Source organism: Nocardia coffeae (assembly GCF_019890715.1).
In the GTDB taxonomy this organism is placed as follows: Bacteria; Actinomycetota; Actinomycetes; order Mycobacteriales; family Mycobacteriaceae; genus Nocardia; species Nocardia jiangxiensis.
In genome coordinates this window covers 802,976-860,388 of the sequence record NZ_JAINZY010000002.1, presented here as the reverse complement: position 1 = coordinate 860,388, position 57,413 = coordinate 802,976, and the positions used below count along the sequence as shown (strand labels likewise).

Annotated in this window: 54 protein-coding genes and 1 pseudogene (2 of these 55 running past the window's edge); 26 read left to right on the top strand and 29 right to left on the bottom strand. The window is 68.1% G+C overall.

Features of this window, described 5'->3' with window-relative positions; genetic code table 11:
• The 5 genes from K7711_RS13040 to K7711_RS13020 form a co-directional block, all read left to right on the top strand.
• Positions 1-470 carry the 3' portion of a GNAT family N-acetyltransferase gene (locus tag K7711_RS13040; protein ID WP_222968970.1) on the top strand. It extends 34 nt beyond the left edge of the window, so only the last 470 of its 504 coding nucleotides appear in the window; its start codon lies beyond the left edge, outside the window; its stop codon occupies positions 468-470.
• A gap of 263 nt (positions 471-733) precedes the next feature.
• A complete protein-coding gene (gene ftsH, locus K7711_RS13035) occupies positions 734-2,815 on the top strand; it encodes an ATP-dependent zinc metalloprotease FtsH (protein ID WP_235747029.1) in 2,082 nt (693 codons plus the stop codon).
• Positions 2,816-2,979: 164 nt separating this feature from the next.
• A complete protein-coding gene (locus K7711_RS13030) occupies positions 2,980-3,462 on the top strand; it encodes an adenosine-specific kinase (protein WP_040822327.1) in 483 nt (160 codons plus the stop codon).
• Between the two features lie 78 nt (positions 3,463-3,540).
• The gene (locus K7711_RS13025; RefSeq protein ID WP_235747028.1) at positions 3,541-4,185 is read left to right on the top strand and encodes a DUF2267 domain-containing protein; all 645 of its coding nucleotides are present in this window, start codon (positions 3,541-3,543) and stop codon (positions 4,183-4,185) included.
• Positions 4,186-4,427: 242 nt separating this feature from the next.
• Complete coding sequence (locus tag K7711_RS13020; RefSeq protein WP_222968966.1) at positions 4,428-6,722, top strand: glycoside hydrolase family 65 protein; 2,295 nt, start codon at positions 4,428-4,430, stop codon at positions 6,720-6,722.
• Here K7711_RS13020 and K7711_RS13015 read toward each other — a convergent pair.
• From K7711_RS13015 to K7711_RS13005, 3 genes are all read right to left on the bottom strand, one after another.
• Positions 6,711-7,340 (bottom strand): nitroreductase family deazaflavin-dependent oxidoreductase, encoded by a 630-nt coding sequence (locus K7711_RS13015; RefSeq protein WP_222968964.1) that lies wholly within the window; start codon positions 7,338-7,340, stop codon positions 6,711-6,713. The two genes, K7711_RS13020 and K7711_RS13015, sit on opposite strands and share 12 nt — an antisense overlap.
• A gap of 105 nt (positions 7,341-7,445) precedes the next feature.
• On the bottom strand, positions 7,446-8,342 hold the full coding sequence (locus K7711_RS13010; protein WP_222968962.1) for an alpha/beta fold hydrolase: 897 nt from the start codon (positions 8,340-8,342) through the stop codon (positions 7,446-7,448).
• A gap of 117 nt (positions 8,343-8,459) precedes the next feature.
• Positions 8,460-8,879: a CBS domain-containing protein gene (locus K7711_RS13005; RefSeq protein ID WP_222968960.1), complete on the bottom strand. Its 420-nt coding sequence runs from the start codon at positions 8,877-8,879 to the stop codon at positions 8,460-8,462.
• A gap of 302 nt (positions 8,880-9,181) precedes the next feature.
• On the opposite strand from K7711_RS13005, the gene ligA reads away from it, so the two are divergent.
• Together ligA and pip are read left to right on the top strand one after the other, a co-directional pair.
• Positions 9,182-11,173 (top strand): NAD-dependent DNA ligase LigA, encoded by a 1,992-nt coding sequence (ligA, locus tag K7711_RS13000; protein WP_222968958.1) that lies wholly within the window; start codon positions 9,182-9,184, stop codon positions 11,171-11,173.
• A 75-nt stretch (positions 11,174-11,248) separates the two neighbouring features.
• Positions 11,249-12,217 carry a prolyl aminopeptidase gene (pip, locus tag K7711_RS12995; protein ID WP_222968956.1) on the top strand — a complete coding sequence of 323 codons (969 nt, stop codon included), beginning with the start codon at positions 11,249-11,251 and terminating at the stop codon, positions 12,215-12,217.
• Here the strand turns inward: pip and K7711_RS12990 are convergent.
• Positions 12,214-12,756, bottom strand: a complete 543-nt coding sequence (locus K7711_RS12990; RefSeq protein WP_222968954.1) for a helix-turn-helix domain-containing protein — start codon at positions 12,754-12,756, stop codon at positions 12,214-12,216. The genes pip and K7711_RS12990 overlap by 4 nt on opposite strands.
• 56 nt (positions 12,757-12,812) lie before the next feature.
• Here K7711_RS12990 and K7711_RS12985 point away from each other — a divergent pair, with 56 nt between their 5' ends.
• On the top strand, positions 12,813-14,117 hold the full coding sequence (locus K7711_RS12985) for an alpha/beta hydrolase (protein WP_235747027.1): 1,305 nt from the start codon (positions 12,813-12,815) through the stop codon (positions 14,115-14,117).
• 344 nt (positions 14,118-14,461) lie between these two features.
• Here the strand turns inward: K7711_RS12985 and K7711_RS12980 are convergent, their stop codons facing one another.
• The 13 genes from K7711_RS12980 to K7711_RS12920 form a co-directional block, all read right to left on the bottom strand.
• Complete coding sequence (locus K7711_RS12980) at positions 14,462-15,109, bottom strand: TetR/AcrR family transcriptional regulator (protein ID WP_222968952.1); 648 nt, start codon at positions 15,107-15,109, stop codon at positions 14,462-14,464.
• A 10-nt stretch (positions 15,110-15,119) separates the two neighbouring features.
• A complete protein-coding gene (locus tag K7711_RS12975; protein WP_222968949.1) occupies positions 15,120-15,614 on the bottom strand; it encodes a DUF3237 domain-containing protein in 495 nt (164 codons plus the stop codon).
• Complete coding sequence (locus K7711_RS12970; RefSeq protein WP_222968946.1) at positions 15,611-16,084, bottom strand: ester cyclase; 474 nt, start codon at positions 16,082-16,084, stop codon at positions 15,611-15,613. The genes K7711_RS12975 and K7711_RS12970 overlap by 4 nt, the downstream gene beginning before the upstream one ends.
• An 86-nt stretch (positions 16,085-16,170) precedes the next feature.
• Positions 16,171-17,004, bottom strand: a complete 834-nt coding sequence (locus K7711_RS12965) for an alpha/beta fold hydrolase (protein ID WP_222968944.1) — start codon at positions 17,002-17,004, stop codon at positions 16,171-16,173.
• Positions 17,005-17,041: 37 nt separating this feature from the next.
• Positions 17,042-18,250, bottom strand: coding sequence for a cytochrome P450 (locus K7711_RS12960; RefSeq protein ID WP_222968942.1), 1,209 nt, complete (start codon positions 18,248-18,250; stop codon positions 17,042-17,044).
• Between the two features lie 13 nt (positions 18,251-18,263).
• Positions 18,264-20,462 (bottom strand): AMP-binding protein, encoded by a 2,199-nt coding sequence (locus K7711_RS12955; RefSeq protein WP_308014677.1) that lies wholly within the window; start codon positions 20,460-20,462, stop codon positions 18,264-18,266.
• On the bottom strand, positions 20,459-20,638 hold the full coding sequence (locus K7711_RS12950) for a hypothetical protein (protein WP_222968939.1): 180 nt from the start codon (positions 20,636-20,638) through the stop codon (positions 20,459-20,461). Before K7711_RS12950 ends, K7711_RS12955 begins: the two co-directional genes overlap by 4 nt.
• A complete protein-coding gene (locus tag K7711_RS12945; protein ID WP_222968937.1) occupies positions 20,635-21,870 on the bottom strand; it encodes a cytochrome P450 in 1,236 nt (411 codons plus the stop codon). The genes K7711_RS12950 and K7711_RS12945 overlap by 4 nt, the downstream gene beginning before the upstream one ends.
• Positions 21,867-22,769: an SAM-dependent methyltransferase gene (locus tag K7711_RS12940; RefSeq protein WP_222968935.1), complete on the bottom strand. Its 903-nt coding sequence runs from the start codon at positions 22,767-22,769 to the stop codon at positions 21,867-21,869. Before K7711_RS12940 ends, K7711_RS12945 begins: the two co-directional genes overlap by 4 nt.
• A 2-nt stretch (positions 22,770-22,771) precedes the next feature.
• Positions 22,772-23,029 (bottom strand): acyl carrier protein, encoded by a 258-nt coding sequence (locus tag K7711_RS12935; protein ID WP_222968933.1) that lies wholly within the window; start codon positions 23,027-23,029, stop codon positions 22,772-22,774.
• Positions 23,030-23,041: 12 nt separating this feature from the next.
• Complete coding sequence (locus K7711_RS12930; protein WP_222968931.1) at positions 23,042-24,049, bottom strand: acyl-CoA desaturase; 1,008 nt, start codon at positions 24,047-24,049, stop codon at positions 23,042-23,044.
• Between the two features lie 127 nt (positions 24,050-24,176).
• The gene (locus K7711_RS12925; protein WP_222968929.1) at positions 24,177-25,034 is read right to left on the bottom strand and encodes an SAM-dependent methyltransferase; all 858 of its coding nucleotides are present in this window, start codon (positions 25,032-25,034) and stop codon (positions 24,177-24,179) included.
• Positions 25,035-25,159: 125 nt separating this feature from the next.
• Complete coding sequence (locus K7711_RS12920) at positions 25,160-26,353, bottom strand: cytochrome P450 (protein ID WP_222968926.1); 1,194 nt, start codon at positions 26,351-26,353, stop codon at positions 25,160-25,162.
• 280 nt (positions 26,354-26,633) lie between these two features.
• Here K7711_RS12920 and K7711_RS12915 point away from each other — a divergent pair, with 280 nt between their 5' ends.
• Positions 26,634-27,974, top strand: coding sequence for an NAD(P)/FAD-dependent oxidoreductase (locus K7711_RS12915; protein ID WP_222968924.1), 1,341 nt, complete (start codon positions 26,634-26,636; stop codon positions 27,972-27,974).
• A gap of 45 nt (positions 27,975-28,019) precedes the next feature.
• Here the strand turns inward: K7711_RS12915 and K7711_RS12910 are convergent, their stop codons facing one another.
• Positions 28,020-29,288, bottom strand: a complete 1,269-nt coding sequence (locus K7711_RS12910) for a cytochrome P450 (RefSeq protein ID WP_222968922.1) — start codon at positions 29,286-29,288, stop codon at positions 28,020-28,022.
• Positions 29,289-29,340: 52 nt separating this feature from the next.
• The gene (locus K7711_RS12905; RefSeq protein WP_308014674.1) at positions 29,341-30,744 is read right to left on the bottom strand and encodes an NAD(P)/FAD-dependent oxidoreductase; all 1,404 of its coding nucleotides are present in this window, start codon (positions 30,742-30,744) and stop codon (positions 29,341-29,343) included.
• A 255-nt stretch (positions 30,745-30,999) separates the two neighbouring features.
• Between K7711_RS12905 and K7711_RS12900 the strand changes: the two genes are divergently transcribed.
• Genes K7711_RS12900 through K7711_RS12875 form a run of 6 tightly spaced genes read left to right on the top strand, consistent with a single transcriptional unit; the run spans position 31,000 to position 36,030 of the window.
• Positions 31,000-32,661, top strand: coding sequence for an AMP-binding protein (locus K7711_RS12900; protein WP_222968919.1), 1,662 nt, complete (start codon positions 31,000-31,002; stop codon positions 32,659-32,661).
• A gap of 16 nt (positions 32,662-32,677) precedes the next feature.
• Positions 32,678-33,466 carry a ferritin-like domain-containing protein gene (locus tag K7711_RS12895; RefSeq protein ID WP_222968917.1) on the top strand — a complete coding sequence of 263 codons (789 nt, stop codon included), beginning with the start codon at positions 32,678-32,680 and terminating at the stop codon, positions 33,464-33,466.
• A 4-nt stretch (positions 33,467-33,470) separates the two neighbouring features.
• Positions 33,471-34,055, top strand: coding sequence for a PaaI family thioesterase (locus K7711_RS12890; protein ID WP_235747026.1), 585 nt, complete (start codon positions 33,471-33,473; stop codon positions 34,053-34,055).
• Entirely contained in the window at positions 34,052-34,315 is a 264-nt protein-coding gene (locus K7711_RS12885; protein ID WP_040822370.1) for an acyl carrier protein, read from the top strand. The genes K7711_RS12890 and K7711_RS12885 overlap by 4 nt, the downstream gene beginning before the upstream one ends.
• Entirely contained in the window at positions 34,312-35,145 is an 834-nt protein-coding gene (locus K7711_RS12880; protein ID WP_222968915.1) for an SAM-dependent methyltransferase, read from the top strand. Before K7711_RS12885 ends, K7711_RS12880 begins: the two co-directional genes overlap by 4 nt.
• A gap of 15 nt (positions 35,146-35,160) precedes the next feature.
• A complete protein-coding gene (locus K7711_RS12875) occupies positions 35,161-36,030 on the top strand; it encodes an acyl-ACP desaturase (RefSeq protein ID WP_222968912.1) in 870 nt (289 codons plus the stop codon).
• Between the two features lie 49 nt (positions 36,031-36,079).
• Here the strand turns inward: K7711_RS12875 and K7711_RS12870 are convergent, their stop codons facing one another.
• Positions 36,080-36,544: a PaaI family thioesterase gene (locus tag K7711_RS12870; protein ID WP_222968910.1), complete on the bottom strand. Its 465-nt coding sequence runs from the start codon at positions 36,542-36,544 to the stop codon at positions 36,080-36,082.
• A gap of 154 nt (positions 36,545-36,698) precedes the next feature.
• On the opposite strand from K7711_RS12870, the gene K7711_RS12865 reads away from it, so the two are divergent.
• Entirely contained in the window at positions 36,699-37,913 is a 1,215-nt protein-coding gene (locus K7711_RS12865) for a cytochrome P450 family protein (protein ID WP_308014671.1), read from the top strand.
• A 9-nt stretch (positions 37,914-37,922) separates the two neighbouring features.
• Here K7711_RS12865 and K7711_RS49280 read toward each other — a convergent pair.
• Positions 37,923-38,411: pseudogene (locus K7711_RS49280) on the bottom strand (cupin domain-containing protein); the annotation flags it as partial.
• Between the two features lie 119 nt (positions 38,412-38,530).
• On the bottom strand, positions 38,531-39,664 hold the full coding sequence (locus tag K7711_RS12855; RefSeq protein WP_222968906.1) for a VOC family protein: 1,134 nt from the start codon (positions 39,662-39,664) through the stop codon (positions 38,531-38,533).
• Positions 39,665-39,800: 136 nt separating this feature from the next.
• Between K7711_RS12855 and K7711_RS12850 the strand changes: the two genes are divergently transcribed.
• Together K7711_RS12850 and K7711_RS12845 are read left to right on the top strand one after the other, a co-directional pair.
• On the top strand, positions 39,801-40,415 hold the full coding sequence (locus K7711_RS12850) for a TetR/AcrR family transcriptional regulator (protein WP_222968905.1): 615 nt from the start codon (positions 39,801-39,803) through the stop codon (positions 40,413-40,415).
• Positions 40,416-40,644: 229 nt separating this feature from the next.
• Complete coding sequence (locus K7711_RS12845) at positions 40,645-41,301, top strand: hypothetical protein (RefSeq protein WP_222968903.1); 657 nt, start codon at positions 40,645-40,647, stop codon at positions 41,299-41,301.
• A 126-nt stretch (positions 41,302-41,427) separates the two neighbouring features.
• Here the strand turns inward: K7711_RS12845 and K7711_RS12840 are convergent, their stop codons facing one another.
• Together K7711_RS12840 and K7711_RS12835 are read right to left on the bottom strand one after the other, a co-directional pair.
• A complete protein-coding gene (locus tag K7711_RS12840; RefSeq protein WP_222968901.1) occupies positions 41,428-42,123 on the bottom strand; it encodes a DUF8020 domain-containing protein in 696 nt (231 codons plus the stop codon).
• A 107-nt stretch (positions 42,124-42,230) separates the two neighbouring features.
• On the bottom strand, positions 42,231-43,163 hold the full coding sequence (locus K7711_RS12835; RefSeq protein ID WP_222968899.1) for a PDR/VanB family oxidoreductase: 933 nt from the start codon (positions 43,161-43,163) through the stop codon (positions 42,231-42,233).
• A gap of 145 nt (positions 43,164-43,308) precedes the next feature.
• Here K7711_RS12835 and K7711_RS12830 point away from each other — a divergent pair, with 145 nt between their 5' ends.
• The 8 genes from K7711_RS12830 to K7711_RS12795 are packed head-to-tail and all read left to right on the top strand — an operon-like array spanning position 43,309 to position 51,095.
• Positions 43,309-44,469 carry an acyl-CoA dehydrogenase family protein gene (locus K7711_RS12830; protein ID WP_222968896.1) on the top strand — a complete coding sequence of 387 codons (1,161 nt, stop codon included), beginning with the start codon at positions 43,309-43,311 and terminating at the stop codon, positions 44,467-44,469.
• A gap of 15 nt (positions 44,470-44,484) precedes the next feature.
• Positions 44,485-45,009, top strand: a complete 525-nt coding sequence (locus K7711_RS12825) for a YiiD C-terminal domain-containing protein (protein ID WP_040822384.1) — start codon at positions 44,485-44,487, stop codon at positions 45,007-45,009.
• Complete coding sequence (locus K7711_RS12820) at positions 45,006-45,911, top strand: alpha/beta hydrolase family protein (RefSeq protein WP_222968894.1); 906 nt, start codon at positions 45,006-45,008, stop codon at positions 45,909-45,911. Before K7711_RS12825 ends, K7711_RS12820 begins: the two co-directional genes overlap by 4 nt.
• The gene (locus tag K7711_RS12815; protein WP_222968892.1) at positions 45,912-47,078 is read left to right on the top strand and encodes an ABC transporter ATP-binding protein; all 1,167 of its coding nucleotides are present in this window, start codon (positions 45,912-45,914) and stop codon (positions 47,076-47,078) included.
• 31 nt (positions 47,079-47,109) lie between these two features.
• Positions 47,110-48,486, top strand: a complete 1,377-nt coding sequence (locus K7711_RS12810; RefSeq protein ID WP_222968890.1) for an ABC transporter substrate-binding protein — start codon at positions 47,110-47,112, stop codon at positions 48,484-48,486.
• Entirely contained in the window at positions 48,483-49,337 is an 855-nt protein-coding gene (locus tag K7711_RS12805) for a metallophosphoesterase (protein ID WP_222968888.1), read from the top strand. The genes K7711_RS12810 and K7711_RS12805 overlap by 4 nt, the downstream gene beginning before the upstream one ends.
• Positions 49,337-50,290: a carbohydrate ABC transporter permease gene (locus K7711_RS12800; protein WP_222968886.1), complete on the top strand. Its 954-nt coding sequence runs from the start codon at positions 49,337-49,339 to the stop codon at positions 50,288-50,290. Before K7711_RS12805 ends, K7711_RS12800 begins: the two co-directional genes overlap by 1 nt.
• Positions 50,280-51,095, top strand: a complete 816-nt coding sequence (locus K7711_RS12795; RefSeq protein ID WP_040822400.1) for a carbohydrate ABC transporter permease — start codon at positions 50,280-50,282, stop codon at positions 51,093-51,095. The genes K7711_RS12800 and K7711_RS12795 overlap by 11 nt, the downstream gene beginning before the upstream one ends.
• 81 nt (positions 51,096-51,176) lie before the next feature.
• Here the strand turns inward: K7711_RS12795 and K7711_RS12790 are convergent, their stop codons facing one another.
• The 5 genes from K7711_RS12790 to K7711_RS12770 form a co-directional block, all read right to left on the bottom strand.
• Entirely contained in the window at positions 51,177-52,550 is a 1,374-nt protein-coding gene (locus tag K7711_RS12790) for an acetyl-CoA carboxylase biotin carboxylase subunit (protein ID WP_222968884.1), read from the bottom strand.
• Positions 52,547-53,083: an acetyl-CoA carboxylase biotin carboxyl carrier protein gene (locus K7711_RS12785; protein ID WP_222968882.1), complete on the bottom strand. Its 537-nt coding sequence runs from the start codon at positions 53,081-53,083 to the stop codon at positions 52,547-52,549. The genes K7711_RS12790 and K7711_RS12785 overlap by 4 nt, the downstream gene beginning before the upstream one ends.
• Before the next feature lie 13 nt (positions 53,084-53,096).
• The gene (gene accD, locus K7711_RS12780) at positions 53,097-54,833 is read right to left on the bottom strand and encodes an acetyl-CoA carboxylase, carboxyltransferase subunit beta (protein WP_222968880.1); all 1,737 of its coding nucleotides are present in this window, start codon (positions 54,831-54,833) and stop codon (positions 53,097-53,099) included.
• Positions 54,830-56,398 (bottom strand): PfaD family polyunsaturated fatty acid/polyketide biosynthesis protein, encoded by a 1,569-nt coding sequence (locus K7711_RS12775; protein WP_222968877.1) that lies wholly within the window; start codon positions 56,396-56,398, stop codon positions 54,830-54,832. Before K7711_RS12775 ends, accD begins: the two co-directional genes overlap by 4 nt.
• 85 nt (positions 56,399-56,483) lie before the next feature.
• Positions 56,484-57,413, bottom strand: partial view of a hotdog family protein gene (locus K7711_RS12770; RefSeq protein WP_222968875.1) — the final stretch only. The gene runs 1,086 nt beyond the window's last position; only the last 930 of its 2,016 coding nucleotides appear in the window; the start codon falls outside the window, past its right edge — the gene reads right to left on this strand; it ends in the stop codon at positions 56,484-56,486.

Genomic DNA, 57,413 nt, shown 5'->3' with positions numbered 1-57,413 from the left:
CCTATCACAAGCTCACTCCCTCGGACGCGACCGCCGTCCAGGACCTGTACGGATCGCTCGATGAACATGACGGCTACTACCGGTTCTTCGGACCATTCCCGGCGAATCTGGAACCGATCGCCGCCCAGATCGCCACACAGGACTCGACCCACTGCGCCGTGGGCGCATTTCTGCAGGGCCGGCTGATCGGCGCGGCGAACTATGTCGTACTCGAGGACGCCCGGCGCGCCGAGGTGGCCTTGGTCGTGGCCCATCACGACCAACACTCGGGTGTGGGAACAACGCTTCTGGGTCACCTCACCGACGACGCCCGCATGAACGGAATCGAGCAGTTCGTCGCCGAAATAATGTCCACGAACTCGAAAATGATGGAATTGCTGATGGATATCGACATTCCGATGCGACTTCAGCGACACGACAACATCATTCAGGCCGTATTCGAGCTCTCACCGGCCACCTCGACCGATTGATGCTTCAGCGTCCATGACCGCAGCCTCCTGCACTCGGCACCGGCCAGGGCCACGAGTCGGCAACAGCCGACTGTCCCGGACAGGGATTCACTGGCGGGTGCGAGTCGGCTCCGCCCCAGGACCTTGGACCCCGTTGTAGCGGCATCCGGGTCGACCGTCGGACAGCTTCGCCACTCCCCGTCGCGGGACTTCCGTCGACGGTGCGGCGACCGACGTCCCTATCTCATATCTCGCGGGCCGGGACAGGGTGAGGGGTGGGGACGATGACGGGACGGCAGGAGGTCACGATGAGCCGACAGGCCAGCGCGCCCCCGCCAGGCGATCGACCGGCCTCGCCCTCGCCACCCGATCGCCCGGGATGGCGGTCCTTCGTGCTTCCCGTAGCCGTCCTGCTCGTGGCCGTGGCGTTCGGGATATGGCTGGGCGTTCTGGACCGACCACGACCGACCCCGACCACCCTGAACTACAGCGATTTCCTGTCCGACGTCAACGCCCGCCAGGTCAAGACCATCACCTTGGAATCCTCCGGGCGCGCTGCGGGCACGTTGACCAACGGACACGATTACACCACCGTGATCCCCACCCAGGCCGGTTCCGAGCTGCTGGGCAGATTGGAAAAGGCCGGGGTCGCGATGACCGCGACGCCGCCCGCGAACACCACCTCAGGCTGGTCGCAGGTGCTGATGTGGCTGATGATCCTGGTGCCTTTCCTGCTGCTGGCCTGGTGGTTTCAGCACCTCGGGCGCGGTACCGGGAGTCGGCTGGAAGGTGCGATGGGGGTGGGAAAGTCCAAGGCGAAAGTGTTCGACAGTGAACGGCCCGACACCACATTCGCCGATGTGGCCGGTTATTCCGGCGCGAAGGCCGAGATCAGCGAGGTCGTCGATTTCCTGCGTGCCCCCGAGCGATACCGCCTGGCAGGCGCGGTCGCCCCGCGCGGGGTGCTGATGATCGGCCCGCCCGGCACCGGCAAGACCCTGCTCGCGCGTGCGGTGGCCGGTGAAGCGGACGTGCCGTTCCTGTCGGTCGCCGGGTCCAGCTTCGTGGAGATGTTCGTCGGCGTCGGCGCCGCCCGGGTGCGAGACCTGTTCGCGGAGGCCCGCAAGCGAGCTCCGGCCATCGTGTTCGTCGACGAGGTGGACGCGATCGGATCACGCCGTGGCAGGTCCACCTCGATGGTGGCCAGTGACGAGCGTGAGCAGACCCTCAACCAATTGCTCTCGGAGATGGACGGTTTCGACCCCGCGGTGGGCATCGTCGTCCTGGCGGCGACCAATCGGCCCGAGGTGCTCGATCCCGCGCTGCTGCGGCCGGGACGGTTCGACCGCCAGGTCACCATTCCGCTGCCGACCCTTGCCGAACGCGCTTCGATTCTGGCCGTGCACTGCCGCGCCAAACACCTCGCCTCTGATGTCGACCTGCAGGTGGTGGCCCGTAGCACCCCGGGATTTTCCGGAGCGGATCTGGCCAATCTCACGAACGAGGCCGCGATCTGCGCGGTGCGTGAGAACCGGTCCGTGATCCGGGCCCTGGATTTCGACGCCGCCCGCGACCGAATCCTGCTCGGCCGCCGCGAGGGATCGAATGTGCTGCTTCCCGGCGAGAAATACGCGGTGGCGGTCCATGAGAGCGGGCACGCGCTGATCGCGGCCCTCTCCGAGCATGCCGATCCGGTCGCCAAGGTGACCATCCTGCCCGCCGGGCAGACCCTCGGCACCACCGAACAACTGCCGCTGGTCGAGCGGCATCTCTACAGCGAGGGCTACCTCACCGACACCCTTACCGTGCGTCTCGGCGGCAGGGCGGCCGAACTCGTCGTGTTCGGCCACGGCTCCACCGGAGCCGGCAACGATCTGGCACAGGCCACCGAGCTGGCCACCAAGATGGTCCGCGAATTCGGGCTCTCGAGCGAGCTCGGCCCGGTCGGCTACCCGCAGGGCGGATCGGTGTTCCTCGGCGGCGGCGGAGCCGAACTGTCGAGCCGACCGTTCGCCGAGGCCACCCAGGCGACCATCGACATCGAAGTGGCCCGGCTGTTGCGCCAAGCCGAACACCGGGCCGTGGACCTGATCGAATCACACCACGACGCGCTCGAACGACTGATCGCCCTGCTCCTGGATCGCGAAACCGTCGGTGGCGAGGACGTGTACGCCCTGGTCGGGACCGCCGCCGCGGCCGATCGCTCGGGAACAGCGCCCGCGGCAACCGTCGCCCCACATCGCGCTGCGGCGCTCCCATCCGGCCGCGCGGCGCACAATCCGTCCGATCGAACCACCGACGGCGCCGCCGAGCCACACGGCGCCGAGGTCGTACTGAGCCCTGGACGCGAACAACCGCGTGCATGAAGGCGTCGTACTGAGCCCTGGACGCGAACAACCGCGTGCATGAAGGCGCTGTGCGGCAGATCGAAGCCGAGATCCCGGTGCTGCTCGCCCACCCCGTGGCCGACGACCATGAAAGGGCCCATCTGCCCTGGCGCACCACATCGGCGCGGCGGAGCATCGGCAGCATGGAGCTCAGCACGGTTCCCATCGACAAACCCGAGGACCTCGATGTCGTCGTCGGGCAGTCGCATTTCATCAAAACCGTCGAGGACCTGCACGAGGCGCTCGTGGGCACCGGCCCGCAACTGCGCTTCGGGCTGGCGTTCTGCGAAGCGTCCGGGCCGCGCCTGGTTCGGCACTCCGGCAACGACCCCGACCTGGTCGACCTGGCGACCCGCAACGCACTGGCCATCGGCGCCGGTCACTGCTTCGTGGTGTTCCTGCGCGAGGGTCACCCCGTGAACGTGCTCAACGCGATCCGCCACGTTCCCGAGGTGTGCACGATCTTCTGCGCCACAGCCAATCCCGTCCAGATCGTGATCGCCGAGAACGACCTCGGGCGCGGCATCATCGGCGTCATCGACGGTCCCCCGCCGCTGGGCGTGGAAACCACGGCCGACCAGCAGGATCGCAGAGAACTGTTACGCCGCATCGGCTACAAGCTCTAGCCCGGCAATCCGACATTCCCCGCGCACGGGGACCTCCGGCCCTACAGCCACACTCGGTCGCGGCCGATGCTGACAGACATGTCCCACTCGAACGACCCCTTCGCATCCACCGTGCACACCGCGCATCACTGGCTCAATACCGTCGCCCAGGCGATCGGCACCGAAGATCGTCATTTCGCTTATCGGGTACTACGCGCGTGGCTGCATGCTGTCCGCGACCGCATCGGATTATCCGGTTCGGCGCATCTCACAGCACAGCTACCGGAATTGCTTCGCGGCCTCTACTACGAGGGCTGGGTCCCGGTTCATTCCGCGGATCACCACACCGCGAGCTTCGTGCACCAGTTCGCCCACGAAGCCGGCGTGCCGCCGCAGGAGGTGCCCGCCTTGGCGAGCGCGGTGACCGATGCCCTGACCGATCTGTTCTCCCCCGGGCAACTCGGTCACGTGTTCGCGGTGCTTCCGGTCCACCTGTGTGGTCTCCTGTGCGGCACAACGGCTCATCTGCCAACCCGGGAAACCGTCCGGCCGAGCGAATACACCGAGCTCGAGCACCGACTCAGGGTGCTCGGCGACGCGGTCGCGGAACTGTCGCGCGGGCTGATGGAATCGCCCGCGGACGAACGCGGAAGCCGGCACCAGTCGGTCGCTGCTCAGCACGCACACAACATGCTCATCTCCGAAGGACTCCTGAACGCTCCGGGCGGCGCCGTGCACGCGTGAGCGAGGTCGAGCGTGCGTAAATTGTTGCAGCGCAGACGAACCCGACTACGCTCCGTCTTGTTCGACTCGGATCACCGTTGACCCGACAGCACCCCTCGGGCGGCGTCCCAACAGAGTGCACGTCGTGCTCGCACTGACCGGCCCGCAGGTTGGCACGCGCCGTCGAGCCTCTTGTCGAGTTACTCGTGCCGACTGTGCGTGTCGCGTTGACCGACGCGCGTCCGGTTCCGAGGATGGGCGGCGTGACCTCGATCGGGATCGCGGTGCGGGCGCGGGGTGGATGGCCATGGATGGTCATGGTCGTGCTGGCCGGTGTAGTGGTCTCGACGACGCTCATACCAGGCACGGCAAGTGCGAATCCTGGTGCGCATACGGAGTGGTCCGCCGTCTCGGATTCGTTCGCGCCGAACGACTTTCGAGCCGCCCCGTATCTGGGGAACGGGCGGATCGGCACGATGCTGCCGCCCAGCGGGGGCGGATATCACGATTACGGCGACACCGCGCGCACCTCGTTTCCATTGCAGCAGCCTCGATATACCGGCACCTACCTGGCCGGTTTCTATGCGCAAGCAGCTCCCTCACCGCAGTACACCCAGGCGATCGCGGCGTTACCGGCCTGGTCGGGACTCACCGTCGGGATCGCGGGCCACCGATATCGACCCGAGGTGGATCCGGCGGAGGTGCACGATTACCGGCAGACGGTGGATTACCGGACTGCCACGGCGACAACGCAAGTCGACTGGATCCCGGATTCCCGGCATCGGGTGCGACTGCGTTACGACACGTTCGTGTCCCGGGCGAGACCCGATCTGGCAGTGCAGCGGCTGACCCTCGCACCGGACTTCTCCGGAGATCTCGATGTCACCGACCTGATCGACACCGCGGCCGCGCGGCGGGTGTCCACGGTGGCAGCCTTCGCCGATCCGGCCCGCAAGCGCAGCGTCGCCGGAGTACGCGCGGACGGTTCGGCGGACACCGCATTCGTGGTCTCGACCGTCGACGCGCCCCGCAACACCGCCGCAGCCGCGCTGCCCGCCACCAGCGGGATCCGCTACACCACGCCGGTGACCGAGAGAGGCAGTTACACCTTCACCAAGTACGTCGGCATCTCCTCGACCGACTACGGTCCCGATCCGCAGGCCGCCGCCACCACCGCAGCCGAGTCCGGGCGTGCACAGGGCTACGACACCGAGCACGGCGCACACGCCGCCGCATGGAACAAGTTGTGGCAGAAAGGGATCGATATCCCCGGTCGCGAAGACTACACACGATGGATCCACGCGGCCCTGTATACGCTGCTCTCCAGCGTCCGGGCGGGCGAGCGATGGGCGGTGCAGCCCGCGGGACTGTCGTCCGACGACTACGCCGGTATGACGTTCTGGGACGCCGACACCTGGATCTTTCCGACGCTGCTGGCGCTGTACCCGGATCTCGCGCGCACGATAGTGGACTTCCGCAGCCGGGCCTTGCCGACCGCACTGGCCAACGCTCGCGGCTACGGGCTCCCGGGTGCGTTGTATCCGTGGAACGACGGCCCCGCCCAGCGGTGCGCCTCGCCGACGGTGTGCGGGCTCACCGAGGAACACCTGCACAACGAAATCGCCCTGGCCCAGTGGCAGTACTACATCGCCACCGGCGATCGGCAATGGCTGCGCGCCAGCGGTGCACCGGTGATCACCGCGATCGCCGACTATCTCACCGCCCGGGTGGGCCCGAAACTGCCCGACGGCAAATATCACTACGTGCCCTCGGCCGGCGCCGACGAGTACGTCCCACTCTCGGTCGACAACGCCCTCACCAACGGCGGCGTGATGAACACGATGCGCATCGCCGCCCGCGCGGCCGGATTGGCGGGACTACCGGTCGACCCGCGCTGGGCCGACATCGCCGCCACCATGGCCATGCCGCCCGACATCGCCCCCGGCGTACCCGCCGAATACCTCGGCTACGCGGGAGCGCCGATCAAGCAGGTGGACACCGTGCTGCTCAGCTACCCGTTCACCTACGCCGCACCCGGATACTCCCCCGTCGACACCCTGCACTTCTACTTCGACCGGACCGATCCCGATGGCCCGAATATGAGCAGTCCGGTCGGGGCGATCCTCAGCGCCGAATACGACCCGCGCCGCACCCAGTACTACTTGGACCGGTCGGTGCAGCCGTACGTGCGCGGCCCCTACAACTTCCAGTCCGAGGCACGCGGCGACCGCTCCGGCGCCAACGCGCTCGGTCAATCGGCTTGGATCTTCGTCACCGGCGCGGCAGGTTTCCTACAGGGATTGCTCTACGCCCCCACCGGCCTGCGCTGGAACGAGCCGAGTCCGCGACTGAACCCCATGCTGCCCAACGGATTTCCACACGGCATCACCATCCGCGGGCTCTCGGTGGGAGCGAGCGTCGTCGACGTCCGCATCGCCCCGGCCACCACGACGATCACCCTCACCTCCGGCGGCCCGATCACCTTCGACACCCCCGCGGGCTCACGAACCGTCATCACGGCACGACCGCTGCGGATACCTACTCGATCAGCCCGCTGACCGTTCGGCCAACGCACCGCGCGGCGCCGAATCACGTTGCGAGACCATGTGATCACCGAATTGTTCGATCGACGACTCGGACCGCACCGACCGCGCGGGCTGATCTTCGCAGGCGTGCAGCCACACGAACTCGTGCATTCCGGCCAGCCACAGCAGCACCCGATCCCGCGTCGGCCACACATACGTCGCGTCGGCCCCGGATACGACTTCCGGCCGCTCCACCCGGAACGTGCGGCCCTTCCAGACGAGTTCGCCCGACCCCGCGGCCATCAGGTTTCGGTACCAGTCGGTATTCGTGCCATACCCCAGGGGCAGCAGGAAGCCGTCATGGTAAGCATGCGCACCCAGTGGAGTGTGGTAAACCCTTCCGCTGCAACGCCCCACATGGGTCAGCAGTCCCGAGGACGATCGCTCGGTGCCGGAGATCGAACGGGTCGAGCCGTTGTATTTGTCCACCAGTTGCCGGAACAGACCGCGACCCAGCAACATGTCCCGGTACCGCCGCACGAACCTCGGCAACACCACCAGCCAGGCCAGCACCGCACCGGCTGCACCCGACACCACGACGAGAACCACACCGGCGAGCCGCTGTCCGCCGGATCCGCTGTCACCTTTCATGAGCGCCTCCTTCCCCACCAGCTCACACCGGGCGTCCGGCAACACACCAGAGACCAAGGTCATCGCCCCCGAGGCGACCGACACCGCCGGGCACGATCAGGACACCTACATCATCGATGTCCATGGCTGCTCCGCGGCAGGCGGCGCGGTGCCATCGCGGCCGGCATCCGGTTCGCAGATCACGTTGGTGATGACTTCGCCGAAGGCGTGCGGATCGGACATGAGCCAGATGTGCCCGCCGGGCACGGTGATGGCCCGCGGGTCACCGAGGGCCGTCTGCAACGACAACATGGTGGATTCGGGGATGACCGTGTCCCGCGTGCTCCACACCACGAAGATGGGCAGCCGACGTTCGGCGAGCGCGGCGAGTTCGGGGGCCAGATCGGCGCTTCGGGCGAGGTGGGCGACTTCCCAGACCGCCGCCGGGTTACGCAACATGTTCGGCACCGCGTCGCGCAGGATCACCGGCATGACCCGGGTCAGTTGACGGCCGACGAGCAGATCGGCCTGCAGGTGCAGGCCCCAGTCCCACAGCGGCCGTTCACGCAGCGCGCGCAGCACTCCCCGGCCGTCGGTCCACGCGGAGCCGCCGATGGAGTTCACGAGCACGAGCCGCCCGGCGAGGTCGGGCAGATCGTGGGCGGTCTCGATCGCGACGCCGCCACCGAAGGAGTGCCCGACCAGCGTCACCGGTCGGGTCAGTTCGATCGCGTCGACGAAATGGCCGACCCACCGCGCATACCCGGCCAGGTTTCGCTGCTCGGCCGGAAGGCTCGCGGTGCCGCCGAACCCGGGCAGCGCCGGGGCGTACACCCGCACTCCGATGCGGACGAGCTGTTCGAGCGGGCGGACATAGGCGCGTCCACCGACGCCCCAGCCGTGCAGGAACAGCACGAGCGGGCCGCGCCCGCCTACGGCGTATCGGGTGATACGGCCGTCGACCGGAATCGATCGCCAACGCAGTCCAGGAGAGCGAAGCTGTGCCGGCCGTTTGTTGTTCATGCCCACCACCGCATAGCGCCAGAATCGTCGGTGCCTTCCTCCCGCCGCAAGGGCGCAACGTCCGGTATGCCCGAGTAGGCCGCCTCTCGATCTCGGGACTTTCGGCGGCCTCGGGTCCTACTGCCCCGCGTACACGCTCTCCACGAACTCGGCGATCTCGTGGTCGCTCAGGTGCCGACCGATATCGGCCTCGCTGATCATGCCGACCAGCCTCTTACCTTCGATCACCGGGAGCCGTTTGATCTGGCGGACCTCGAGTTCGCGAAGAACGTCGTCGACACCGGCCTCGGCCTCGACCCACCGCGGGGTCCCCTCACACAGCTCGGAACAGATCGTCCGTGCCGGATCACGACCGATGGCAATGGCTTTCACCACGATGTCGCGATCGGTGACGATCCCGCACAGCCGATCGTTCTCATCGCTGATCGGTAGTGCGCCGATATCGAGTTCTCTCATCAACCGGGCGGCGTGCTCGAGTGTGTCCTGACGAGAAACCCACTGGGCACCCGGATGCATGATGTCCTTCGCTGTGGCCATGATGTGCCTCCTGCTCGAACGATGTGTACTCCACGATCACTCACTGCCTTCACCTGCATAAAGAGGACTAGGTCCCCGAACCTCCGCTGGTGGTGCATGGACCCCGACCAGCGCCTCCGACGGCTCGTCCCCGTCCTTGTCTTTCGGGCTGTCGTGTGGACATGTCGGCCGCTAATCAATAGATGCGCATATGTCGATACTGCTGTGCATAGGACCGACACCAACCAGGGATCACGGCCGCATTCGCCGACTCGCGGCTCGGGTTCTTTTGCTGTCGGTGGGTCTGGGTAGCGTCTCGTGCTGTGGAAACTGGGGAACGTATTCAAGAGCTCGCGGACCGCGTCGTGGCGCTGCGTGATGCCTACTACCAGGGCTCGCCGCTGGTCGCCGATGCCGAGTACGACGCGATCGAGGACGAGCTGCGCGGCTTGGTCGAGACGCACCCGGATCTGACGCCGGAGCCGAATCCGCTCGAGCAGGTCGGTGCGCCCGCGGTGTTGCACGCGCCGATCCGGCATTCCCGTCCGATGCTGTCGCTGGAGAAGGCCACCAAGCCCGAGCAGGTCGCGGCATTCTTCGAACGCTTCGCCGGTCAATCGGTGGTGGTGATGCCCAAGCTCGACGGATTGTCGCTGGCGCTGATCTTCGAGGACGGGCAACTGGTGCGCGCGGTCACTCGTGGTGACGGCACCACCGGTGACGACGTGACCATGCTGGTCCGCGCGTTGGTCGACGGTGTGCCGAGCCGGATTCCCGTAAAGGGGCGGGTGGAGGTGCGTGGCGAGGCGGTGATGCTGCGCTCGACCTTCCTGGCCTACAACGCCGCGCATCCGGACAAGCCGCTGATCAATCCGCGCAATGCCGCGGCGGGCACGCTGCGCGCGAAGGACCCGGCCACAGTCGCCGAACGGCGCCTACGGTTCTTCGGCTTCGATCTGGACACCTCCACCGACGACACGTCGGTCGACCTGGCGGAAGGGTTGCGGGCCTTGGGAATCGCGGGTGCGCAGATGCGCCTGTGCGCCGACGCCGAGCAGGCTCAGGCCGCGATCACAGCGATCGAGCAGGGACGCAACGACCTGGATTACGACATCGACGGCGCCGTGCTGCGACTGGCCGACCGCGACGCCTACGCCGCGGCCGGGACTCGGTCGAACTCCCCGCGTGGCGCGCTGGCGTTCAAGTTCGCCGCCGAGGAGAAGACCACGCTGCTGGCCGACGTGGTCTGGGATGTCGGCAAGACCGGCAAGATCGTCCCGGTCGCCTGGCTGGAACCGGTGTTCGTCGGCGGCACCACCGTCACCAAGGCGACGCTGGCCAACCAGGAAGTGATCCGCGCCCGCGACATCAAGATCGGTGACACCGTACTGGTCCGCCGCGCCGGCGACGTGATCCCGTTCGTGGCCGGCGTGCTCGACGCGTCCCGACGCACGGGCGAGGAACGCGAGATCGTGCCACCCACCGCTTGCCCCTCGTGCGGGCAACCGGTCACCGAACAGGGCAACAGCCGAGAGCTGTTCTGCACCAACGTTTCCTGCCCCGCCCAGACCGTGCGCAGGCTCATCCACTGGGCCTCCCGCGCCGCCGCGGACATCGACGCCATCGGGCAGGTGTGGATCGAACGCCTCGCCGAGGCAGGCATCCTGGAACGCCCCTCGGACTTCTACACGCTCACCGCCGAACGCCTGCTCGAATTCGACCGCATCGGGGAAGTCTCGGCCACTCGCATGATCGACTCCATCGACGCCAGTCGTCAGGTCGGCCTGCGCCGTGCGCTGATCGGGCTGGCCATCCCGATGGCCTCCGACGGCACCGCAGCCCGCCTGGCCCGAGCCGGATTCCGAACTCTCGAAGAGGTCGCCGACGCCGACGAGGAACAACTCGTCGGGGTGGAGGACATCGGACCGAAGGTCGCGGCGTCCCTCATCGAGCACCTCACCCGCCTTCGCCCCGAACTCGACAGGCTGCGAGAGCTGGGTGTCTCGCTGGACGTCCGCGAAGAGGATCTGCCGCCCGTGGTCGCGGCCGGCGCACCGCTGGAAGGTAAGACGGTGGTGATCACCGGCGCGATCAGCGACCCTCGTTCCGGCGAGAAGGTCCCCCGCCCCACATTTCAACGCCTCTGTGAGAAAGCCGGGGCAACAGCTGCCTCCTCGGTGTCGGCCAACACCGACCTCCTCATCACCGGCGCGGGAGTCGGCGACAGCAAACTCGCGAAGGCCGAGAAACTCGGTGTCGAGGTCATCGACCAGAACGAGATCTGGAATCTGTTGATCAGCGCCAACGTCATCTAGGTCCGGTCCGGTAATCCGTTCTGCGCGTTGGCGTTATCGTCGACGCCGCCTGCCTCCTGCACTAACCTCGGCAACGTGCCGACGTCCTTTCCCCCGATCGACCCGTACGCCGACGGTCTGCTCGACGTCGGCGAGGGAAACCAGGTGTACTGGTGCACCAGCGGCAACCCCGCCGGGCGCCCTGCGCTGGTGGTGCACGGCGGGCCGGGCAGCGGGAGCAGCCCGGGGCCGCGGAAGTCGTTCGATCCGAACATCTTCCGGATCGTGCAGTTCGATCAGCGCGGTTGCGGACGCAGCATTCCGAGCGCCGCCGACCTGGGCACCGATATGGCCGTGAACACCACCGAGCACCTGATCGCGGATATGGAGCGGCTGCGCACGCACCTCGGCATCGACCGCTGGCTGCTGTACGGCGGATCCTGGGGTTCGACGCTCGTCCTCGCTTACGCCGAGCGGTACCCGGAGCGGGTCACCGGGATCGTGCTGGTCGGCATCACCACCACCCGCCGACGCGAGATCGATTGGCTGTACCGGGGTCTCGCACGGCTGCTGCCCGCCGAGTGGGAGCGGTTCCGGGACGTGCTGACCGGCGACCGCGACCTGGTCGAGGGCTACCGGCAGTTGCTGGAACACCCGGACCCGGTGGTACGCCACAACGCCGCGGTCGAGTGGTGTCGCTGGGAGGACGCGGTGATCGCGCACGAATCCCTGGGTAGCCCAGGGCAGTACAGCGCCAAGCCGGACACCGCCATGCTCGCCTTCGTCCGGATCTGCACGCACTACTTCGCACACGCGGCGTGGCTCGACGAAGGCGTACTGCTGCGCGAGGCCGGGCGGCTGGCCCGGATCCCCGGCGAACTGATCCACGGCCGCCTCGATCTCAGCGCACCGCTCGAAACCGCCTGGGAACTCACGAAAGCCTGGCCGGACGCGCGCCTGCACGTCATCGACGACTCCGGCCACACCGGCAGCCCCGCCATGGGTGCGGCACTCGCCCGCGCCATCGGCCGCTTCGCGCAGTCCGATACCGATCGGATCGGTTAGGTCCGGTCCGGCGCGTCCTCGACCGGAAACAGGATGGGGCTGAGCAGATATCGCCCTCGCCCCGGGGCCGGCTCGTTCTCCATGCGGGGCACGATGACTCGGCGCAAGTCCAGGATGAGCTGTTCCAGCTCCTCGTGGTCCAGCCACAGCGCATGCTGCCGGTAGCCCACCAGATCCTCTGCCGGATCGGCATTCTCATGGTCGAGATAGGACATGAACTCCGAGGTCAGCACGGCCATCGCGGTGACGAAGACCCGCCGATGGTCCTCGACCGTGGCCTTGGCGACCTCCTCGGCGCCGATCACCGCCCGCTCCGCACACAACCGATAGTGCCGTTCGACCGCGCCGCGCACCCGCCGCTCCTGTGCGACCTCCAGGATTCCCGCCGCGGCCAGTGCCTCGACGTGCCGGTACACCATCGCCTTCGACACCCCGGGCAGCACAGCGCACAGCTCGGCCGTGGTCAGGGTGCGACTACCGCGCAACGCGTGCACGATTCGCATCCGGGCAGGGTGCGCGACGAGTTCCAGGGCATCCACTTCTCAATGTTCTCACATCCTGATACCGTTCTCATATAACGAGAAAGGTTGAACCGATGGATATGCGGACCGACCCGGCAACCGTGGCGACGACCGTGGTGACAATGCTGCGCGAAGGGCGCTTCGACGACCTCGAGGAACTGTTCGCACCCGCGCTGGCGGCAGCGGTGTCCGCCGACACCGTCCGGACCGGGTGGGCCGCCGAGACCGCGAAAACCGGTGCGATACGCACCCTCGGCGAAGTGACCACCACGCCGGTGGATGACCAGCTCACCCGAGCAGTCGTGCCGGTGCACTGCGAGAACGGCGGACTCGAGGTACGTCTCGGGATCGACGCGGCGGGTCGGCTGCACGGCCTGCGGCTCGCGCCACTGACCGAATCGCATTGGATGCCACCGCGTTACGCGACGCCGCGCCGGTTCACCGAACAGGAGATCACGCTGGAGTGCGGACCGCTGACGGTCCCGGGCACGCTGACCATGCCTCGGGGTGGCCGCCGTCGGCCAGGCGTGGTGCTGATCGCCTCCGGAGCCAACGATCGCGACGTGACCTGGGGGCCGAACAAGCCGTTCAAGGACCTCGCGTGGGGCCTGGCCAGCCGCGGTATCGCGGTGGTGCGGTTCGACAAGGTGACCCATGTGCACACCCGCATGCAGCATGAACCCGGCTTCACCATGATCCAGGAGTATCTGCCGAATGCGATTGCCGCCGTACGGCTATTGCAGCAGCAGCCCGGAGTCGACCCCGCCCGGGTCTTCGTCGCGGGCCACAGCGGCGGCGGTAAGGCCGCGGTCCGCGTCGCAGCAGCCGAATCCTCGATCGCGGGCGTGGTGATGCTGGCCGCGGATGCGGTCCCGCTCCCCCGCGCCGCGGCGCGCATATTCGACTACGTCGCCGGCCATGGCCCGGCTGCGGATATGTCGGCAACACTCGTGGGCACCGCCGAGACGATCGCGCGTACCGAAGATCCGGACCTGTCACTCGAAACCCCCAGCGCGGAACTACTTTTCGGCTGGCCCGCGTCCTACTGGCTGGACCTGCGCGAGTTCGATCAGGTAGCCACCGCCGCGGACCTGGACCGGCCGATCCTGGTGCTGCAAGGCGGTCGTGACTATCAGGTCACCGAAGCCGACGACCTGGCGAGGTGGCAGGCAGGACTGGACGCGAAGCCCGACGTATTCATCCAGGTTTTCCCGGCCGACGACCACATGTTCTTCCCGGGCAGCGGGCCCTCTCGTCCAGCAGATTTGCAGGCACCACAACATGTCGATCCGGCGGTGGTGGCTGCTATCGCGGATTGGCTGGTCCCCGAATCGAGTCAGGGACCGTTGTCCCGATTGCTGGGTCGCCTAGGCATGTGACCACGCGACCTGCCGCCGACAATACGGCGGCGCAACCGAACTGGTTCATCACCGCCTCCAAGTCTCCAAAGATACTGCCGGACAGCGTCATCCGTGATCCCCTCCCACCGGATGTCACCTCCCCCGACCGTCACCTCCCCCGACCGTCAACTCCCCCGACCGTCAACTCCCCCGGCCATCGACTCCCGGCCATCGACTCCCCCGGCCATCGACTCCCCGACCGTCGACTCCCCGGCGGTCGCCTCCGCCCCCGGCAGCCGCCGACCCCGCGGCGTCGCAAAACTTCGCCGCAGCCCGCGTCTTCGTCTTCGAGCACCTGCTGTACCTGAAACGATCGAGGCCGATCACAATCCATTCTCGGACAAAGGGTTCGGCGGCAACAGACTGTCGATCACACGGCGTAGTTTCTCGACGCTGCCGGATTCATCGAGCCGTAGAGCAGTATTGGTGGCGTTGAGGGCGGCGTCGAGCTGGAAGACGGTCAGGTCGATGTCGATCCCCGCAGGCGGGTAGGCCGCGGCGGCGCGTGCGAGTTGTCCGGCCAGGACGTCGAGCCAGGCACGGCGTTGTCCCATCAGTGCGTCGCGAACCGGTCCGGGACGACTGTCGAACTCCGGCAGATTGGCGTTCCAGAAGCAACCGCCGGGGAACAGTGGCTGCGCGACGTACGCAATCCAGTGTTCGAGCAGGGCACGCAGCCGCGGCACCCCCTCCGTCTCTTGCTGTGCTGGGCGGATGACCGCGTCGATGAACACCGTGTGCGCCGTGTCGACCGTACTCAACTGCAGATTCTGCTTGGTGCCGAACAGTGTCTGGATCCCCGCTTTGCTGATCTGCAGGTCATCGGCGAGACGTCCGAAGCTGAGCCAGCCGAGACCGTCCAGCGAGGCGACGTCGACCGCGTGCCGGGTGATGATCTGCCGTGACCGCGCTCCCCGCAGCCGGCGCCGATCACTGCCCGAGTCCGGTTGGGGCGGTGCGTGTTCTGTCATCGAGCGCCCCTCACAGCACTTGCTCGACGTGGTAGGCGACGCCACCATCCACCAGGTATCCCGTGCCGACCGCGACGACGTCGTTGAGCCAGGCGTAGCGGGTGGATCCGGTTTCGAACAGCGGGTTCGTACGGAAGTAGTACCGCGCAGGGTCTATCCGGCGCCGAGTGGCCGGGTCGGCCATCTCGGCGCGAAGGTCCGCAGGGATCACCCAGCGGCCCTGGTAGGTCATGTGCACCAGCTCGCCATCGTCGGTGCGCAACGTCAGACGGACATCGAGCAACATCGTGCCGTCGGGGCGGAACAGTGCCCAGTCACCGCCGCCTGCGACCACCTCGCCGCGCAGGCGCGGACCCTCGAAAGATCCGCCCGCCGCACCGTAGAGCACACGTCGCCCCAGCGGGCCGTCACCGAATTCCAATGGCGCGTTCAGGTCGACGACGATATCGAAAAGTGCTGCGGTCCTGATTGTTTCGACGGACTTGATACGCGTATCGGTGCTCATCCCCGGACTCCTTCCAGCTCGGTGGCGCCAAACAGGGTGTGCCGCACCGCGTCGGTGGACACCCCGGACTGGGCACACAGGACGGACAGGTCGAAGAAGAACTGTTCGCCGGCGATCAGGTCGTCGGCGAAGGTGAAGGTGATGAACACCGGCAGTTCGGCTCGCGCCCCATTCGGGGTGACGCCGAATCTGTTGCCGGTCATGGTCATTCGAGCTGTGCCCCAGCAGACGAGCGTCTCGCCGTCGTCTGCGTGACCGGTCAGCTCGACCTGATAATCCGGAAAGGACGCGAAGAACCGCGTCAGAGCCCGCTCGTTCTCCGCCGGACCGCGAGCCGTGGTCCCGAATGCCGGACTCCGCAACACCATGTCCGGGTGCAGCAGTCGCAGCGCAACGGGCAGATCCTGCCTGCTCTTGGCCACAGCCAAAGCCTGGGCCAGCTCGAACATCCGGTCACTGTCCATGGTCATCCCCTGGTAGCTCGTCCTGTCGGGAGGTAACACCCGACAGAACAAAGCATACATACGATCGTATGTATTACGGGTTCAGATGCCCGTCAGACGAATTCGTCGAGGTCCACGGAGTGCAGGAACCGGGTCAGCATGGCGGTCACCGCGGCGGGTTGTTCCAGCGTGCTGGTGTGCCCGCAATCGGGGATGAGATGGCACTGCGCGCCGGGGATCAGATCGGCGATGCGCCGGGAGCGGTCGGGCGGGGTGGCGCGGTCGTCGGCGCCGACCGCGACCAGGGTCGGCATCGCGATCGTGGCGATCTCGTCCTCGACCGACTCGCGATCGGCCACTCCGAGCACGGCGCGGCGCACACCGGCTCGATCGCATCGGGCCAGTCGTGCGGCCCACTCGTCGAGCACGGGTTTGCGCGACCGGTCCGCGCGCATGGACGGACCGAACAGGTGCGGTGCGATCAGTCCGCGGATCGGCCGCACACCGAACCACCGCAGCGCACGGGCGAGGCGCTTGTATTCACCGATCTTCGCGGCCTCCTCGGGCCCGGCGCTGGTGTCCAGCAGAGTCAGCGAGCGCAGCAGCGCGCCGTGGCGGGCGGCGAGTCGCAATCCGACGAAACCGCCCATCGATAAGCCCACCCAGTGCACGCGCTCCAGGTTCAGTGCGCGGATCATTGCCAGCGCGTCGTCGGCGAGGGTGTCCATGTCGTAGCCGTCGGCAGTGGCCGGGGTGTCGCCCTGACCTCGCCAATCGATGCTCACGCATCGGTAGTGCTCACGCAGCGCCTCGATCTGCGGCCCGAACATCCAGCCGCCGAACAACAATCCGTGTCCGAAGACGATCGTCGCGGCGTCGGGACGGCCGGGCGGGACGCCGGTGTCGGTGTACGCGATCGACACGTCGTCGATGGCCATGATGGGCATGATCTCCTCGTTTCCCGTCCGCGGCATCCCGCGGCGACTACACCGTCACCGACAGCAGCGCCGGTCCGCGCACATTGATCCGGCCGTTCCAGCGCACCTCGTCCACTTCGGCGGACGGGAAGCGGGAAACAAAGAGCGGGAACATGATTCGCGCCTGTATCCGGACCAGCGCCGCGCCGAGACAGTGGTGAATACCCGCGCCGAAGGTCACACTGCGGGGGGCATCGGGCCGGTCCAGGCGCAGCAGGTCCGCGTCCGAGCCCCAGAACTCGGGATCGCGATTGGCCGCGGCCAGACAGGCCACCACCCAGGCTCCGGCCGGAATCTCGGTGTCGCACACGCGCACCGGAGTCACCGTGACCCGTCGCATGAGGTGCACCGGAGTGTCGTAGCGCAGCAGTTCCTCCACCGCGTTCGCGCTCAGTCCCGGGTCCTCGCGCAGCCGACGAGCCTGATCGGGGTGCTGCAGCAGTGCCAGGATGCCTGCGGCGAGGTGGTTCACCGTCGTCTCGTGTCCGGCGATGTAGAGCAGCATGACCTGCGCCACCAGTTCGTCCTCGCCGAGCACATCGCCCTCGTGCTCCGCGGTGATGAGTGCGGTGAGCACGTCGTCACCGGGATTGTCGCGTTTCCAGCGGACCAGATCGGCCACCATCGCGCGCAACTCGGCATCGGCGGCCCGGATCCTGGTCTGCAGGGCCGGATCGGCGAGCGGTTCCAGCGCGAGCACCAGGACCGCGGTCAGTTCGCGCAACCGGGCGCTCTCCAGCACCGGGATGCCCAACAGTTCGGAGATGATCGTGAAGGGCAGCGGAAAGGCCAGTTCCGCAACGATATCCGCCTGTCCGGCCGACGCGATCCGGTCCAGCGCGTCGGCCACGTGTGCGGCCACCCGCAGCTGCAGTGCATCCACGGCCCGGGGCGTGAAGGCCTTGGCGACCAGCCGCCGCAGGCGGGTGTGATCGGGCGGATCCTGATCCAGCATCGACAGCCCGCCCATGATGCGGTTCGCCTTGCCGAGCCGGGCGCTGTCACTCTTCCAGGCTGGGAGGCGGGTGAGGTGCTGTTCGTCCACCGACTGGGTGGACGAACGTTGCAGCGCGAGCACATCCGCGTACCGGGACACCAGCCAGAAACCGAGGGGATGTTCGTGCGCGGGACTCTCGACGCGTAGCCGGGCGTAATGCGGATAGGGATCGGCGGTGAAGTCGGCGGCGAACGGATCGAACACGAATGCCTCGGTCATGACAGCTCCCGGGTCAGGCTGTGGCCAGTTTCACGTTTCGCATGGTGACAAGCGCTGTGGCACAGAGAGTTTCACCCTCCGGTTCGACGGAGAAGACCTCCGCCGCCGCGACGGTCAGCAGTGCGCCCGGATTGACCACTCGGCCGCGCGCCACCACCGTCGCCCCCTTGGCCGGTGCGAGGATCTTCACCGTGTAGTCGATGGTCATATTCACCCAGCCGGGCCGCAGCAGAGTTCCGGCCGCCGAACCGGCCGCGAAATCCGCCAGCGAACCGAGCACTCCGCCTTGGAAGTACCCGTCGTGCTGGGTCAGTTCCGGGCGATGCGGTTGCACGATCTCGACGCGGCCCGGCGCGATCTCGCCGAAGTCGAATCCGAGATGCCGGGCGGCGGGCATGCTGAGCACCACCGCTCGCACCGTCTGCTCGAAATCCGGATTGAGCGCTTCCCAGGTCGGCACGATGATAGCCCTTCGCTGCGATTCGGTGGATTCCTGCCGCTGCGGCCAAATCTCGAATTCAGCGGCCAGATAGTGCCGGCGCGCCGCCGCTCGCATGATCTTTCCACTGCTGGTCTTCTGCAACCGGCTCGGCAGCGTCAGCACCAGATCGCCGATCGAGAGGTCGTGTTCGCGCAGTACCGCGGCCCGGATCGCGCCGAGCACATCGGCGGGTTCGGCGCCCTCGACGTGCTCGCGCCGCAGTTCCTGGACCACCACCAGCCGGTCGGTCTCGGCGCCGGGCACCGCGAAGGCGGCGCATCCGCCGGGCCGCAGGGCGGGATGCGCGGCCTGCACGGTGAGTTCGATGTCCTGCGGATAGATATTGCGGCCGCGGATGATCACGACGTCCTTGAGCCGCCCCACCACGTACAGTTCCTCGTCCAGCAGCAGGCCCAGATCTCCGGTGCGCAGGAAATCTCGGCCGGGATCGTCGGCGCAGCGGGCGCGAAAGGTTTCGGCGGTGGCCGCCTCGCGTTCCCAATAGCCTTGTGCGACATTGTCTCCCGACACCCAGATCTCGCCGACCCGATCCGGCGGGCAGACCTGCCCGGTGTCCGGGTCCACAATGCGCAGCACTTCGCCGTCCGGCGCGCGCCCAGAGGCGACCAGGGTGCGGGACCGCTCCCCCGCCGGGGCGTAGCGCCGTTGCGCGAGCGCGTCGGGATCGACCTCGAGGGTGCGTGCGCCGCGGCCCTTCACACTGCCGGCGGCCAGCAGGGTGGCCTCCGCCAGGCCGTAGCAGGGATACAGGGCCTCGGCCCGGAATCCGTACGGGGCGAACGCTTGCGCGAATCGGCTCAGGGTCTGCGCGCGGATCGGTTCGGCGCCGTTGAAGGCAACCTGCCAGCTGCTCAGATCCAGGCCGGGTTCCGGTTCGGCCCCCGCGGCCAGGCGCGCGACACAGGCGTCGAAGGCGAAATTCGGACCGCCGCTGGTGTGTCCGCGATACCGGGAGATCGCCGACAGCCACAGGAACGGTCGCCGGATGAACGTGGTCGGAGCCATCTGCACACCGGTCGCGCCAACGTACAGCGGTTGCAGCGCATTGCCGATCAGACCCTGATCGTGGAAGAACGGCGCCCAGCCGACCAGCGTCGAATCGCGGTCGTGGCCGAAGGAGCGGCGGATCATCTCCTCGTTGGCGATCAGATTGCGGTGCGTGACCATCACGCCCTTGGGCGTGGCGGTCGACCCCGAGGTGTATTGCAGGAACGCGATCGAATCCGGTTGCGCGGCAACGATCGGAGCGGTGTCGACGGCAGGCAGCAGGTCCACGCCGATCCAGTGCTCCGCTGGGCACCACGGGTCGGGTTGGGCGCGCAACAGGTCGACTCCGGCCGCGAGGGTGAGTACCGCGGCCGGGCGGCAGTCCCGCACGATGGATCGCGTCGCCTCCGGAATTCCGTTGCGGCGCGGCGGATTCAGCGGCACTGCCACGATTCCCGCGTACAGGCAGCCGAAGTAGGCGACGAGGAATTCGGGGCATTGCGGGAAGATCAGGAGTGCGCGGTCGCCGGGCGAGCATCGAGCGCCCAGTTCGGCGGCCACCGCCAGCGCACGGCGGTGCAGGTCCCGGTAGCTCAGAACGGCGCTCTCCGTACCGTTCTCGTCCAGGAAGACGTAGGCGGTGCGGTCGGGCTCCTGCGCCGCGCGCCGGGCCAGGATGTCGGAGAGCAGCTCGCTGTCGGTGCTCAGCACGTCGGAAGTCACGGCACTGCCTCCTCGAGGTCGTCTGCGCGCCGCGCCCGGCTCAGCGATTCGGTGATGATCGCCGCGATCGCGGTGCGGTGCTGCTGGTGGAACAGGTGGTCGCCGGAGAACTCGTGGATGGCGAACCGGCCGTTGGTCAAGGGTTCGTAGCGCAACCAGGATCGCGCGGTGGTCATGCCGCCCTCCGCACCGTCACCGGCAACCCGGTCAGCCCGCGCACGATGAAACTGTGGTCCTGCCACTGCCATTCGTCGCTCAGCAGGGCCACGCTCGCCGAATGCCGGTACAGGAATTCGAACGCCACCTGCGCCTGTAGTTCGGCCAGCAGGCCGCCCAGGCAGCCGTGCATCCCGTGACCGAACCCCAGATGGCCGCTCGCATCCCGGGTGAGGTCGAATTCGTCGGGCCGGTCGAACGATCCGGGATCGCGATTGGCCGCGCCCAGGCATACCAGCACCTGATCACCGGCGTGCAGCAGCTCTCCGCCGATCTCGACGTCGCGGGTGGCCAGTCGTTTGGTCAGTTGCAGGGGGCAGTCGTAGCGCAGCGCCTCGGTGACCGCGGCGTTCACCAGTTCCGGGCGTGCCCGCAGCAGCGCGTCCTGGGCGGGATGGCGCAGCAGTGCGAGCAGGCCGTTGCCGATCAATGATTTCGTGGTCTCGTTACCGGCGACGAAGCACATGATGCAGACGAAGATCAGTTCCTCGTCGGCGAGCCGGTCCCCGCCCGCGGTGTGCGCGGCCAGCAGACGGCTGATCAGGTCGTCGCCGGGCCGCAGGCGGCGCTCGGCGATCACCTCCGACAACGCCGCGGCGAACAGTTCCACGACCTCGTGCACCCGTGCGAAGTCGGCCGCTTTCATCATGCCCGGCTCGAGCAGGAATCGGATGTCGTGAGTCCAGGGCCCGACCTGCGCGCGCAACTCCGGCGGCAGCGCCATCCATTCGCACAGCACCGTGATCGGTAGCGGCGCAGCAAGATCCGCGATCACGTCGAACTGCCCGGCGGCCCAGGACGGTTCCATCAACCGCGCGGTGACGGCGCTCACCAGCGGCCGCAGTTCGGCCACCGCGCGGGCGGTGAACACGCGGTTGACGAGTCCGCGCAAACGCGCATGGTCCGGATTGTCAGTGAACACAAGGGATTTGCGGCCCAACCGGCCGATCCGGTCCACCTCGCCCTGCCCGAGCCGCGCGGCTTGTTCGTCCACCAGCCGCGGGATCAGGCTCGCGCTGAACGAACGGTCGTGCAGCACCGCGCGTACGTCGGCGTGCCGGGTCAGGACCCACATGCCCAGCGTCCGGTGCACCGGATGCGACTCGCGCAGTTGCCGATACATCGGATACGGGTCGCGGCGGAACTCCGCACCGAACGGATTGAACCGGACCCGGCCGGGCGAGACGGTCATCGCGGCTGCCCGGCGCGATCGGCGAAATACTTGCCCGTATAGGGCTGCAGCACGATCCGGTACAGCGCGATCTTGCCCATCCGGAATCCCAGCGCCGACTGCGCCAGATAGCGCCGATACCGATCCACCGTCTCGGCACCGACCAGTTCCGTTGCCCGCGTGCGGTTTTCCCGCAACCGCGCCGCCCACTGCGCGCAGGTCCACGCGTAGTCCGACCGGCCGTTGCTCATCGAGCGGATCTCGAAGATGCCCTCGGCGGCGGCGAGGATCTGGGCCGGTGTCGGCAGGTCGGCGTCCGGGAAGATCTCCTGCTGAATGAAGCTGCTGGCCTGCTCGCGAGACATGTTGGCGTAGGCGATGGTCTGTAGCGACAACGTCCCGGAATCGGTCAGCCAGTCCCGGCAGCGGGCGAAGAAGTCCCGGTAGACCCGGATCTTCGCGGCATCGGAATCATCCGGGCGGGCGAAGTGCTCGAAGGCGCCGATCGAGACGATGCCGTCGAAGCGGGTGTCCGGCTCGTAGTGCAGCCAGTTCTCGGTGCGCACCTCGACTCCCGCAAGCTCCTGCGCGCGAACGTAGTCCGCTTGTTCCGGGCTCAGCGTGAGACCGACCGAGCGGTCCACCCGGTGCCGTTGCGACAGTTCCCGCAGGATCGCTCCCCAGCCGCACCCGATGTCGAGCACGGCATCGGCCCGGTAGGCGTCGATCGCGTCGAGGTGGTACCGGAGTTTGCGCTGCTGGGCGATCTCGAGGGTGTCGTCGGGATGTTCGCGCAGCGCGCAGGAGTAGCTGAGCGTGGGATCCAGCCAGAGCCGGTAGAAGTCGTTGCCGACGTCGTAGTGGTGCCGGATCGCGGCCGCCGCGGCGGTCGCCCGGTCGGCGCCGGTCGAGGCGACCATGGCTAGGCCACGCTCCGGGTGCTCTGCTCGTGCAGATAGGTGGCGACGGCGTTCAGGTTGGGGTGCTCGTAGAGGTCCTCGGGCGACAGGTCGATCCCGTAGCGGTCCTCGACCTCGATCAGCAGGGCGACGGCCAGCGCCGAGTCGACACCGATCCGGTCGAAGTCCGCGGCCGGGTCGATGGTCCGCGCGGGCACCTCGAGCAGATCGGCCAGGTACTCCTGGCACCAGGCGACGATGGCATCCTTACTGGTATCCACGATGGTATTTCCTTACGCTGCTGCGGCATTGCCGCCGACGGTGGATTTTGCGGAGAGTCGTTTGGCCGCCATGCGTTCGTCGGAGGGCAGTTCGAGATCCCAGGCGAGCCCGAGCAACGCCAGGGTCTTGATGAGCCAGTACCCCGGATCGAGGCGGTACCAATGCAGTCCGAAGGACGGCGAGGTGGGAAAGGCGTGGTGATTGTTGTGCCAGGATTCCCCGAAGGTCAGCAAGGCGAAGATGCCGCCGTTGTGGCTGTTCTCCCGCGATTCGTAGGCGCGAGTGCCGAACATGTGCAGGAAAGAGTTGATCGCCCAGACGGTGTGTTCGAGCAGGAACATGCGCGCGAATCCGCCCCACAGCAGTCCGGCGACCGCGCCGGTCCAGCTCATCGTGAGCAGTCCGCCCAGCGCGGTGGGGATCAGCAGGCCCAGGCCCACCCACCAGTAGTAGAGCCTGGCGACCCGGACCAGTCGGCGGTCCTTGATCAGGTCGGGCGCGTAGTGCACGACGTTGGGATACTCGTGTCGGCGCATCCAGAGGAAGTGCGAGTGCATCAGCCCGCGCAGGCGTCCGGACCAGCCCGCACCGGACAGGTTGGGTGAGTGCGGATCTCCCGGACGGTCGCTGTACTCGTGGTGCCGCCGGTGCAGCGCCACCCAGGACACCACCGCACCCTGACCCGCCATCGACCCCATGACCGCCAGCACCGACGCCACCCACGGCGTGGCCTTGAAAGTGCGGTGTGTGAACAGGCGGTGGTAACCGGCTGTCACTCCCAGGCCGGTTACCACCCACATCCCGAACAGCAGCGCGAATTCGACGATCCCGAACGGTCGCACGAACAGAAAAGCAACCGCGCCGACCATCCCGAATATCGGCAGCACATCGAACAGCAGAAAATGCCTGCGCTGCAACCGGTGGATATACGGGCTGTCGATCGTCTTGCGGCGCGGCGCGGGTTTTCCGGTCTCGTCCCCGGACTCCGGGGAACGGTCCGGCTCATGGTCTGTGGTCATCTGTATCCAACACCTTCGCGAATACCGGATCCGGTTGTCTCCCGGACGATTTCGAGATTAGCGTTGGTTCGGCCGCGCCCCGGCCCCGTGCGCCTCTACCGATCGGCGGATCGGAATTGCTTATCGGCTACTTGCGTCCGACGCCGGCCCAGAACGAGACCTTGGCATCCATCTCCCGCAGCGATTCGTCGCCGTCGGCCGACTGTAGGCCGGGCCGCCAGCGGTGTGAGCCGGTGATTCCCGGGTCGATCACGTCGAGCTCCTCGAAGAAGCGGGTGAATTCGTCGTGCGTGCGAGCTTGCAGGCTCAGCCCGTTTCCCCGGTATGCCTCGACGATTCCGGCCACCTGGACGGGGTTGAAGTCCGGGCTCAGGTGCGTCATGACCAGGAACGAACCCGGCGCCAGCGCGTCCAGCAGAGTCCTGACGATGCCGTAGGCGTCGTGCTCGTCGTCCTGCACGAAATGCAGCAGAGCGATCAGGCTCAGCGCCACCGGCTCGTTCAGATCCAGCACCCGGCCCAGTTCGGGTGCGGCCAGGATGGCGGCGGGTTGGGTGACGTCGGACTGGATATACGCGGTTGCTCCCTGCGGTGTGCCGACCATCAGCGCTCGGGCGTGCGTCAATACCAGCGGGTCGTAATCGACGTAGACGACGCGGGCATCCGGTGTCACCTCCTGGGCGACCTGATGCAGATTCGGCTGCGTCGGAATGCCGGTGCCGATGTCCAGAAACTGACGCACCCCCTGCTCGGCCGCCAGGTAGCGGGTCGCGCGGCGCATGAACGCCCGGTTCACTCGCGCGCAGAGCTTGATCGTGGGGAACGCCTTCTCGACCTGCTCGGCGGCGGCGCGGTCGCAGTGGAAATTATCCTTGCCGCCCAAGTAGTAGTCGTACATGCGCGCACTGTGCGCCTTCTTCGCCTCGACCGGTCCACCTTCGGCGGGGGCCTGCGGACCGTCGTACCCGATTGTGTTGTCAGCCATGGTTGTACCGACTCCTTTCCCGGTGCCACCCTAGCCCGGCGCGGTCGAAGAAGCGTGGAATCCGCAGTCCGCCAACCATTTCGCCACAGCTTCGACATGTGGATTCGGTCCCGAAACCGGGCAATTCAGGCGCGCAGCCGGACCGGAAGGGACAGCGGGCCGCGCATCGAGACCGAGTTCCGGAACGACGGTGCGGGGTCCAGCAGTTCGAAATCGGGTGCGCGGCACAGGAGTTCGGTGAACAGGACCTCGCTTTGCAGTCTGGCCAGCGGCGCGCCGACACAGAAGTGCGGTCCGTGACTGAAGGCGAGATGGCGTGGTGTGCCGCGACCGGGCGCGAATCTGAGCACATCGAGCGAGTCGGGGTCGGTGAACGCCTCGGGATCCCGGTTGGCCGAGCCGACGAGCAGGATCAGACCTGTCCCCCGCGGCAACGTCCGCCCGGCGAACTCGACCTCGCGCAGGGCGACGCGGGTCGGGAACGGCACCGGGGTGTCGAAGCGGAGAAACTCTTCCACCGCGTGCCGAGCGGATTCCGGTTCGGCCCTGAGGATTTCGCGTTGGTCGGGATGGCGGGCGAGGGCCAGCAGGCCGGTCGCGATGAGGTTCATCGTGGTCTCGTGCCCGGCGATCAGCAGGAGTACCGCCATGTCGACGAGTTCGCTCAACTCGAGCGCGGTCCGGGTCGCGAGTGTGGAGAGCAGATCCGCGCCCGGCTCGGCGCGGCGGCGTTCGATGAGGTCGGCGAAGTATTCGGCGAACGCCCCCACCGCATCGACGCGAGCGTGCTTCTCTTCGTCGGACAGCAGTGCGTCCGGGTCCAGGCCGCGGCTGATCGCGGCGGCCCACACGCCGAACCGCGCGTGATCGGCTGTCGGAACGCCGAGCATCGTGCAGATCGTGTTCAGCGGCAACGGGTATGCGACATCGGTGACGAAATCGACCTCCCCGGCCGCCACGGCGCGGTCGAGCAGTGTGGCGGCGGTCTCGGTGATCCGCTCGCGCAGTGCGGCGATCGCGCGGGCGGTGAAGGCCGGAGCCACCGAGGCGCGCAGTCGCGTGTGCTCGGGCGGGTCCATCAGCAGGAACGAGCCGGGCAGCGTCCGCGGATCGACACCGGGCCGGAACGGGTTGATCCCGGAGAAGTAGCCGTGTCCGAACGCCGGGTCGCCGAACACCGCGTCGCAATCGGTGTAGTGCGGCACGAGATGGATGCCGGGCCGGAATTCGTGCAGCCTGCCCACCGCCCGCAACGATCGGTAGGCAGGTGCCGGGTCGGCGCGGAGTTCCGGGGAGAACGGGTCCAGTACGCCGGTCATCGCACAGCCCCTTCGACGGCCCGCGAGTGCGTCGGAACACGCGGAATCCGCATCTGCGGCGACGCCGGGGACCGGCCGTCGGGCACGAACGATCCTTCCGGTGGACGCGATGTGACCGCGGACGTCTGTGCTGAATTCACGTTTCGCAGCTCAACACCGTGCGGTGGCGAATTCATGAACGGCCCGCGAATTGCCTTCTGTCATTGTGTAGTTCGATGACGCCATAGGATGCGCCCGACAGGGTTCGCCCGGGATGCGCCGTCGGTCGACGATTCGGTGGGTGAATTCCGATTCCCCGCATGCCGTCGTTCTGGGCGCAGGTATCGCAGGATTACTCGCCGCCATCGTCCTCGCCGAACACTTCCCACGCGTCACCGTGCTCGAGCGCGACACCTTCGCAGACAGCCAGGCGCGCCGAGGGGTCCCGCAGGCCCGGCATCTGCACGGTCTGATGGAGGGTGGCCGCGCCGTCATCGAAACGCTCTGTCCCGGACTGACCGAGGAGATCGTGGCCGCCGGTGCGCCGACCACCGAGGTGCTGGCCGGATCCCGGTGGTATCTGAGCGGGCTGCGCGCCGCACCGACCGAGACCGGACTCGTCACCCTGCTCGCCAGCCGGCCGCTGCTGGAGTGGGGATTGCGGCGGCGCGCGGCCGCGCTACCCGGGGTGAGGTTCCGGGAAAGCGTTGCCGCACATGGCCTCGTCGCCGTGGCGGGCCGGATCACCGGAGTGCTGGTGAGCGAGTCCGGCGGCCACGCGCAGGCCGTGGCCGCCGACCTGGTCGTCGACTGCACCGGGCGGGCATCGCGCGCACCCGAGTGGCTGCGGGCCGTGGGTGCGGACGTGCCCGAGCAGGACAGCGTGGTCATCGACCTGGGCTATTCCTCGCGCACCTACCGGCACCGGCCCGAACACCTCGACGGCCAGCTCGGCGTGGTCGTATCGACGATGGCCGGTCGTCGCGGCGGCGGGGCGATCGTGGTCGAGGGCGACAAGTGGCATGTCACCCTGGGCGGGATGCTCGGGGATCACCCGCCGACCGACCACGACGGGTTCACCGCATTCGCCGCGACGCTTCCGGTGCCCGACATCCACCGCATCGTCACCGACGCCGAACCGTTGAGTGATCCTGTGCCACATCGTTTTCGTGGCTCGGTCCGCAGGTATTTCGAACGCCTCCCGGCGCATCCGCAGGGATTCCTCGTGCTCGGCGATTCGCTGTGCAGTTTCAATCCGCTCTACGCGCAGGGCATGACCGTGGCTGCGCAGCAGGCGCTCACCCTGCGCGCGTGCCTGCGAGAAGGGATCGCGGAATTGCCGACGCGGTTCTATACCGGTGCCGCACGTCATGTCGATGTCGCGTGGCGAATGTCCACCGGCGCCGATTTGAATCATCCGGGCGTGGTCGGTCGTCGAACGCCTCGAATCCGCCTGCTGAATTCGTATATCGGACGTGCGCATCGTGCGGCACACGTCGATCCGATCGTCTCGCGCGCATTCATGCGGGTCGCCAATCTCGTCGACCCGCCCGAGACCCTGCTGAGTCCCGGGACGGTCGCGAGAATTCTGTGGCACGGTCGCGGGGTGCGGCCCGAGGGCTCGCCGCTTCGCGCGCAATGACAGCCCGTTCCGGCCGGGCCGGGTGGCTCCGGCCGGAGGGCTCGATCAGGCCGCGGTGAACCGGACGGGCAGCGACTCCAGCCCGCGGATCACCACATTCGGTTTGTACGAAGGCGTCTCGGTGAGTACCTCGAGCTGCTTCACCCGGCGCAGCAGCACATCCAGCAGCACTTCCATCTCCAGCAGCGCCAACGGTGCGCCGAGGCAGTAGTGGATGCCGAGGCTGAAGCCCAGATGCTTCTTCGCCGGACGCATCGGATCGGAGTACCGCGCCACATCGACCTTGTCCGGGTCGGTGTACGCGGCGTCGTCGCGATTGGCCGAATTGATCAGCACCACAACGCCTTCGCCGGTCTCGAATTCATGGCCCGCCACCGTGATCGGCCGGGTCGCAGCGCGGGTGGTGACCTGCACCGACGGCTCCAGCCGCAGCAGTTCGTCGGGCGCGTACTCGGTCAGCTCCGGGCGCCGGCGCATCAGCTCCAGCTGATCGGGATTGCGCAGCAACTGCAACATGCCGGTGCCGACCAGGTTCGCGGTCGTCTCGTGACCGGCGACGAAGGTGGTGATGCAGGTGGCCAGCAGTTCCTGTTCGGTGAGCACGTCGCCACGATCCTCCACCTGCGACAGCACGCTGAGCAGATCGTCGGCCGGGCGGCGGCGACGCTCGTCCAGCAGCTCGCGGAAGTACCCCATGAACCCGCGCGCCGCGACGCTGCGGGCACTCAACGCCTCAGGCGGCAGCGTGTAGTCGTGGTCGAATCCGCGCGCCAGATCCTGCGACCAGCGATGCACCTGGGCGTACGCCTCCCGCGGCACGCCGATCAGCTCGGCGGCGATCGTCAGCGGCAGCGGGTAGGCGATCATGTCGACCAGATCGAATTCGCCTGCGGCCAGGGCGTTGTCGACCAGCTGTTCGGTCACCTCGGTGATCCGGGGCCGCAGCCGGGTCACCATGCGCGGGGTGAAACCCTTGGTGACCAGGTTGCGCAGCCGGGTGTGGTCCGGCGGCTCCATCCACAGGAACGAGGTCGGCAACTCCTCCGCCGCATCCTGCGCGGAGATGGTGGGGTGCATCATTCCGGCTTCCTCGGCGTGACTCCACGCCGTGGTGGACAGCACCGCGCTGCAGTCCTCGTAACGAGTGATCACCTTGTGGCCCAACGGGGTGTTGTGCAGCGGGCCCGCCTCGCGCAGCACCCGGCCCGGGGTGTACGGGTCGGCGCGTCCGGCCGGGCCGAACAAGTGCTCGATTGCGGTGGCGATCGCCGGATCCTCCCCGGCGACGGTGGTGGTCGGTGCTGCCAGGTCCATCTCGGATTCCTCCTGATCGGTGGCAGACCGGCTCCGGTGCCGGATCTGCCGGTCATGGGTTGCGGTGCAATAGGATTCGTCGTGCGATGCGCGGATCGAGCAGTGCCGCGGGCGGATCCACGAGGTTCGCCACGCGCAGGAACGTGCGCGCCACCTCCGGATCGAGGTGCGCGGCGCGCTGCGCCCGTGCGACATAGGCATTGGTGAGCCGGGTGCGCACGTTGCGCGGGCCCACCACGCCGGCGTGCGCCAGATCCGCCGAGGAGGCCAGCTGCCAGGCGGCCGACACCACTGCCCCGGCGGCGGCATAGAAGCGGACCGGGAGTTCGCGATCGGGCACGTGCAGGCAGTCGCGCAGTGCCAGCGCCTGCTGTGCGGCAACCGTCATCCCTTGCGCGTACAGCGGATTGAAGCTGCACAACGCGTCGCCCAGGACCAGGAACCCCTGCGGGACGACGGGCTGGCGGTCGAAACGCCGCCGGACCGAATGACGAAAGCGGTGCGGCACCGGATCACCGAGCGGTTCACAGCCGGTGACGATGTCGTGGATGTCGGGTCCGGCCAGACCGGCGGCGAAGGTCGCGAACTCCGCCGGATCGGTGGGTGGATGATCACCGAGCATGCCTGCCAGCGTGACGTGCCAGCGGTCGTCCTCGACCCGGATCGCGCCGCCGCCGTGCCCGTTCGAGCCGGTGGAGATGATGATCGAGGCCGGGCCGCCCACTTCGCCCGGATCGCGCCGATAGAACCGGGAGGTGTAGCCGAGATCGACCTCGAGCCGCTCCTCCTGCGGAGCGCGGGCGCCCAGCCGGGTGAGCCATTCCGGCGCCCGCGAGCCGCGTCCGGTCGTGTCGACGACCAGATCGCCTGCGAGCGTGTGGGTTTCGCTATCGGTGACGGTGACCACGCCACGCACGCGGTGTGCGGTTCCGACCAGTCCGTGCGCGGTCGTGTGCGACCGCAACCGCACGTTCGGCAGTGTCAGAGTGCGCTCGCGCAGCACTGCTTCGAGTAGCGGCCGGGTGGCCATCACCGAGGTCAGCCCGGTTTCGGCCGTCGCGACGCGCAATCCGGCTACGTACCAACGGGTTCCGATCAGCACCTCGGCGGTGCTGGCCCCGCGCCGCGCCATCTCGCTGGTGAAGCCGGGATACAGCTGTTCGATGGCGGTGCGGCCGCGATCGAGCAGCCCGTGCAGATGCCGGGCCTGTGGCACGCCGCGCCGGGTGGCGGTACCGCTCGGTGTCTGCCCGCCGTGTTCGGCGAATTCGTCACGTTCGACCACCGTCACCCGCGCGAATCGGTCGGCGAGGACCCGGGTCGCCAGCAGTCCGGCGATCCCGGCGCCGAGCACGATCGCATGACCCTCGCCCGTCGCATCCGCGGCGTGCGGATGTGCCGGTGAATCGGGCCGGGCCGGGGTCGGCCCCACCACCGTGGTCTCGTCGGAACTCACCTGGGCAACTCCTGAAAAGCGAACGGGCACCGAGGGAAACGACCGCGCCGTCCCGCACCGGCGAGAGGAACAACCGTGTCGGCGACCATCCTCGCCGTGGCCTGCCGCGCGCCCCGCGGCGATCACCGGGTCCTATCGCCTGATAGTCCAATGCCCATATCCGGCAACGCAATTGGCCGATCGACAACGCTTATCACCGCATGCATTTCACAGCCCGTTCAAGGCCCGGAAACCCGGTGCTGCTGGGCTGGCCGCATGACGATATCCGCAGGGACCCTGCCGGAGCAGCTGGCCGCGATCGCCGCCGGCCACCCCGAGGTATCGGCCCGGTTCTGGTCGCTGTCGCAGACCCTGGACTACGCCACGCTGCACCGGACGGCGACCGACGCTGCGGCCGCGCTGGTGCATCGCGGTGTGCGGCGCGGCGAGCCGGTGGGCATCCTGTGTCCCAACGCGCCGGAATTCCTGATCGGCCTGTTCGCGGTCGCCGCCGCCGGGGCCGCCGCGACTCCGCTGCCGCTGCCCGCCGGGGCCCGGCAACTCCAGACCTATCCGGACAAGCTGGCTGCCATCGTCACCGCCGCGGGGATGCGGACCGTCCTGGTCTCCCCGCAGTTCGCGACCATGACCTCCGCGCTGTCCGCGGTACCCGTCGAATTCTTGGACACCGCAACGTTGTTCGCCGAGACCGCAGATGCCGAGCTGCCGCCGGTGCGGCCCGAGGATCCGGCGGTCGTGCAGTTCACCTCGGGCAGTACCGCCGCACCGAAGGGGGTGCGGCTGACCCATCGCAACGTGCTGGCCGGTCTGGCCGCCATCCGCACCGGTATCGACCTCGGACTGTCCGATCAGGGCGGCTTCTGGCTGCCGCTGTTCCACGATATGGGCCTGTTCGGCACGCTGTCGGCCATCCTGCGCGGCATTCCCGCCCACATCTGGTCGCCCACCGCCTTCGTCAAAGATCCGGCGCGCTGGCTGCACGAATTCGCAACCAGCGGAACGACCATCACAGCGATGCCGAACTTCGGTTACGAGGCGCTGCTGGCCGCGGTGCCGCCGGAGCGGGTGGCCGATTACGATCTGCGGCACTGGCGCATCGCCTTCAACGGCGCCGAACCCATCTCTCGCGACGTGGTGACCGCGTTCTGTGAGCGGTTCGGTCCGGCCGGTTTCGACCCCGCGGCGATGTTCGCGGTGTACGGGATGGCCGAGGCCACGCTCGCGGTCACCTTCCCGCCGCTGGGCCGGGTTCCGCTGTTCGACTGGGTGGATCGCGGCACCTTGTCCGATTCCGGTTGGGCGCATCGGATTTCGCCGGAAATGCCGGGCGCTCGCGCGGTCGCCGGGGTGGGTAGGCCGGTGGCCGGGCTACGGCTGCGGGTGGTCGATCCGGACTCGGGCGTGGCGATCCCCGACGGCGAGGTCGGGGAAATCCTGATCAGCGGCGATCCGGTGACCGAGGGCTATCTGACCGCCGATCCGGCGCGCACGGCCGAATTGTTCACCGACGGCTGGCTGCACACCGGCGATCTCGGCTATCTGCGCGCCGGGGAACTGTTCGTCACCGGCCGCAGCAAGGACATGATCACCGTGCGCGGCGTCAACTTCTACGCACAGGATGTGGAGGCCGCCGTCGGCGACCTCGACGGCATCCATCGGGGCCGGTGCACCGCCACCACCGACCCGGTCGATGCGGACACCATCGCTCTCATCGTGGAGACCGACCACACCGATACGGCCGCCGACGAGCTCGTCACCGCCGTCCAGGCTCGCATCACCGCCCGCCTGGGCCTGGCCGCGGTGCGGGTGTACCTGGCCGCGCCGCGCACCATCCCACGCACCAGCAGCGGCAAACTCCAGCGATCGGCCGCTCGTGAGCTGATCGCCGACGGCATTGCCGCGCACCACCTTCTGTAGAGAAACCGGAGCCCCCGTGCACAGCTACGACGTCTTCCGCCACTACGAGCGCCTGCACTGGAAGCTGGGCGATCTGGACCTGGACAGCATCGATCCGACGCTGGTCCGGCCCGAATACGTGACCCTGGCCAAGAGCGCCACCATGGGCGAGTCCAATGTCATCGCCGCGGTTCACGGCTTCCTCGACGAATTCGTCGACGACTACGACTTCTCCACCTTCGCGGTGGTGTGGGGCTTCCAGGAAGTGCAGCACCACTACGCTTTTCGCGCCTGGCTGGCCGCGCTCGGGGAAAGCGTCGACGACAGCGCGGTACACGCCATGCGGGCGCCGTACGCGCCGGGCACCACCCCGTCGGCGACGCTGGCGACCAACATCATCTCCGAACTCACCGTCAACCACGTCTATCGCACGATGTCGCGCTGGGTGACCGAGCCGGTATTGCAGCGCCTGCTGCTCGAGGCCAGCCGCGACGAGGCCGGGCACGCACGCGAATTCATCCACTACACCACCGAGCGCCTGGCTCGCCGCCCCGAGGAACTGCCCTCGGTACTGGAGACGCTGTACGTCTACAGCTCGGAGGCGAAGATCAAACATCCGGTGAGCACCTTCAAATCCGGTATCTCCGAGGGCGGCGACCACGCGACCATCGACACCGGATTCGAGCTGTTCCTCGAGCAGATCGCCGAGGACGGCGAGCTCGAGGTGCTGCACGACAAGGTGCGCCGTACCTTCGCCGGTATCACCGGACTGGATCTGTCCTCCAATGCCAAGGTGCGGCGGGCGCTGGCCGATGCGATCGCCTGAGCCGATGACCGACCACACCGGCACTCCCCCGGCCGACGCCGTCACCGTGCCCTGGTCGGTGGTGCCGGACTACCACTGCTTCGGTTGCTCACCGCATAATTCGTCGGGTCTGGGACTGCGTTTCACCCGGCATGCGGACGGTCTGCGGGCCCGGTTCCGGCTCGATCGCCGCTTCGAGTCCTATCCCGGGGTGGTGCACGGCGGGCTCATCGGGGTGATCTGCGACGAGGTGATGGGCAATCTCATCGTGCTGGCCCGGCGGGTACCGGCCTTCACCGTCTCGCAACGCACCCGCTTCCTCACGCCGCTACTCATCGAACGCGACTATCACTGTGTCGCAACACTTTCCACCGACAAGGGCGGCACGATCGGGGCGGTCGCGGACATCCTCGACGAGGACGACGGACTGTGTGCCTCCGCCAGCGCCGTGTATCGGCCGTTCGCCCTCGCCGACGTCCGGCACCAACTCACCCTCGCCGACGCCGACGTCGCCCGCCTCGAGTACGCCCTGTCCACACCCGAGACGCATATCGCGCCGGACACCTCGTCCGGCTCGAACACCCTGCACCGAAACGGAGTTCTCACATGACCGCGCCCACCAGCGAGCAGATCCTGTCGACCGTCACCGAGATCGCGGTCGCCGAGACCGCCATCCCCGCCACCGAACTGCGTCCCGATGTCGACCTGCGTGGGATGGCCGGTGTCGATTCGGTGCGGGTGCTGCGCATGGTGGCCCGCATCGAGCGGGCCTACGACATCGAACTCGAGGATTCCGACGTCTTCGGCATGTCCACCCTCGCCGATGTGGTGACCGTGGTGGACAAGGCGCTGCGGGCGGAGGCGGCATGACGGTCACCGCGGACACCAATCAGCACTACGATCTGGACCCGGAGATCTTCGGCGAATTCCTGGATCCGTTGCGCAAGTACAGCTCCGCGCGGTATCTCGGGCCGGATGACACTCTGGAACAGGCGCAGCAGCACAAATTGCGGTTCGTCGCGGACCGGCTGGGCCTGCGCGGTGGCGAACGGCTGCTCGACGTCGGTTGCGGCTGGGGCGCGCTGATCCTGTTCATGGCATGGGAATTCGACTGCGACACCCTGGGGATCAGCCCGGCGCCGCGCCAGCACGAGTACATCGCCGCGCAGGCCGCCGCCCGCGGGCTGACCGACCGGGTGCGCACGCGCGTCGGATATTTCGAGGAACTCGAGCTGCCCGCGCGGGGTTTCGACGCGGTGACACTGCTCGGATCCATCGTGCACATGCCCGATCCGGATGCGGTGTTCCGCCGGGCGCGCGGCGTGCTGCGCCGCGGTGGCATGCTGTACGTCTCGGAGAGTTGTTTCCGGAATGCCTCGGCGCGTATGGCTTTCGACGAACGCGACGGCACCCGGTTCGTCCGGTCGGACATCTTCGGCTTCGGTGAGCTGCGCCCGTTGTCGGAACTCGTGGCCGCGGCGGAGAACGCCGGATTCTCGGTGATCGCGGTCGACGATCTGACCGCGGACTACCGCCGCACCATCGACGCGTGGATCGCCAATGTGGACGCCGCCGCGGACCGGATCGAGGCGCACGGTCCGGGCCTGGCCGCGACGTTGCGGCGCTATCTCGAAATCGCGAATGCCGGATGGGGTTACACCACCAAGCACTACGCGCTGACCTGCCGTAACGCTCGTTAGCCGGAGGGATTTCCGATGACCCGAGACCTTCCGGCCCAAGCGATACCCACAGCGGCGATCCTGCTGCCCGCCGACGAACTGGCCACGGCGGTGGACGGCTTCCTGACCGCCTCACCGGCCGCCCGCGCCTGGGACGTGGAAACCGCGTTCGACTGGGCCCGCGCCGATGCCGGCCGGCTCACCGAGGGGCAGCGTTCGGCGGTGCAGTTCGTCACCTACATCGAGGACCACCTGCCCGGGTATTTCGATGTGTATCAACGGTATTTCCCGGTGGACGACAGCGTCGATGCGGACACCTTCGTGCACAATCGCGAGCTCTACCACTTCACGGTGCGCTGGGCGGTCGAGGAGGACACCCACGCCCGGGCGCTGGCGCGCTATCAGCAGGCCGCCGGAATGGCCGAACGATCCACGCTCCGAAGCGAACTCGCGGTCGAGGGCCGCAAGCCGTTCGACCTGCCGTATCGGCATCCGGTGCAGTTCTTCGCCTACGCGCTGGTGCAGGAGAAGGCGACGCAGATGTACTACCAGCAGCTGCGCGAGGTTTCGGGCGATCCGGTGCTGGGTGCGGTGCTGACCCGGCTGGCGCGGGACGAGGCGCGGCACTTCAGTTTCATGGCCGACGTGGTGGGCCGCTATCTGCGCACGCAGGGCGACGCGGTGGTGGAGCCGATCCGCGAGGTGGTCGCCGGATTCCGGATGCCGTTGGCCGACACCATGCGTGGCTACTGGCGGTGGGCGCTGCGGATCGCCGACGTCGCGGACTACGACCACACCGCCGCCTACGAGCATCTGGTGAAGATCATCGACCGGGCGGTCGACACCCGCACCGAACCGCTGGACGAACTGGTCCGCTTCCTGGATCGCTGTCGTTCGCTGGCCTGATCCCGATCGGCCCGGTCGCCGCGGCGCGACCGGGCCGATCCGGGCGGGACTACTGCGGCTGCAGCACCAGAATGGTGGTGGAGCCGTGCGCGATCAATTTGCCCTTGGCATCGGTGATCCGGCCCTCCGCGGTCGCGGTCCGGCGGCCGACGTGCACGGCAGTGGCCTCACAGGTCAGGCGGCTGCCGTCCAGGGCGACCGAGCGGATGAAATTCACCTTCAGCTCCAAGGTCGTGTACGCCACGCCGTCGGCCAGGGTGGTGAAGACCGCGCTGCCCATCGCGGTGTCCATCAGCGTCGCCAGGACCCCGCCGTGCACGGTGAACATCGCGTTGATCGTCGCCGGGTTCGGGTCCAGGTAATACCGGGTGAATCCGGCCCCGGCGGCCTCGAGCCGGATGCCCAGCGAGGCGCCGACCCCCAGCTTCTCCTGGAGCCCGCGCTCGAAGATCTCGGTGAGTTCGCCGACCCGGGCCGCGACGACGTCCGCGGCCTGAATATCGGTGCTGGTCATAGCTTTTCCTCCCTGCAGAACGATACGCAGCCATTCGAACAGCGTTCGGTGAACTGCGGATGGCCGCCACGGCAGCGATTTTCAGCTCCGATCGAGTGATCGGAACACGTTGCGGCGGCCTCGCGCGCCCGGCCCGGCCGGTACCGTCGCGGCCGTGGTCGAGACGCTGGGCGCCGATTTCTTCGCCGATCCGCAGTCCTACTATCGGCGCTGGCGCGCCCGAGGACCGGTACACCGGGTGCGATTCCCGGACGAGACCGAGCGCTGGCTGGTGATCGGCTATCCGGAAGCTCGTGCGGCGCTCGCTGATTCGCGTCTGCGCAAGGACATCACGAACCTGAACGCGGTGATCAGCGCACAGCGTGCCGACGCCGCGGCCGACCCCCGCACGCTGGCGCTGATGTCACACATGCTCAACAGCGATCCGCCGGTGCACACCCGCCTGCGCAAACTGGTCACCAAGGCGTTCACCGCCCGACGGATCGCACGACTGCGGCCGCGGATCGAGCAGATCGCCGACGACCTCCTCCATGCCCTGCGAGGACGGGAGCAGGCCGATCTGCTGGCGGAATTCGCTGTGCCGCTGCCTATTACGGTGATCTGCGAGATGCTGGGTGTGGCCGTCACGGACCGGGACTCCTTCCGGCGCTGGACCACCGATCTGGTCGGGGTGGTCGGCCGGGAGGAACAACGCCGCGAATCCACCGTGGCGATGGCGGGTTTTCTGGGAGATCTGGTGCGGGACAAGATCGCCCGGCCCGGCGAGGATCTGCTGTCCGCGCTCGCGCACACCACCGACGACGGCGATCGTCTCACCCCGGCCGAACTGGTGTCGATGTCCTTTCTGCTGCTGGTAGCCGGGTACGAGACCACCGTCAATCTGATCGGCAACGGCGCCTCGGCGCTGCTGCGCACCCCCGAGCGCATGGCAGAGCTGTGCGCCGATCCCAGCCGGATCCCTGCCGCCGTGGAGGAATTCCTGCGGTTCGACGGTCCGGTCGATCTGTCGATGGCCCGCTACACAGCCGAACCGATCACGCTCGGCGACACGGAGATTCCGGCCGGGGAGGTCGTCTACATCGCGCTGGCGGCCGCGAATCACGACCCGTCCCGATTCTCCCATCCGGATATCCTGGACCCCGCCGCCGACCGTACCGGCCACCTCGCCTTCGGCCACGGCATCCACTTCTGCCTCGGGGCGCCGCTGGCCCGGATGGAGGCCACGATCGCCTTCACCGCACTGCTGCGGCACTTCCCGGGACTGCGCCCGGATCCCGACGCCGCTCCCCTGCGCTGGTACGAGAGCACGCTGATCCGAGGGTTGGTGGAGCTGCCGGTCCTGTTGCGCGACAGCAATATTCCCTGCTGACCGCAGCGCCTGGACGAACAGCACGTCGGACAGGCGACTCATAATGAAGCCGCAACCGAGCCCGCCGGCCATGCTCTCCTCCACGATGAGAGCGAGTGTGGCGCGCAGGAGCCGGCTCGACGTGCGGTCCAGATCCAGCCGGAACAGTGGCGGCAACAGCGCGGACAGCGGTTCTGCCGCCACGGCGTCGACGGCGAAGCGGACGGAGTCGATCCGGGTGGTCTCGCCTTCGCCCCCGTCCCGCAGGGCGCCGTCGGAGGTTCGCGAGACCACGTCACCGCAGTCGGAGAGCTCGCTGCCCAGGTCGTCCTGGAGGGTGAACCTCACGCCCGCTCGCACCAGGAAGCAGTCGTTCGTCTCCAAGCGCTGCGGCTCGGCGAGCGCGTCCGCGGTGAGCCAGCACGAGCCGCTGGAGACGTGCACCAGCCTGGCCAACCGCAGAGGGGAGAAGGAAAGTCCCCATGGCGCGCCGGCGTCGAGCCGGACATACCGGGGGATGGCGGAGATGCTGGGCCGGGTGTGCGAGCCCGGGTTCCGGATGACGCTACGGTGGGCGACCGACCGATCGTCATGGTTGCCGCAGACCGGTCGTGGCGGCTGCGCTCAGGGCCACGAGCTCATGAGTTCGCCACCTTCAGGTGGCCGCGGAGGCGGCGGAGGTCGAATTCGTTGTCTTCGCGGAGGGCGTCGGCGAAGGCGCGTAGTTCGCGTAGCGCCGCGCCGGCGGGGGCGAGGCCGAGGAAGTCCCTGGTTACCGGTGGGCCCCACTGGGTGAGGCCGGAGGCCGTCATGGGGGCCCAGCCGGGTTCGAGGCTGTTGTCGAAAAGGTCGCCGTCGGTGAAGTGTTCGACCATGAAGCCGTCGGGGTCGCGCCAGTAGTCGAAGATCTGGCTGCCCTGGATGTGGCGGCCGATTCCCCAGGATCGTCGAAACCCGTTCTCCCGCAGATATTCTCCGCCTGCCGCGAGCGCGTCCAGATCGCTGACCTGGTATGCGGAATGCACGTACTTGTTCGCCGGTCCGAGCATCAAGGCCAGGGTGTGGTGGTCGGTGGGGGTGCCGCCGCGGTCGCAGCGGATGAAACTCATCACCGGGCCGCGCTCGCGCTGGCCGCCGTGGTACAGGAAGTCGCTGACGATCAGGCCCAGGCGCTCGAGATACCAATCCAAGGTCTGCCGGTAGCGGGTGGTCTGCACCACGACATGTCCGAGCCGCTGCACCTTCGCCGGGGCTCGCGGGGGCCGCTGCGTCGCACCGACCCGCAGGACATCGCGGCAGGTGTTGATCGTAAGTGGTTGTTGCGCGGGCAATTGCGCAAGGACACCGGCGCCGGTGACGACCCGCACACGCAGGCCGCTGGGATCACGCAGGTCGACCGCGCACCCGCCGAGAGTCTCCGGCAGCGGCGTCGGCGAGTTTCCGCCCGCCTCGGCCAGTCGCAGCAGATCCGCCCGGTCCGCAGCGCGAAATGCCGGACCGACGAACCGCGATCGGGCACCCCGGCGGATCAGCACGCACGGCGAACCCGGATCGGTCCCCCGCAACTGCAATTCGGCCTCGGTGCGCAACGCGGTCGTGAAACCGAATGCGTGCGCGAATATTTCGGCCTCGTCGAGATCGGGCTTCTCGAACTCCAGCCACGCCAGGTCGAGCACCTTCACCACCGGGTTGGGCGCCCGGCCGGGATGTTCACCCGGCAGCGCCCCCGCCTCGCTGTGCAAGTCCGAGTGCACGTCGTCATGGCCGTTCATCGATCGTTCCCTTCCGCCGCCTCGCTCTACACAGATTGAACAGTAGTGTTCAATCTGAGTCAACAGTGTTCACAGCGGTATCATCGCGCTGCGAAAGAAACAGGAACGTCCACCCCAGACCGGCGAGGAGATTCGGGTGACACCGACGGAGGCCAGGATCAACGCGGCGGCAATGCGGCTGTTCACCAGCCGCGGCGGTCCCGACGTGACGATGAGCGAGCTGGCCGAGGAGGCCCAGGTCGCCCGCGGAACCCTCTATCGGAACATCGAATCGGTCGACAAGCTGTATTCCGGCCTCATCGACAACATCACAACCGAGATCCACGCAGGCATCGCCGCCACGCTCGACGACACCGGCGCGGACGACCCCGCGTTGCGGCTGGCCACCGGAATACGACTGTTCACCCGCCTCCCCCACGACAATCCCCCGCTCGGGAGGTTCGTGGTCCGATTCGGCCTCACCGAGGAATCACTGCACACCGTCCTGGCCGGACCACCGATGCACGACATCGAGACCGGAATCGCGACGGGCCGCTACACCGTGCCCGCCACGATGACATTGAGCATCGCGTCACTGGTCGTCGGCAGCACGGTCAGCGCGATGGGTTTGGTGCTCGAAGGGCGTCAGACCTGGCGCGACGCCGGATCGATCATCGCCGAGCTGATTCTGCGAGCGCTGGGTATCGCACCGGACGAAGCGCAGCGGATCGCCACCGCGCCGCTGCCTGGATTCGCGGCAACCGGCGGATGATGCGCCCCGGACAACCGCCGTCGATCCGCCCGACGTCGATGGGGTCCGGACACCACTTCGCCGCCCCTGGGGCTGCGGTTCGCGGGGGCTCGTTTGAAACCCGTTGAGACACAAAGCTACTACCGAATCGCGCAAAACGGGCATCGCACGGTATTCTTGCCCGGAGGGATATCACAGGATGGGCCGCGGCGGGGCCCGGAGTTTGCTATGCGAGTTCGGGAGAGTCGCCGTGTTGCTGTTGGTGGACAACATATCCGGCCTGTCGCGCGCCCAGCGGCGGATCGCGCAGTGGATCGCCTGGAATCCCGACCAACCCGGAATCGCGTTGCTGGACGTGCATATTCCCGATCGCAACCGCACCCGGCGGCTCGATGCCCTGATCTGGAGCGCGCAACGCTGTGTGGCCGTGACGGCGACGGGGTTTCGCTCGCGCCAGAACGGCACGCTGGTCGTCCCACCGACGGGGCCATTGCGAATGAGTAACGGGCGCAGGGCCGATATCTCCGGCAACACCCTGCTCAGCGACCCGGTGACACGCACGCGGGTCAACTCCGCGGCCACGAAGACCTGGCTCGAACGCGCAACGGGCACACGGTGTGTGCTCTACGAGCTGCTGCTGATCACCGTCGTGCGCGGTCAGATCGTCACCGCCATCGACGCACCCGACCTGCCACCGAAGACCGATATCCTGGTCGAGGATTTCGACCTGTTCCAGCACTACTTCCAGCGGTTCGCCGAGCTGAGCCCGCGATGGACCTCCGCGCGGATCGCCAAGGTGATCGACAGCCTGGGCCTGTCCTATCTCTACGACGGGGATACGGATCTCCTGGCCGAAGCCATGGGCGAGACCACCAGTAGCGCACGGGTATTCAGCTTCCCGCACTAGAGTCCGCGATCGCCTTCACCGCACCCGCCACCTGCGGCGCGGAGGTTTCCCGCACAGACCGAGAGCCCCGCCCGGAATTCCGGGCGGGGCCTGGTGTCCCCCCGGCACTGTCACCGGGGCGTCTGGTTACTTCGCGGGCGTGAACGGCTGGTTGATGGTGGTGAAGTACTGCGCCGCGGCCGCGATCGCGACCGGAGCGGTGATCAGCAGCTGACCGACCAGGGTGCCGAGCGCACCGACGGCGATGATGCCGCCGAGGCAACCGACGGCGGCGGCCGGCAGGAAGGCGCCGAACAGACCGACGATGGCAGCCGCGGCCACGGTCGCGCCCGCGATGCCGCCGAGCAGGCAACCCGCCGCACCACCGGTGAGGCCGCCGACCATGGTGCCGACCGCGGCACCGGTGGAGATGGTGGTGACCATGCGGTTCCAGGCCGCCTGCTCACGGTCGTAGGGGGTCTTCCACGGCGCGGTGTTCTCGTAGGGCAGCGCGACGGGCTTGTAGGTCGCGTGCGCCATGTCGAACTGCGGGGTCAGCGTCGCGGTGTGGTCGTGGATGTCGGCCGCGATCGGGAAGACGAAATCGTCCACCCGGAACGACAGTTCGGTGCCCGCGAGCACCGTGCCGTTGGCCGCCTTGATCTTGAACACCCCGTTGTCGGCGGTCATCGAGCCCGCGTCGGTGGAGATGATGGTTGCCTGCTTGGTGGTGGTGGCCTTGTAATTCACCACACCGCTGTCCGCGGGTGCCGCACCGGCCACACCGGCCGTGACGGCCAGCGTCGTGACCAGCAGGGTCGACGCCGCAGCGAATTTCCTCATCCTTGCTGCCTTCTTCTCGTTCTGTGTTCGAATGAACCGGCGCGCGGTTGCGCGCACGTCTGTGGTGTCGGCGAACAGTCGATTCGTTCTCGAAGATCCAGCGCTGTCTAGAGATCGAGGACGAGAACCTCCGAACAGGCCCGGGAGACGCACAGCATCATGGTGTCGCCGCGCTCGCGCTCGGCCTCGGTGAGCACACTGTCGCGATGCTCGAGGTCGCCGGACAGCACCGGGGTTTCGCAACTGCCGCAGGTGCCTTCGCGACACGAGGTGACGATGGGGACCCCGGCGGCCTCGAGCACGTCGGCGATCGACTGCTCCGCACCGACTCGAAAGCTGTTGCCGCTCTGCGCGAGTTGCACCTCGAACGGCTGGTTCTCGTCGTGCGCCACTACTTTCGGCGCGAACCGCTCCAGGTGTACCGGCACGCCGGCGGCGCGGCCCGCGTTCTCGACCGCCGTCAGCAATGGCTCGGGACCGCAGCAGTACACCGCGGCGGCACCGGCGTCGCCGATGATTCGCTCGATCGGCAGCAGCCCGTCCTGGTCCTGCGGTACCAGCACCACTCGTCCGCCGTGGCGGGCCAATTCCGCGGTGAAGGCCAGGTGCGCCCGGCTGCGCGCGCCGTAGTACAGCGTCCACTGCGCGCCCGCTGCCGCCGCGGCGGCAGCCATCGGCAGCAGCGGGGTGATGCCGATGCCGCCCGCGACGAAGACGTACGACGGCCGGTCCACGAGTTCGAAGTTGTTGCGTGGCAGTGAAACCCGCAGTTCCGAACCGGGCTGTGCGGTACGGAACAGATGCTCCGAACCGCCGCGCCCAGCCGGTTCACGAAGGATCGCGACACGCCAGCGCCGCGCGTCGGCGGGATCCCCGCACAGCGAATACTGCCGCACGCCGTACGGCCCCACACCGATATCGATGTGCGCACCCGGCGACCAGGCCGGTAGCGGCGTGCCGTCGGCGGCGGCGAGTTCGAGGCCGAACACGCCCTCGGCCTCGTCCCGGCGGGTCTGGACCCGCACCCCGAACTCCGTCATCCTGATCACCTCGGCCCTGTCGTTCGTCGCCACCACCGTGGCCGAGACACCCAGCCGATGCACGATGGTTGCGGGGACTCTTCTAGACCGATCGGCGTTGACTATCGCCCGCAGTATCGGGACGAACCGGACCGACACTGAGCGCATGACCCCTGTGGCGGAATTGGTCGACAAGACCAGGGAATTCGTTCGAGAGCATGTCATACCGATCGAGCGCGAGGTGGTGGTCGACGGCCGCGTCATGGACGACGCGCTGCGGCTGGACCTGCAGAAGAAGGCGAAGGACGCGGGTGTCTTCGGGCCGCTGTCGGACCCCCGGTACGGCGGGCTGGGACTGGACACCCGGGCCCAGGCTCAGGTGCTGGAGGCCGCGGGCGCCAGCCTGATCGGCCCGCTCGCGGTGAACGCCTGGGCGCCGGACGACGGCAATATCCATCTGCTGGCCCACGTCGCCGATCCCGAGCAGCAGGAACGCTATCTCGCACCACTGGCCTCGGGTGAGGTTCGCTCGGCGATCGCCATGACCGAACCGGCCCCCGGCGCGGGATCGGATCCGCGGATGCTGTGCACGCTGGCGGAGGAGACCGACAACGGCTGGGTCATCAACGGCGCCAAGCATTTCACCACCGGCGCCGCGGGCGCGGCCTTCGTGATCTGCGTGGCCCGGACTCCCGACGGGCCGACCATGTTCCTGGTCGACCAGGACAATCCCGGCCTGCGGGTGGGCCGCCGGATGCCGACCCTGGACCACACCAGCGCACCCGGCGGGCACTGCGAGGTGAACTTCGTCGACTGCGAGGTGCCCGACTCCGCGGTGCTGGGCACGGTCGGCCACGGACTGGAACTGGCCGCGGTGCGCTTGGCGCCGTCCCGGCTGACGTTCTGCATGAACTGGCTCGGTCTGGCGGTACGAGCCCAGCAGCTGACCCTGGATCATGTGGTGCGCCGCACCGCCTTCGGCACGCCGATCGCCGAACACGGTCTGGCGCAGGGCCTGATCGCGGACAGCGAGATCGATATCGCCGCCGCACGCGGGGTGATCGCGACCGCGGCCGCCACCATCGACGCCGAGGGCGCGGTCTCCGCCCAGGCCCGGCACGAGACCTCGATCGCCAAGACCTTCGTCTCCGAGGCGGTCTGGCGGGTCCTGGACCGCGCCGTGCAGCTGCACGGCGGGCTCGGCGTCTGTGAGGACCACCTGGTGGCCCGATTCCTGGTGGAGGCCAGGGCATTCCGCATCTACGAAGGCCCGTCGGAGGTGCTGCGGTGGTCGATCGCCCGCCGCGCCCTGCGCGGACCGCGCTGACCCGAGGAGGACATCATGACCACGCATGTGACCGGCGCCTTCGCCGCCGCCTATCCCGATCTCGACCCGGCCGCGGTCGATTACGAATACCTGCGCGCGGTATCGCAGGACATGGTGCCGTTCGGACGGCACGTGGGCACCCTGATCACCGAGGTCGGCCCGGAGCAGGCGGTGGTGGAGATCCCCGCCGTGGACCACGCGCGCAACCACATGGGCACCGTGCACGCCGGCGCGCTGTTCACCGCTGCCGACATCGCGGGCGCGGCGGCCTTCGTCGGTGCGGCCGCGGCCCGGCTGTACACCGTCGAGCGGCTGGTGCTGCGCGGTGGCACCGCCTCGTATCGCAAGCCCGCCGTGGGCCGGATCCGCGCGATCGCCACGGTGGATCAGCGCGAGCTGGCCGACATCCTGGGCGCCGAGCGGTCCGAGCGTTTCGAACTCGGCGGCAAGGCGCTGCTGCGCGACGACAACGACGTGGTGGTCGCCAAATTCACCTTCGACTACGTCTGCGACGTCACCCTGGGCGAGGACCGGTCATGACCACCGCCACCCCCGAATCCCGGTCCGAATTCGGCACGTTGGACTCCACCACTGTGACCACCGCGGACGGGGTGAGTTTCACGCTGCGCTGGCTGCCCGCCGAACGCGCCGACGCACCCGTGGTCCTGCTGCTGCCCGCGATGGCGATGAAGGCCAAGGCGTACTTCTTCCTCGCGAAAGCACTGCGCGCAGAGGGCCTTTCGGTCGCGACCTGCGATCTGCGGGCCCAAGGCGAGGCCCGCCCGGCGCTGGGCGAGCACACCGACTTCGGGTATCGGGAGATGCTCGAGATCGACATGCCCGCCATCGTGTCCGCGGTCGAGCAGCGGTTTCCGGGCGCGCCGCTGCGGCTGTTCGGGCACAGTCTGGGCGGTCAGGTGGCGCTGCTGTTCGCCGCCGCGGAGCCGGAACGGGTTGCCGGAGTGGGTGTCATCGGCACCGGCACCGTGTTCTGGTGGGCGTTCGGGATCCGCCGCTGGTTCGAGGCGCTGAGCCAGATCCAGTGGATCGGGCTCGTGGCGCGGACCAAGGGGCACTGGCCAGGCGGCGTGCTGATCCCGGCCCCGATGCCCGGCGGAGTCATGCGGGACTGGTCGCTGCACTCGCTGACCAGTTACTACCGCCCGCGCGGCACCCGACGCCGCTACAACACCCTGCTGGCCGCGATGACGTTGCCGGTGCTGGCGATCTCGCTGTCGGAGGATCCGCTGGGCCCGAAATCCAATGTGGACTTCCTGGTTTCGCGGATGCCTTCGGCCCGGATCACGCGCTGGCATCTGGACGAGCGCTCCGCGGTCGTGCACCGCGACCACTTCGCCTGGGTCAAGGACTCCCCCGCGGTCGCGGCCGGTGTGGCGCAGTGGATCTCGTCGGGGACCGTGCCCGAGCCCGAGGAGCGGTAGGTGGCCGGACTGCGCCTCGAGGCGGTCTCCAAACGGTTCGGCGCGACGCACGCCGTGGACGAGGTGAGCCTCGACATCGCCGACGGCGAGTTCCTGGTGCTGCTGGGGCCCAGCGGTTGCGGCAAGTCGACGCTGCTGCGCATGATCGCGGGGCTGGAGGAGCCGAGCTCGGGTCGAATCCTGTTGGACGGCAACGACATCACCGACGCTCCGGCCCAACGCCGGGATCTGGCGATGGTGTTCCAGAGCTACGCGCTGTACCCGCATCTGACCGTGGCGCAGAACATCGCCTTCCCGCTGCGGGCCCGCCGTAGGCGACGTGCGCACATTCGCGAGCAGGTCGCCGAGGTGGCCGCGACGTTGCAGCTGGACGAGTTGCTGGGTCGCCGCCCGGCCGCGCTGTCCGGCGGTCAGCGTCAGCGAGTCGCGTTGGCGCGGGCCATGGTTCGCGATCCCGGCGCATTCCTGATGGACGAGCCGCTGTCCAATCTGGACGCCAAACTACGCAGCGCCACCCGCGCCGAACTGATCGCACTGCATCGGCGCCTCGGCGCGACCTTCCTGTACGTCACCCACGATCAGGTCGAGGCGATGACGATGGCCACCCGGATCGCGCTGCTCGATGCGGGGCGGGTGGCGCAGGTGGGCACTCCCGAGGAGCTCTACGACCGACCCCGCTCGGTCTTCGTGGCCGGTTTCCTGGGCTCGCCGCCGATGAATCTGTTCCCCGCCGTGGTGCGCGACCACGGCGGGCGCCTGCGAGTGACGAGCGACGGAATCGATATCGCCCTCGACACCCCCGCCGCCGACTCGCCGGACGGCGGCGCCGATGCCGTCGGCGACGTCACCGAACAGAAGGTCGTCGCGGGTATCCGACCGGAACATCTGCGTCTGGAGCGCGGCAGCACCGATATTTCGGGAACCGTGACCATGGTCGAGAATCTGGGCAGCGAAGAGCTGGTGCACATCTCGATCGGTGAGCTGTCGCTGTGCGCCCGGGTCCCGCGCCCCGCGGGCGTCTCGGTCGGCGAGCGCATCGGCGCCCGGGTCGCGCCGGAGCGGATACACCTGTTCGATCCCGAGTCCGGTCTGCGTCTGCGCCGAGGAGAGCCGCAGCCGAGCATCCCCGCCGCGCACGACGATCGTCCCGTCGTGCCGGTCCCCTGAACTTCGCCACCACTCGATGAGGAGAAAAACCGTGAAACGCACCATGCCCCTGCTGGGCCTGGTACTCGCCTGCACCCTGGCGCTGAGCGCCTGTGGTGGCATCGGCGGCACCGATGGCACCACCGCCGCGACGAGCGTCGCGCAGATCCCGCAGTTGAAGCCGGATCAGCAGGTGTCGATCGTTTTCGAGTCGTACAACTACGGCCTCGCCGGGCCGTGGACCGACACCTTCAACGCACTGATCGCCGAATTCTCCAAGCAGCACCCGAATATCAAGGTCACCGCGCAGAAGCCGCAGGGCAACAGCCCCAACCCGGCCACCGACACCATCTCCAGCATCCAGAACCAGATGGCCGCCGGCACACCGCCGGACGTCGCCCAATTGGGTTTCAGCGACCTGGATTTCACCATCCATCAGCTGGGCGCCAAGCCGCTGGACGAGTTGGTCGGCAAGCAGGAGGTGCAGGCCGAATTCGACGGGCCGCAGCACGCGTACGCCCCGCGCGCCCGCACCCTGGACGACTGGGGCGGCCACACCTACGGTGTGCCGTTCGTGTTCTCCACCCCGGTGCTGTACTACAACGCCTCGCTGTTCCAGCAGGCCGGGCTGGATCCGGCCAAGCCGCCGGCCACCTGGCAGCAGGTCGCCGACGCCTCGCGCGCGATCGTGGACAAGACCGGCAAGGGCGGTGTCTACATCGACTGCCTGACCAAGACCGCGAAGGATTGGTGCTTCCAGTCCATGGTGCGTTCCAACGGCGGCCGGGTGATCTCCGAGAACCGTAAGGCGCTGACCTACGCCGACGCCCCCACCGTCCAGGTGACCCAGTTCGGGCAGCAACTGGTCAGCAGCGGCGAGATGCCCAAACTCGATCAGAAGCAGGGCTACGAGAGCTTCGCCCGCGGTGACATCGGAATGATCCTGGAGACCAGCGCGGTGCAGGGTGTGTTCCAGAAGGGCGCCAAGGACAAGTGGGACCTGCGCGACACGCAGATGCCCAGCTTCGACGGCAAGCCCACCGTGCCCACCAATTCCGGTGCGGGACTGCACATCCTGTCCAACGATCCGGCCAAGCAGCGCGCCGGATGGGAACTGATCAAGTTCCTCACCAGCCCGCAGGCGTTCACCATGATCGCCAAGGGCATCGGCTACCTGCCGCTGCGCACCGGCCTGCTCGAGGACCCCAGCGGTCTGCAGACCTGGGCGCAGCAGAACCCCCTGGTCACCCCCAACGTCGCCCAGCTGGACCGGATGGAGCCGTGGGTATCGATGCCCGGCACCAACTATCTGCAGGTCCGCGACGCCATGATGGACGCCGTCGAATCGGTGGTGTTCCAGGGCAAGGATGCTCAGTCCACTCTCACCGCCGCCCGCGACGCGGGCGCCAAACTGCTGCCTGCGTCATGAACGATCTCACCATCATCCAGATCACCGACACCCACATCCGCGCGGCCGGGGAACTGTTGCACGGCTGCGTGGACACGATGGCCAATCTGACCGTCGTGCTGGACCGGTTGCGCAACGGGTCCCGGATCGACGCGCTGGTGTTGTCCGGGGACCTCACCGACAACGGTTCGCCCGAGGCGTACCGACGATTGGCCGCAGCCGTGGAACCGGTCGCCGCCGAACTCGGCGCGACGGTCGTCTATGCCATGGGCAATCACGACGAGCGCACCGCATTCGGGGTCGAACTGCTGGGGCTGGACGCGGACAGCATCGATCCCGAACAGCCGCACGACTCGGTCGTCATGGTCGACGGACTGCGGATCATCGCGCTGGACAGTTCCACACCGGGCCACCACAACGGCCGCCTCGAAGCGAACCAATTGGCTTGGCTCACCGAGGAATTGCGCACCCCCGCCCCGCGCGGGACGTTGCTGGTGCTGCACCATCCGCCGATTCCGTCGGCGAATCCAGCGGCGGAGGTGCTCAAACTCCAGGAGGCCGAGCAGTTGGCGGCGGTCGTCGCGGGCACCGATGTGGGGATGATCGTCTGCGGGCACAACCATTTCACCGCGGCCTCGGCGCTGGCCGGGATCCCGGTGTGGCTGGGACCGGCGGTGGCCTACCGCCTCGATCCGATGGCGCCCGCGGGGCGGCACCGGGGAATCGCCGGATTCGGTTACAGCCGTATCGATGTCGTGGGTACCGCGTTCGTGGTCACCGCGGTGGAGGCCACCCCGGCTCCGGCGGTCTACGACCGGGCGCAGTCCGACGTGCTCGACGAACTCGCGGCGTTCGCCGCCGAGTCGCACTGATGTTCGTCATCGACACCCCAGCCGAGCAGCAGCACAGTTCCGTTGCGGCCGAATCGGTTCCGGCGCGTCGTTCCGCCCTTCGCCGGGCGGGGCGGCGCGCCGTCCCGTATCTGTATCTCGCACCGGCGCTGGTGCTGCTGGTGGTGTGGACCTATCGGCCGCTACTACAGGCGGTGCAACTGTCCACCTACTCCTGGAATCTGCTGCCCACCTCACCGAGCACACCGGTGGGCATGGCGAATTACCATCGGCTGCTGGGACTTCCGGCGTTCACCGACTCGATCGGCCGCACCGCGGTGCTCATCGCCGGACTGCTGCCGTTCACCGTCGTGCTGCCGGTGCTTCTCGCGCTGGCCGCGCGGCGCGTGTCCGATCGGGCGCGCACCGTCTACCAGGCATTCGTCTTCGCGCCGTTCCTGGTGGCGCCGGTCGCCGCCGCTGCGGTGTGGCGATGGCTGCTGAACCCGCGCAGTGGTGCGGTGGATCGGGTGCTAGGCTCGGACCGCAACTGGGTGTACGAGCCGTCCACCGCGCCGTGGGTGATCATCGTGATCACCGGCTGGCAGCTGCTGGGTTTCGCGGTGCTGGTGGTGTGGGCCGGATTCGCCGGTATCAGTGGCGATTACGACGAGGCGGCCCGGGTGGACGGGGCCCGCGCCGGCCAGATCCTGCGTTGGATCACACTGCCGCTGCTGTCGCCGACGGTGCTGTTCCTGGTGCTGACCACGGTGCTGCTCAGTCCGGTGCTGACCTTCCCCTTGATCGACACCCTGACCCAGGGTGGGCCGACCCAGTCCACCACGAACATCTATTACCTGTTGTGGGACTACGCCTTCCACAGTTTCGACGCCGGACTCAGCGCGGCCGCGGGCGTGCTGCTGTTCCTCGGTTTCGGAGCGATCGCCGGAGTGCTGGTGTGGATCTCGGAAAGGGTGTCCTTCCATGATGATTGACCGGCTGCGCACCGCCGGCAGCCACCTGCTGCTGGCGGTGACGGCGCTGCTGTGCGCCTTCCCGATCTACTGGCTGTTCGCGACGGCCCTGCGGCGGCCGCAGGACGTCTGGTCGCTCTCACCGGTGCCGTGGCCGCTCTCGGCGGCCAACTACATCGATGCCGCGCGCCAGGTCGACGTGCTGGGCCTGATCGGGAACACGTTCTTCATCGCCGCCCTGTCCGCCGCCGGGCAATTGCTGGTGGCGCTGCTGGCCTCGTATGCGTTCACCATGTACACCTTTCCGCTGCAACGGGTGCTGTACCTGGCGTTCGTGGGCACCTGGCTGGTGCCGTTCCAGGTCACCATGCTGCCCAACTACATCCTGCTCAATCAGCTCGGGTTGCTGAACACGCTGATCGGCGTGGTCCTGCCGACGCTGTGTTCGGCGCTGGCCGTACTGCTGCTGCGTCAACACATGGCGGCCTTCCCGAAGGAGCTGGTGGCGGCGGCCAAGATCGACGGCCGCTCGTCCTGGTCGATCCTGTGGACGGTGGTGGTGCCCAATCTGCGGCCCGCCCTGGCCGCACTGGCGATTCTGCTGTTCATCAACGAGTGGAACGAGTACTTCTGGCCCGCGGTGGTGCTCCGCAAATCCAACGGGGTGCTGCAGCTTGGACTCCGCAGCTTCCTCAGCAGCGCCGAGCAGGATCAGTGGGGCCCGATGATGGCGGTGGCCAGCCTGGCCTGCCTGCCGGTGATGCTGCTGTACCTGGTGCTGCAGCGGCAGATCGTCAACGCGTTCGTGCGGTCCGGGTTGAAATAGCGCGGATGTCGCACGGCGGCAACGTGAACGGGGCCGGTCCGGGAACATGTTCCCGGACCGGCCCCGTTCTGTTCGTCGTATTCAGCGCGCGGCTACCGCTGTGGTGAGCGAACCGATGAGCGCGGTGTCGTGCTCACCGGCCCGGAAGCGCGGATGATCCAGGATGTCGTGCAGGAATTGTGCGGTGGTGACGACGCCGCGGCCGTCGATCCTGGTCTCCGCCAGTGCTCGTCGCATCCGCGCGATGGCCGCGGCCCGGTCCGGTGCCCACACCACGACCTTGGCCAGCAGCGAATCATAGTGTGGCGGAATCGAATACCCGGTCTCGATGTGCGTGTCGATCCGCACGAACGGTCCGCCGGGCAGTACGCATTCGGTGAGAGTGCCCGGCGCCGGGGCGAATTCGCGGCCCGGATCCTCGGCGTTGATCCGGCATTCGATCGCTACTCCGTTCGGGTGTGCGGCGGACGGCGGCACCGACAGTCGCTCCCCCGCCGCGATGCGCAGCTGCTCGGCTACCAGATCCAGGCCGGTGACCATCTCGGTGACCGGATGTTCCACTTGCAGACGGCAGTTCACCTCCATGAAGTAGAACTGGCCGTCCGGGGCGAGCAGGAATTCGAAGGTGCCCGCCCCGACGTAGCCGACCGCCGTGGCACCTCGCACCGCCGCCGCACCGATCCGCTCGGCCAGTTCGGCGGACAGGCCCGGCGCGGGCGATTCCTCCACGAGCTTCTGGTGCCGACGTTGCAGCGAGCAGTCCCGCAGGCCCAGATGCATCACGGTGCCGTGGGTATCGGCCAGGATCTGCGCCTCCACATGCCGTGCGGAGTCCAGATAGCGCTCCACGTAGAGGCGGCCGTCGCCGAAGACGGCTGCGGCGTTGGCTCGGGTATCCTGCCAGGCCGCGGCGAAATCGGCGGCGTCGCGCACCACCCGCATGCCGCGGCCGCCGCCCCCGGCGACCGCCTTGATGATCACCGGGTAGCCGATCTCGTCGGCCAGCGCCTGCGCCTCATCCACCGCGTCGATCGGATCGCGGCTGCCCGGCAGCAGCGGCAGCCCGGCCGCCGTCATCAACGCTCGCGCGCTGGATTTGTCGCCCAGTTCCGCCATCACCGGCGCGGGCGCACCCACGAACACGAAGCCCTCGCTCTCGCACACCTCTGCGAAATCGGCGTTCTCCGAGAGGAATCCGTAACCGGGATGGATGGCGTCCGCGCCGGTGGCGCGCGCCGCCTCGATGATCGCCGGAATGTAGAGGTAGCTGCGCTTGGCAGCGCCGGGGCCGATCTGGATCCGCTCGTCGGCCAGCCGCACCGCGGCGCTGTCCTTGTCGGCGGCGGAATACGCTGCGACGGTTGCGATCCCGAGTTCGGCGCAGGTGCGGATGATCCGCACGGCGATCTCGCCGCGATTGGCGATCAGCACCTTGCCGATCGGACGGGTAGTCACCGCACCACCTCGAGCACCAGCAGAGCCTGACCGTGTTCGACGGCCTCGCCGTTCTCGATCAGGAAGCGCACGACCCGGCCCTCCCGGGCGGTGGTCACCGGGATCATCAGCTTCATCGCCTCGACGATGCCGACCTGCTGGCCCGACCGCACCGGGTCTCCCTCGGTGACGAACGGATCCGCGCCGGGCTCGGTGGCACGGTAGAACACGCCGACGGTCTCCGCGGTGATGGTGAATGTGTCCGCGGCACTACCGTTCCGGCTCGCCACCGGCTCCGCATCGGCCACGGCGACGGCAGGCAGCTGCGGCACAACCTCGGCGGGCAGCAGCGCATCCGGTTCGATCGCCGGTTCGTCCCCGCCGTCCCAGCAGATCCGCAGGGACACCGGGCCGTTGGCGACGGTCACGGAGGTGGCGGTCGTAGTGGCCGAGCGCACCCCCAGTGCGTGCCGGGCCAGCACGGTGAGGGTGCGGTCGGCGGCGGTCGCGTCCACGGCGCGGCCGATCGTCTCGGTGGTCACGGTCTCGGTCATCGCATCTCCTCGGTCACGCATCAGGGAATGTGGGATCGTCGGTCGGGGTGCCGGGGCTCACGGCATCGGGCTGCTCGGCTGCGATCCGGCCGAAGGCACGGAAACGCCGGTAGCGCGCGGTGGACAGCTCATCCGGCGACAGCTCGCGCAATCCGGCCAGCGTCCGGGCGATCGCGGCGCGCACCCGGCCGACCATCGCCACCGGATCCCGGTGCGCGCCACCGGGCGGCTCGGGTACCACCGCGTCGGCGACGCCCAGCCGCAGCAACGATCCGGAGTCCACCTGCAGGGCGCGCGCCGCACGCGGGGCGGCCGCGGCGTCCTTCCACAGGATCGACGCGCACCCCTCCGGACTGATCACCGAATACACGGAGTTCTCGCACACCAGCACCCGGTCGGCCACCCCGAGCGCCAGCGCACCGCCGCTGCCACCCTCGCCGGTGATCACCGCGACGATCGGAACAGGCAGTCCGGCAAACAGTTTCAATGACTCGGCGATCGCCACCGCCTGGCCCCGCTCCTCCGCCGCGACCCCCGGATAGGCACCGGCGGTGTCGATCAGTGTGATCACCGGCAGTCCCAGCTTGCCCGCCAGCCGGGCCACCCGGGCCGCCTTGCGATACCCCGCCGGAGTGGGCATACCGTAGTTGTGCCGGGACAATTCGGCGGCTGTGTGCCCCTTCTGCGTACCCGCCACCACCACCGGTGTGCCGTCCAGCCGGGCCAGGCCCGCGATCAGCGCGGGACAGTCGGCGGCGAGCCGGTCACCGTGCAGTTCGATGAATTCGTCGAAGGCGCCGGACAAATAGTCCACGGTGCTCGGACGACCCAATTCCCTTGCCGCGCGGACACATTCCCACGGATCGCGCTCGGGCACCGCATCCGGATCGGTGACCGGAGCGGGTTGTCCCGGCGCGTCGGAGTGCCCGCTCATCGTGGGTTCGGGCACGGTCATCGCGACCAGCCGGGTGAGCCGGTCGCGCAGGCTGTTGCGGTGGCAGATGAAATCGATGAATCCGTGCTCGAGCAGGAATTCGGCGGTCTGGAAGCCGTCGGGCAGGGTCTCGCCGATGGTCTGCGCGATCACCCGCGGACCCGCGAAGCCCAGGCGCGCACCGGGTTCGGCCACGATGATGTCGGTGGAGGTGGCGAACGAGGCCGCCACGCCGCCGTAGGTGGGGTCGGTGACCACCGACACGGTCAGCACTCCGGCCTCGTCCAGCCGCTGTAGCGCCTGGCTGGTCTTGGCCATCTGCATCAGCGCCAGGATCCCCTCCTGCATCCGGGCGCCGCCCGAGGCGCTGACGATGATCAGCGGCGCGCGATCGGCCAGCGCGGCCTCCGCGGCCGCGGTCACCGCCTCGCCCACCGCCGCGCCCAAGCTGCCGCCGAAGAACCGGAAATCCAGTACGGCCAGTACGACCGGAACCCCGCCCATTCGTCCCCGCACGCAGCGAGCCGCATCCGGCATCCCGGTGCGCCGCCGGGCATCGGCCAGACGCTCGGGATAGTCGCGGGTATCGCTGAACCGCAACGGATCCGGCACCGTCGGCGCGGCCACGACCGCCTGGGCCGAGCCGGCGTCCAGCAGCATCGCGATGCGCTGGTCGGCGGTCAGCGGACCATGGCTGTCGCACTCCGGACAGACCCGGTCACCACGGTCGTAGCGCTTGCGGTAGATCATGTCGCCGCAACCGGGGCAGCGCATCCAGTCGCTCGCCGCGACTGGCCTGGTCTCGAGTATGGTCATCGTTCCTCCAGAGGTCGAGGCACGTACCGCGCGCAGCCCGCGGGCAGCCGGGCTCCGGCCGCCCGCAGCTGGGCCACCCGGGTGAGATAGGCCGCGCCGTACATCAATTCGTCGGCCACATCCGCCACGTGCCGATGGCTCGGAGCCGCCAGATACGTGCCCGCGACCCAGGTGTTGAACGCGCCCATCGCTGGGCCGCACCAGATCTGGTAGTCGGCAGTGCGGTCGGCCGCGCCGCGGATGCTCCACCCCGAGGACAGCCCGAGGTACCACCGGAACACCAGGGCCATCCGGAGTTTCGGGTCCTGCGCGGCACCGGCGAGCTGTGCCGGATCACGCTCGGTGAAGAATTCGACGCAGTCGCGCCAGATCTCGTCCACCGGCCGCCGCAGCACGGTCCGTTCCAGATCCAGACGCTGCTCGGCCGGGATGTCGTCCAGACCGTCGTAGGCGCGGTAGAGCTCGTAGAGCCGCTGGGCCCGCGCAGCGAACATGGTCCCGCGCCGCAGCACCTGGACCTGCACCCCGAGTTCGAACATGTCCGAGGACGGGGCCATCGTGCAGTCCGCGAATTCCGCTGTGGCCAACAGCTTCTTCGTGTGATCGCACTGCGCGGCCTCGCGGCAGGACTGGTTCACCGATCCGGTCACCACGTACGCAGCCCCCAGTGCGAAAGCGGCCGCGACCGCGTCCGGGGTGCCGATCCCACCGGCCACACCGACACGCACTGCGGCCGCCGCGGGCAGTTCGCGGGCGATCCGGTCACGGGCGGTGACGATCTCGGGAAACAGTACCGTCAGCGGGCGCCGATCGGTGTGCCCGCCGGAATCGGCCTCGGCCGTGATGTCGTCGGCCATCGGGATCTGCGCGGCCAGCCGGGCCTGTTCCGCGGTGATCTCCCCGCGCTCGGTGAGCGCACCGAGCAACCGGGCCGGAGCGGGCCGCAGAAACAGTTCGGCGACCTCCACCCGGGATACCTTGGCTATCAGGCGATGTCGGCGTTCGATATTACCCTGCCGGTCCACCGCCAATCCGGCCGCGCGATACCGCACCACCTCGGTGGTCAGATCCATGAACGCCGAAGCTTCCACGCATCGCACACCGTGCCGCAGGCAGGCATCGACGATGGCGCGCTCCAGCGCCGGTTCGGACGGGCTGTGAATGAGGTTGCAGGCGAACGGCTCTGCGGACAAGGTCCGGGCGAGTTCACCCAGCGCCGCGTCCACCACCGCCGGTGTCACCCCGGCGGCCCCGTAGGAGGCCAGATATCCCGCGCGCGACATCGCCGCCACCAGGGCGGGCGAGGCGATGCCGTTGGCCATGGCGCCCGCGGCATAGGCGGCGCGCACGCCGTGCGCCGCCCGGAACGCACTGTCGCCCAGTCGTTCCGGTGGCAGCGCGCCGACTCCGGTGAGGATCTCCGACCGAGCTGCCAGCGCTCGCGACGCGGTCACCCCGATTCGGCCCTCGTGCCGGACCACCCAGCAGGGTATGTCCAGGTCCAGCAGTATCGCCGTGATGTCCGCCTCGGTCTCGGCGAGCGCGTGGGTCCCGAAGGTCGTCATGGGCGTTCCGTCCTGCCTCCGGCACCGGATGCCGGTTTCCTCGGCCTGCGAGCGTCGCGGCCTGCGCGCGACTGTTCGGTGGTGGTCACGGCAGCACCGCCCGGTCGGCGAGTTCGATTGCGAGATCGATGAGTTCGTAGATGCGCAGTCCGGGCTTCCACAGCGATCCGTCCACCACCACGGTGACGGCGTGCGCTTCCTGGCGTACCTGTTTGATGTGCGCCTCGAGTTCCACGGTGCCGTCGCTGGGCAGGAACTGCCCCCGGTAGCGCCAGGAGAATTCGATATCGCACGGGATGCGGAACACCGGATCGGTCATTTCCGCAGCGAATCCCGCGTCGAGCATCCACTCCTGCACCGCGTGGATCACCGATTCCACTCCGAGTGAGCCGGGAATCACCGGGTCGAGGTGGAAGTGCCGGTCGAAATACCAGTCGGTGTCGTCGATCTCACGCAGCGAGTGCAGGTAACCCTCCTGGTACTTGCCGCCGCCGTCGACCACCTCGACGCGGTCGATCAAGGCCAGGGTGCGGCGCGCGCACAGCGGTGCGGCCGGATCGGCCCGGCGGGCGGCCACATCGATCACCCGGGCGGGGGCCTGCGGATGCTCGGTCCGCCAGCTGGGTACCGACCGGCCCGCGTCCAGGCCCGTCTGATTGGCCAGCGCCTCGTCGCTGAAGTAGCCGAACATGGTTTCGCCGGTGTAGAAAGGCTCTCCCTCGACGGCAAGGGTGTAATCGAAGGTCTGCAACGAGGATCCGGGCAGCAGCGTGGTCGACAGCAACCGCGAGGACTGCTGAATCGTGCTGTCCCGCAAGTCGATCCGCCGCAGCAGTCGGGCACTGCCGCCGAGGTTGCGCAGACTCAGCGTGGTGTCGCGCTGAGACAGCGTCGGCCCGGCGTAATAGCCCATCAGCAGCGCCGCCTGCAACGAGGTCTCCATGAAGACGAAGTGCGGCATGGATTCGTTGGCGGTGTCGCCGTAGTACCAGGAATCGGCCGGGGAGTCGTATTC

Excerpts from the sequence above, each read along its gene's own strand:
- ftsH (WP_235747029.1), top strand. The coding sequence starts at position 734 with ATGACGGGACGGCAGGAGGTCACGATGAGCCGACAGGCCAGCGCGCCC.
- K7711_RS13030 (WP_040822327.1), top strand. The coding sequence starts at position 2,980 with ATGGAGCTCAGCACGGTTCCCATCGACAAACCCGAGGACCTCGATGTC.
- K7711_RS13025 (WP_235747028.1), top strand. The coding sequence starts at position 3,541 with ATGTCCCACTCGAACGACCCCTTCGCATCCACCGTGCACACCGCGCAT.
- K7711_RS13015 (WP_222968964.1), bottom strand. The coding sequence starts at position 7,340 with ATGAAAGGTGACAGCGGATCCGGCGGACAGCGGCTCGCCGGTGTGGTT.
- K7711_RS13010 (WP_222968962.1), bottom strand. The coding sequence starts at position 8,342 with ATGAACAACAAACGGCCGGCACAGCTTCGCTCTCCTGGACTGCGTTGG.
- K7711_RS13005 (WP_222968960.1), bottom strand. The coding sequence starts at position 8,879 with ATGGCCACAGCGAAGGACATCATGCATCCGGGTGCCCAGTGGGTTTCT.
- K7711_RS12985 (WP_235747027.1), top strand. The coding sequence starts at position 12,813 with ATGGATATGCGGACCGACCCGGCAACCGTGGCGACGACCGTGGTGACA.
- K7711_RS12980 (WP_222968952.1), bottom strand. The coding sequence starts at position 15,109 with ATGACAGAACACGCACCGCCCCAACCGGACTCGGGCAGTGATCGGCGC.
- K7711_RS12975 (WP_222968949.1), bottom strand. The coding sequence starts at position 15,614 with ATGAGCACCGATACGCGTATCAAGTCCGTCGAAACAATCAGGACCGCA.
- K7711_RS12970 (WP_222968946.1), bottom strand. The coding sequence starts at position 16,084 with ATGACCATGGACAGTGACCGGATGTTCGAGCTGGCCCAGGCTTTGGCT.
- K7711_RS12965 (WP_222968944.1), bottom strand. The coding sequence starts at position 17,004 with ATGCCCATCATGGCCATCGACGACGTGTCGATCGCGTACACCGACACC.
- K7711_RS12960 (WP_222968942.1), bottom strand. The coding sequence starts at position 18,250 with ATGACCGAGGCATTCGTGTTCGATCCGTTCGCCGCCGACTTCACCGCC.
- K7711_RS12950 (WP_222968939.1), bottom strand. The coding sequence starts at position 20,638 with ATGACCACCGCGCGATCCTGGTTGCGCTACGAACCCTTGACCAACGGC.
- K7711_RS12945 (WP_222968937.1), bottom strand. The coding sequence starts at position 21,870 with ATGACCGTCTCGCCCGGCCGGGTCCGGTTCAATCCGTTCGGTGCGGAG.
- K7711_RS12940 (WP_222968935.1), bottom strand. The coding sequence starts at position 22,769 with ATGGTCGCCTCGACCGGCGCCGACCGGGCGACCGCCGCGGCGGCCGCG.
- K7711_RS12930 (WP_222968931.1), bottom strand. The coding sequence starts at position 24,049 with ATGACCACAGACCATGAGCCGGACCGTTCCCCGGAGTCCGGGGACGAG.
- K7711_RS12925 (WP_222968929.1), bottom strand. The coding sequence starts at position 25,034 with ATGGCTGACAACACAATCGGGTACGACGGTCCGCAGGCCCCCGCCGAA.
- K7711_RS12920 (WP_222968926.1), bottom strand. The coding sequence starts at position 26,353 with ATGACCGGCGTACTGGACCCGTTCTCCCCGGAACTCCGCGCCGACCCG.
- K7711_RS12910 (WP_222968922.1), bottom strand. The coding sequence starts at position 29,288 with ATGGACCTGGCAGCACCGACCACCACCGTCGCCGGGGAGGATCCGGCG.
- K7711_RS12900 (WP_222968919.1), top strand. The coding sequence starts at position 31,000 with ATGACGATATCCGCAGGGACCCTGCCGGAGCAGCTGGCCGCGATCGCC.
- K7711_RS12890 (WP_235747026.1), top strand. The coding sequence starts at position 33,471 with ATGACCGACCACACCGGCACTCCCCCGGCCGACGCCGTCACCGTGCCC.
- K7711_RS12885 (WP_040822370.1), top strand. The coding sequence starts at position 34,052 with ATGACCGCGCCCACCAGCGAGCAGATCCTGTCGACCGTCACCGAGATC.
- K7711_RS12880 (WP_222968915.1), top strand. The coding sequence starts at position 34,312 with ATGACGGTCACCGCGGACACCAATCAGCACTACGATCTGGACCCGGAG.
- K7711_RS12875 (WP_222968912.1), top strand. The coding sequence starts at position 35,161 with ATGACCCGAGACCTTCCGGCCCAAGCGATACCCACAGCGGCGATCCTG.
- K7711_RS12870 (WP_222968910.1), bottom strand. The coding sequence starts at position 36,544 with ATGACCAGCACCGATATTCAGGCCGCGGACGTCGTCGCGGCCCGGGTC.
- K7711_RS12855 (WP_222968906.1), bottom strand. The coding sequence starts at position 39,664 with ATGAACGGCCATGACGACGTGCACTCGGACTTGCACAGCGAGGCGGGG.
- K7711_RS12840 (WP_222968901.1), bottom strand. The coding sequence starts at position 42,123 with ATGAGGAAATTCGCTGCGGCGTCGACCCTGCTGGTCACGACGCTGGCC.
- K7711_RS12835 (WP_222968899.1), bottom strand. The coding sequence starts at position 43,163 with ATGACGGAGTTCGGGGTGCGGGTCCAGACCCGCCGGGACGAGGCCGAG.
- K7711_RS12830 (WP_222968896.1), top strand. The coding sequence starts at position 43,309 with ATGACCCCTGTGGCGGAATTGGTCGACAAGACCAGGGAATTCGTTCGA.
- K7711_RS12825 (WP_040822384.1), top strand. The coding sequence starts at position 44,485 with ATGACCACGCATGTGACCGGCGCCTTCGCCGCCGCCTATCCCGATCTC.
- K7711_RS12820 (WP_222968894.1), top strand. The coding sequence starts at position 45,006 with ATGACCACCGCCACCCCCGAATCCCGGTCCGAATTCGGCACGTTGGAC.
- K7711_RS12805 (WP_222968888.1), top strand. The coding sequence starts at position 48,483 with ATGAACGATCTCACCATCATCCAGATCACCGACACCCACATCCGCGCG.
- K7711_RS12800 (WP_222968886.1), top strand. The coding sequence starts at position 49,337 with ATGTTCGTCATCGACACCCCAGCCGAGCAGCAGCACAGTTCCGTTGCG.
- K7711_RS12795 (WP_040822400.1), top strand. The coding sequence starts at position 50,280 with ATGATGATTGACCGGCTGCGCACCGCCGGCAGCCACCTGCTGCTGGCG.
- K7711_RS12785 (WP_222968882.1), bottom strand. The coding sequence starts at position 53,083 with ATGACCGAGACCGTGACCACCGAGACGATCGGCCGCGCCGTGGACGCG.
- accD (WP_222968880.1), bottom strand. The coding sequence starts at position 54,833 with ATGACCATACTCGAGACCAGGCCAGTCGCGGCGAGCGACTGGATGCGC.
- K7711_RS12775 (WP_222968877.1), bottom strand. The coding sequence starts at position 56,398 with ATGACGACCTTCGGGACCCACGCGCTCGCCGAGACCGAGGCGGACATC.